Here is a 55739-nt window from a genome sequence, read left to right on the forward strand (position 1 = left end):
AGGAGACGGAGGACGCATCCCGTGCGCCACCATTCACAACAATCCGCACGGACGGAGCGCTCTGAACGCCCATCACGCACTGACCGCTCTCAACACAGCCCATATCCGTGGAGACCGTCATGACACCCTGGCCGCTGGCGGAACCAAACACACCGGCATCACCGGCTGCGGCTCCAAGAAGCACGGCCGCATCAGCACCGGCCAGACCCGACAAATCCCCAAGAGGAACCAGTCGGGCATTCAATGTCACACGGCCTGCAGACAAACCGCCGGCCATCGTACTGGCCAGAGCCTGGGCCTCAGCCTCGCTCCCGCCGTCATAGACAATGGCCACAACGCGGTCAGTACCACTGGCGCCTTCAACAAAACCCAGAGCACGACCGATAACTTCAAGATCGCGTTGCGTCGTTTCTGCTGCGGCAGGCGCAATCATTGCGGCACCGCACAGCAGGGAGAGGAAAAGCTTGCGCATCGGATAGATCCCTTCTTCGTATCCTTCGCCGTATTCTTCGGCGTTGTTTGAGGGAACTAAACTTCAGTCATTAACCAAACCCTTCTGAAGCAACCAGTTTTGCAGTTGCTCATACAATATTACTGAAATTAGGACTTTATAGATTGTTGCATATGAATACCAAGCAGATCTGTATTGCTCTTTCACATGTTCTGCTTGGTTACTCTACGGACAATTTCGAAACTAAACTTCCTATTGATTGTCTGCGCGGGCGCAGCAATCGAAGCGTGTGCGCTCCCTATTATGGCCGCATTCCTCATATTCCTTTGAAGACAGGGGAGATGAGCATGTCACAATACCGGGCGCTGGCAGATACACGCGAGGGTCAACTGACAACCGCTCTCATTCTTGTGGCCAGCCTGGCCCTGCCGCTTGGCCTGACCCTGCCATCACTGGAAACGGTTCACTTCGCCTTCTGGAGTGATGTGCACAGCATAGGCGGATTGACCTTCGCCTTGTTTGACGATGGCGAGTATCTGCTCTCTGCACTCGTGGCTTTGTTTTCCATCGCCTTTCCCGTGACCAAACTGGCCCTGCTCTGGCGCATTCAATTCAGGCGAGGGCCGCCCTTGAGCGCTCGCGCCCTTCGCAGGCTGGAGTTTCTGGGAAAATGGTCGATGGCCGATGTGCTCGTCGTCGCGCTGATTGTCTTCAGCCTGCGTGACAGCCTTGTTTTCGGTGCCACACCGCAGATCGGCGTCTTTGTGTTTGCCGCATCCACACTGATGGCCATGCTCGCATCAGGGCGTATCAGCCGCCAGTGCCATGACCGGCTTGAACGCCGTCAATCCCCCAGCCGGGACGCGGCCTGACGGACTCGCTCGAGAAGATCGGACAATATCCGCACCTCAGAGGGAGACAGCGCGTGTAACAGCTCGGCCTCCACTTTCAGGGCGATCGGGGCAATTTCCGAATAGATTGCCTGACCTTCAGACGACAGACTCAACACAGTGGCGCGTTTGTCGTGATCATGGGGGCGACGCTGTACAAGGCCACGCTCTGCCAGCGCACGAACCGCCCGACTGACCGTCACCTTGTCCATGGCGGTGGCTTCACAGACCTGCTGAGCCGTGACGTCCCCCTCTTCGCCCAGGACGGCAATAACACGCCACTCCCAGATGGAGAGCCCGAACCGGGCCTGATAGGCTTGGGCAATCAGGCGGCTGACCTCGTTCGACGTGACCGAAAGCCGGTAGGGCAGATAGGCCTGCAGGCGCAGGCCCTCTGCCAGCGATACCGATTGAGCCTCGGTCGAAGTTGGGTTGTCAGCCGCCAGGGGATTACTCCGCAGGTTCGTCCGTCTTGATCACACCGCGACGGACCTGGTCCAGTTCGATGGATTCGAACAAGGCCTTGAAATTGCCCTCGCCGAAACCTTCATTGCCCTTGCGCTGGATGATTTCAAAGAAAATCGGTCCAATGCAAGTCGCGGTGAAGATCTGCAGCAGCAGGCCATCACCATTGGCCGGGTCGCCATCGAGGAGAATGCGGCGCTTGCGCAGCTCTTCCACAGGCTCGCCATGACCAGGCAGACGTGTATCGATCAGCTCATAATAGGTTTCCGGCGTATCCTGCAGGATCAGGCCGTTCTCGCGCAGCTTGTCGACCGTGGCATAGATGTCCGGCGTGGTCATGGCGATGTGCTGAATGCCCTCACCATTATAGTCACGCAGATATTCCGAGATCTGGGACTGGTCGTCGGAGCTTTCGTTCAGCGGGATTTTCAGCTTGCCGCAGGCACCGGTCATCGCACGAGACAGAAGACCCGTGTGTTTGCCCTTGATGTCGAAATAGCGGATTTCGCGGAAGTTGAAGACGTCTTCATAGAAGCCCGCCCATTTGTCCATTGCGCCATTGAAGACATTGTGGGTCAGGTGATCGAGGACATCCAGACCAACACCACCGGTATCGACAGCCCCTTCAATCGGATCGAAGAATGTGTCGTAGAGCGTGTCTTCGCCATAGGTGTCAACCAGATAGAGGACCGAGTCACCAATGCCATAAATGGCCGGGATCGCGTCCGCATCCGCCCACACACCCTGTGTATAGGCTTTCGCACCACGCTCGATCGCCATGTCGAAGGCTTTCTTGGCGTCCTTGACACGGAAGGCCATGGCATTGGCCGACGGGCCGTGCTGTTTGCGGAACTCTGCCGCCTGGCCTTCGTTTTCGCGGTTCAGCAGGAAAGTCGTATCGCCCTGTTTATAGCGCACGATATCCTTGGTCTTGTGTTTGGCGACAGCCGTGAAGCCCATGCGGGTAAACAGGTCCGCGAGGGCTTCGGGATTGTCGCTGGAGAATTCAACAAACTCGAATCCGTCGGTGCCGAGCGGGTTTTCGTGGATATCGGTCATGTCCGGGCTCCCTGGTCTAATAACGCCGGAATTGGCGCACATTTGACCCCCTCCTGCCGGAAACTAGTATCATTTGCAACTATTTTCTCTGATCGATTTTCGGGACGCCACACGTTAAGCATAGCCTCATGAACACCTCGCCGCGCACCGTCTTTGCCCCGCCTGCACCGGTCTGCCTGCCCGTAACGGGTATGGATGCCCGCTTCCCCGTTCACCGCATATTCTGTGTCGGGCGCAATTACGCCGAACATGCCCGCGAAATGAACTCGCCCGCCGAGCCGATCTTTTTCATGAAACCGGCCATCGCGGCCACCACTGCAGCCCACCTCCCTTTCCCCGCCGCGACGAACGACCTTCACCATGAAGTCGAACTGGTTATTGCAATCGGTCCGGACGGCGTGTTCGGCGCGGCCACCGGGATTGATCTGACGCGGCGCGATCAGCAAAAACGAATGAAAGACAAGGGCGCGCCCTGGGAAATCGCCAAATCATTTGAGGCCTCTGCCCCCATCGGTCCGATCAGGCCTGGCCCCGTACCGGTCACAGGCAGTATCACGCTGGATGTTGATGGCACTCGGCGCCAGACGGGCGATCTCAGCGAGATGATCCTGGGCGGCCGCGAATTGCTGGAGACGCTGAACACCTATTTCACACTCCAGGCCGGCGATCTGATCTTCACGGGCACACCCGCCGGTGTCGGCCCGATCCAGCCCGGACAGACATTGAACGCGCGGATCGAGGGGCTGGCGCCCCTCGATGTCACGCTCGATGACACAGGACCACAATGAAGACCGCTCCGCTAACCCTCTATGGCTATTGGCGATCGAGTGCCGCCTATCGCCTGCGTATCGCACTCAACCTGAAGGGCCTGGACTATGAGCAGGTTGCGGTGAACCTGAAAGCGGGCGAACAAACGACAGAGGCGTGGCTCGCCCAGCAGCCCCAGGGACTGGTCCCCGTTCTCAAACACGGCTCGCAGGCACTCGTCCAGTCCCCCGCCATTGTGGAGTGGATCGAGGAGACCTGGCCCGAACCCGCACTTCTGCCGTCTGCACCGGCAGACCGGGCCATAGTGCGCGGCTGGGCGGCCGTGATCGGATGCGATATTCACCCCTTGCAGAATTTGCGTGTGCTCAAGGCCGCTGCTGCGCTGGACGGCCAGGGCATGGACTCCATGAAAGCCTGGGCCCAGCGCTGGATGGTGCCCGGGCTGCGCGCCTTGAACGATATGGTCCGCACCGCCAAACGGCCGGGAGATTTTCTGTGGGGGGAGCATCCCGGACTGGCCGAGGTCTATCTGGTCCCTCAACTCTATAATGCCCGCCGGTGGGGCGTGGATGTCGAAGAATTCCCGACCCTGCTGGCCGCCGATATCGCCGCCCGGGCCCTGCCCGCCTTTATCGACGCGGCTCCGGAAAACCAGCCGGACGCCGAGGCGGGCTAGGACTCGTCAGCTCTTCGCTTCGGAAGTCGCCGACTTGCGCATCGGCTGGAAGCGTCCATAGGTCAGTGACCGCCACAGCCATTCCAGCGGACCAAACCGATACCGCGCCAGCCAGAGCGGTGACCAGACCAGTTGCAGCGCCCAGACGGCGATGACGATCAGGAACTGTCCGCTTCGTTCGACCGTGCCAAACAGTCCCAGCCCCGGGAAGCCGACAAAGATGAAAGTCATGATCAGCGTCTGGGTGAGATAATTAGTGAAGGCCATACGCCCCGCATCTCGGAACGGCACCAACAGACCCTGCAGCCCCTTCAGGCCTGCTAACAGCATCACACCGGCTGCATAGGCATAGGCCAGCAGCAGCGAGCCGACATACATCACGCTTTCGCCCTTCCAGAACTCACGCAGGTCGAACCCGCTATTGAGATGGCTGAGCGAGGCCCACAGGCACAGTCCCACACCCAGAACACCCGTTGCGGCACCGGACAGCATGTAGTGGCGTCGCTCCCAGCCCAGGGTCAAGAAGCCGGACTTGAATAGGGCCATGCCCACAAACATCACGCCGATCAGCCGACCGGAGAACCCAATCATCTGGAAAAATTGCAAGATGATCGCATTGGTCAGGTTGGATGGCAGCCGGTCCAGGAAACCGGATTGATACAGTGCCACACGTTCGGCCAGAGCGTCATCAGTCAGGGCCATGCCCATTTCCGTGGCGTCCATATCGCCGGGCACGAGCTGGAAGGCCGCATAGAGCCCCATGCTCAACAGTCCGGTAATGGTGATCAAAACACCGCCCCAGATAAACAGGCGGTGGGCCGGCATGCGCCGTGCCAGCACGATAATGAAACCGCACAGCGCATAGGGCACCAAAATATCACCGAACCAGAACACATAGGCGTGGATCATGCCGATCAGCAGCAGCCAGCCCATGCGACGATAATGGATACCCAGCTTGGCATCCTGCCCCTCGCCGAGCATCAAAACCACGCCCGCACCGAATAGCGCCGAGAAAATCGTCACGAATTTATAGGCGAAGAATGTGTGCTGGATGGTCCAGATCGTGGCATTGATACCCGTCATGTCCATATGGGCCAGAGGATAGGAATAAGCCTCGAACACCATGGCGAACGCGCCGATATTCATCATCAAGATACCCAGAACGGCAAAGCCGCGCAGGATGTCGATACTGTGATGCCGGTCCTGACGTGGTGTCTGCGCCATGATATCCCCCTGAAACGTCCTGGTAGAGTGCTTAACAGGGCCGCCCCCTAAGGGTCCAGCCCGAAGCCCCGCCCCGGACCTTACCGAAAATTCACCCCCCTCACGCAGACTGTGAATTGATCTCAATATCAAGTCACGCCAAAAAGAGCACGCGCACACGGAGGCTGGGAGATGATCCAGTCATTGATCGAAATTCTGGAATGGGTGATTGGAGCCGCATTCTTTTTTGTCGGGGTGGATTACCAGCCCGTCGATCCGTGTGCCGCTGTCCCGCCTGAAGTCCAGCATATCGAACATCTGATCTATACGGATGAAGATGGGGGCTTCCGCGCGCTGACCGCAGACACGGGCTGCAGCGTGCCCTCGCTGGGCCTGCCGGTGCTTCTTCCCGTGGAAATCGTCGAGGAAAAGCCGGTCTACAGCAGCTAGACCGTGGCGCAATACACGTTTCTTTAATAGAATATCTGTGTCGCACCCGCGCGTGTGCATGTATCGTAGCGTCTTGGATCCCGTGAGGATGCCGTGCGACAGGCCGCAGAATGCAGCCATCTTGTCCCCGCCCCCGAATGATCAGGCCCTGGCCTGGCGACGGGTCGGTCCGGACACGGCCCGCACCTGAAACAGCGTTTGAGCGATCAATGACCGAGACCACGCGAGAGACTTCGATCTCACTAGCCGAAATGGAAATGGCCGAATCCCAGGCCGCGCGCGCCCTGACAGAAACCGGGCAGCGCGATGTCACACCTGGCCATTCGCACACCGGTGCGAGCGATGAGGCAGACCGCGCACCCACCACGCCGCCCGGCGGGGGATGGCTGGTCTGGCTGGGCACGACATTTGCCCTGTTGTGGATCGGCGGCAGTGCGGCCTATCTCGTCGGGTATCAGAACATCGCCTCGCTCAACATGCTGGGCGAGCTCACCTATACCCAACTGGCTGGTCTTGGAATCTTCGCGGTCGCGCCCGCTCTGCTGTTCATCATGTGCGGATTACTGGCGCGCGAAATTGTGCGCAATGGTCACTATGCCCGCCAGGTCGGTGCGGCCGTCACGCGCCTGTCCGCTCCGGCCGGTCATGCCCAGGCGGAAATCCAGACCCTTTCCGGCGCCGTGACCTCCGAGGTCGAGCGCATCAATGCTGCGCTGGAAAGCGCCCTCGCCCGCCTCGCGGCGATGGAAGAAGTCATCAGCCATCACGCGGAAACGCTGGAAACGTCGGCGGATGACGCACGCGAGCGCACCGAAACCCTGCTGACCGGCCTGCGTCGCGAACGTCAACGCCTGGGCGAAGTCTCTGAATCCCTGGATGACAAGGCCGCCCTGATCGCCAATGCGATCTCCGACCAGTCCAAAATGGTGGTTGCCGCCGCCGAACTCGCAGCCAGCCAGGCTCATGACAGCGAAAAACGTCTGCGGGCCAGCGTGGACAACCTGGTAGATGCCGGCGCCGCCATTTCCGAACAGAGCGACCGCGCCTCCTCCACCCTAACGGATCGGGCCAGCGAATTGCGCGACATGTCCGAAACGCTCAAGGAGCGCTCGGAGAATCTGGATGCGGCCTATCTGAAACACCGCAAACGTCTGCAGGATGCCGGTGAAGCCTTGCGCCAAGAACAGGAGAAGATCGCCGCGGCCCTGGACTTCCACCGCGCCGAGCTCGACGTTATGGCCACCACAGCGCGCGACGGGGCAGACGCTCTCAATTCCGCGGCGTCCCAGGGTGCCCAGGCCTTCAGCGACGCCGTCGATGCGGCCTTTAACCGAGCCAGCGGCCTGGCTGATGATATCCAGCGCGAGTCCGACCGCGCCGCCCAGTCTCACGAGAGTGCCCTCGCCCGGCTGGTCGCAGCTGCCCAGGAAGCCAAGTCAATCTCCGATGCCGCCATGAATGCCATCGAGGCGCAGGCCGACCGGGTAGATGACAGCGTTCAACGGACGAATGAGGCTGCGTTTGAGGCGGCTCGTCGCTCCGACGAAGCCTTCCAGGCTCGCCTCGCAGAAGCCGAGAAACTCACCACGCGCGCTTCCAAGGCCGCGGATGACGCCGCCGAAAGTGTCAAACGCCGTCTTGAAGCCGTACTCGCGAGCGCCCGAGCCGAGAGCCAGACCGTGGAACGGCATCTGGAGAAGATGACCGAGCGGCTTGCTGCCCTGCCCGAAACCGCTCGCGAACGCGCGCAGGAGACCGTGGACGTGCTGCGTCGCGGACTGGATGGCCTCAACTCCGCCGCACTGGCCGCGGCCGAGGAAAGCCAGGAAATCGATGCCGCCTTCCAGTCGCGCATCCGCCAGAATTATGAACTCCTCAGCGATTTCATGTTGCGCATGGGATCTGTTGCCGGCGGGCGTCGTGCGCCAGAACTGGGCATCAATGAATTGCCCGACCCGCTGGCCCGGCGCAGCAATGAGATCTCTGCCTCTGAAGCCCCTACGGACACGGAAGAGGTCCCGTCCAAAACCCCCAAGCCCGCTGGCAAGTCTGGCGGCAAGTCAGGTGGCAAGTCCGGCAAGACCGAGCTGCGCGCAGAAAACACGATCGGCTTTCCGGAGCGGGGCCGCGTCATGCCCTCCGAGAAGGCCGCGCAAAGGCTTGAGAAAACGGATCCGCCACTGGACAAACCAGTCGCCGAGCGCGGCACGGAACCGGGCTGGCGCTGGAAAGATCTGCTTTCATCCATGCCCGGTGATGACGAAACCGATCCCAAGGACCGGACCTGATCTGGCCCAATCTGAACTGAACGCGCGTGAACTGAACGCTCGCGTCACAACGCCCCCGGCGAGCCGGGGGCGTTGTGATGTCGGGACCAAGTTTCAGACTCTAGCTTCCAGACGGCGTATCCATCGCGTGTTGGGCCATCCAGCCTGCCAGCTCATTCGCGGCCTCGTGCGAGGACTGGTCGAACGCCCGGACTATCGCCCCGGCCGAGTTCCCGTCCGCCCGTGAGGTGGAGGTGAATACACGTCCGCCGACAAAGCTGCGATCATCCGACCGCATCAAGCGGGCCGCGATACGCACGGTCACCAGCGGCGCGCGATTGGCCCCCTGATCGTAGACGGCCTCAAACTCTCGTAGGTCCATACGCAGGATGAAATCAGTCTGGACTGCATCTTCCGGACGAGCCGGCACCAAGGGTGTGGCATCGGAATCCAGCGTTTCGACAATCAGGGTCTGGATCATACGCGGCGTGGTATTGATCCAGCGGGCGCCGGCCAAATAGGCGATCGAGCGTGTTTCACCGATGACCGCGATGTGATCATTGGCCAGTGCGCGCGGCGCCTGGGGCAGATCCACCCTGACCACCGTCCAATCGTCACCCGACCACTCGACAGGTTGCGGCGGGCTCAACCGATAGATGTCGACGGGCTCAGCCTCGGGCAGGACCGACACACAGGCGGAAACAGACAAGGCTGCCAGGCCCATCAAAAGGCCTCGAAGCAAGGGCAGTTTACGGCTCATCGCGGAACCTCCACTTCTTGAACAGTGTCACCGGCGATAAAGCTGCCCGGGCTCTGTTCGATTTCCAGGGCAATACGCTCGAGTGTTTCAACAAGACGACGCAGGTCGCCGGCGGCCAGCGTGATATCGCCAAGACCATTGTGGGCGAAGTCCTGCAAAGGCGGCGTGACAGACTGCATCAGAATATCCGTGTCGACGGCCGCGCGGTTCACTTCCAGGGCCGCAAGCTGCATTTCCGCCACCGCCGGGGTGAGATTATCTTCCACAAAACCCGTCGCGGTATTGGCAAACCGGTCCATGCTTTCGGCGGCGCGGGAGATGTCCTGTGCAGTCTGGTCGAGCTGGTTCACAGCCCGGCGCATATCCGACAAAAGCTCACGCTCCTCGGCCAGCTGCGCCGTGATCTCCTCGATGTTTTCAATGGTCTGCGAGACCTCATCGATATTCTCGTCGCTCATCAGGCGCGATAGTCTCAGCAAGGTCTGCTGGGCCGCATCCAGAACGTTTTCCGAGCCCTCGAACAAGCCTTCCAGCTGGGCCTGTCGCGCGATAATGCGCGGCGGTGTGCGATTGGGCGGACTGTACAGGCGCGGTGCGTCAGGAGAGCCACCGGACAGCTGTACATAGTTCAACCCCGTCAGGCCCTGGGGTTCGAGCTGCGCGAAACTATCCACCCGGATCGGGGTCTGCGCTAACACGCGGATCCGCGCGATAACCCGGTTCGGATTTTGAGGATCAAGACCGATATCGGTCACCTCGCCCACCTGGATACCATTGAACCGGACCTCACTGGCCTCGTTCAACCCCCGCACAGGCCCTTCGAAAACGATGTCGTATTCGGAGAATTCCTGATCGAAGGAGACTTTCGCCAGCCAGAGGAAGAAGAAACCACCGGCGGCCACGAGGATGATGGCAAACAAGCCGACCAAAACGTGATGCGCTTTCGTTTCCATAACGCTCTCCTTATCCGATCCCTAAAGACCGGCCTGAGCCGCACGCCCGCGCGGCCCGTTGAAATATTCCTGAATCCAGGGATGGGGATGTCTCATCAATTCCGGAATGGGGGCCACGGCCTCCACTTTCTTGTCCGCCAGAACCGCCACGCGGTCACAGATGGCATGCAGACTGTCCAGATCGTGAGTGATCATGAACACGGTCAGCCCCAGCGCCCGCGACAACTCCAGGATCAGGCTGTCGAAGGCCGCCGCACCGATCGGATCCAGGCCCGCAGTCGGCTCGTCCAGAAACAGAACGCTCGGATCAAGCGCCAGCGACCGGGCCAGCGCCGCACGCTTGCGCATACCGCCCGAAAGCTCGGACGGGAACCGATTACCCGCCTCTGGAGGCAGGCCCGCCAGGCCGATTTTCATGTCGGCGATCTCTTCCATCAGGCGTGCAGACAGCTCGACATGCTCACGCATCGGCGCCATGACATTTTCCTTCACCGTCAGGGCGGAAAACAGCGCACCATTCTGAAAGAGCACACCCCAGCGACTTTCAATCAGACGACGTTCCTCGTTGGACATGGCCGCCATCGACCGTCCCTCGAACAGGATATCGCCCCCGTCGGCGGATTTGAGACCGAGTACGGTGTTCAAAAGCACGGACTTGCCCGTGCCCGACCCGCCGACCAGGCCGAGGATCTCACCGCGCCGGATCTGGAGATCGAGATGCTGGTGAACGACATGCTCACCAAAGGCCGTGCGCAGATTGCGCGCCTCGATGATGATGTCCTCACTCATATGCCGAGCTCCAGATACATCATGGCAAAGATCGCATCGATCACGATGACCGCAAAAATCGACTGCACAACAGAGGCCGTGGTGCGGCGCCCCAGGCTTTCCACATCCCCGCCGACTTCCATGCCCTGGCGACAGCCGATAATGGCGATGACCAGTCCGAAGACCGGTGCCTTGGACATGCCAACCATGAAATGGGACCAATCGGTGTTTTCGTGCATGCGCGTGATGAACATGGTGGGAGAGATCTGCAGGTCCGTGGACCAGGCCACAACCATGCCGCCAGCAATACCGGCAACCATGCCACCAAAGGTCAGGAGCGGTGCCATCAAGGTACAAGCGATGACACGCGGCAGGACAATCGCTTCAAACGGATCAATGCCCAGCACTTTCATGGCATCGATTTCCTGCTGCATCTTCATGGAGCCGATCGATGCGGTAAACGCCGAATCCGAGCGCCCAGCCAGCATGATCGCGGTGATGAGCACACCGAATTCGCGCAGGACCGTCACCGCGACCAGGTCGACCGTAAACACCGTCATGCCCAAGGTCTGCAACAGGTTGGCGCCCATGAACGCAATCACGGCACCAATGAAAAACGACAGGACGGCGATGATGGGCATGGCGTTCACACCCGCCTCTTCCATCACCCAGACCGTCGGGGTCAGCCGGAAGCGCCAGGGCCGCAGAGCGGTGGAGGCCGCTGTTGTGAGCGTGTGTCCCAAAAACCCCAGCGTGCCCAATCCTTCCAGATAGGCGGCCTCGATACCCGCACCCAGACGCGCCACAGCGGCCCGGAACCCGTAGGTCTGAGCCTTGACGGGCGCACAGGAGAGGGTCCGGCGGCGCACTTCCGCAATCAGTCCGGGGGCGACCGGGTGATGGTCGAGGTAATGAAAATCACCATCCGGGTCGGCACAATCCTGGGTCAGACGCCCCAGAAGATAGGCGCCTGCCGTGTCGATCCGGCCCAATTGGGTGAAGCTGTAAACAATGGCGGAGGGGTCCGCACGACTGGCCAGAGCGCGCAATTCATCTTCGACGGCGCCGACGGTGTCGATCACCCAGTCACCCTGGGGCTCGACACACACGCGACCGTGCGTCTCTGTCACGACCAGCCGGGCTGGTGTGAGCAATTCGAGTTCTTGTCCCCTCATGACACCGACTCTAGCCGATTCCTTCAGCTCTTTCTCACAAACCGCCTTTGATCCCTTTTGAGGATCAAGGTTTGCTTCGCAGTAAACGAAGCCGCAATCCGGCCAGCAAACCGACAAAACACGGCACGATCATGACCATATAGCCTGCTGTTCCCATGCCGTCATAGAGCAGACCGGACACAGCTGACACTAAACCGGTAATGCCACCTCCCGCGAGAGCCGAATTCATCGCCTGAGCGGTTGCGGCCTGATCGTCGGGGACCTCTTGCGCCGCATATCGCATGAAGCCCAGGAAGGTGGCAGCAAATGTCATGGCGTGTAGCGCCTGCAGGAGAAACAGGACGCCCAGCGGCGGAGACAAAGCCGTCAGCCCCCATCGCACAATGCCGCCCGCTCCGCCCATCATCAACAGAACGCCCGGGCTTAACCGGCGCAGAAACGGGAGCCCGGAACAAAAGAGAAAGAGGATCTCGGCTGCCACGCCCGTTGCCCACAATGCGCCGATCGTCACCGAGGGCAAGCCATCCGCTGTCCAGGCCAGAACCGACATGGCATAGTAAAATCCGTGGGAGGACTGGATGAGGCCCGAGGCCAGCAAGGCCCACAGAAAAGGCCCCCGCAAAAGCCGTCCGACCTTGGTCAGCTGGGCATCCTCGACCCGGCCGCGCCGGCGGCGGCGGCCGCGGGGCAAGGTCCAGCTGGTCAGGACGAGCAGGATCGACCCGGCAATGATCAGGGTCAGGATCCATTCTGCCCCGAGCGCGCCCAGCGCGGCCCCCGCACCGAAATTGGCCAGGATGAAAAAGAGCGACCCAAAGGCGCGGACCGGACCGAAGGGAAAACCCAGACGCGTCGCGGTTCGCAGCGCAAATGTGTCCGCGAGCGGGATTTGCCCGAAATAGGCACCACCCAGCAGGAAGGCGAGCACGGCCAGGATCCAGGGCGAAAACACGGGCAGATGAATAATAAACAGCAGCAGGGAGAGCGTGGCGAGAATCAGGATGGGATCGCGCCGTCGATTCGCCGTATCCGCCCATCTTGCCCCGAGGGGCGCCACAAGCGTACGTCCCAATAGGCCACTGGCCACCAGGATACCAATCCATTCCGGTGTCAGCCCACGTCCTTCCAGCCAGGCCGGGAAATAGGGCAGATACATCCCGAGGACGAGATAAAAGGCCGCATAGTAGACGGCAAATCGAAGGGCCGGACTGAACATCTCTTGTGTCTCCTTGCCCTGCGCATAGCGCGCCCAACCGCAGACGCAAAGCGCCAGATGCTTGGCGAACACCGTTCACTTCGCTAGGTTCGCACGGTTCCTCCCTGCCACCTGACCTCTCCATGACGCATAACGCACTCAACTCTAACAGTTTTCCGGATTCCTCCGCGCTGGACCAACCCGTTCGGCCCTTGCGGGTTCTTGTCACGGGATACCGGTCGCATCCGCATGTTGGAGGCCAGGGCGTCTATATCCGCAATCTGACCCGGGCGCTTGCGGATCTGGGACATGAGGTCACGGTTGTTTCCGGCCCGCCCTATCCCGAACTGGATCCCGATATCGGGCTGGACACCCTGCCGTCGCTGGACCTGTTTGCCGAGACCAATGCCTTCCTGGCCCTGCGTCCCCGTCATCTGGGGTCCTGGGCCGATATGGCGGAATGGCTGAGCCATAATACCGGTGCCTTCGGCGAGCTCTACGCCTTCGGTGTCAGGCTGGAAGCCTATATCGCCCGTCATCATGGCCGGTTTGATGTCATCCACGACAATCAAACCCTGGCCAGTCCCTTTGTCCGCATTGACCGGACACTGCCAGTCATCACCACGCTGCACCACCCGATCGAGATCGATCGCCGCTTCGCACTTGAGGCTGGTCAATCGCTCAAGGACCGCCTGTTCACGCGCCGCTGGTATCGTTTCGTGAAAATGCAGGCCCGCACAAGTCGGGCGCTGTCGCGTCACCTGGCCGTGTCAGCCGCCGCTCGCGATACCCATGCCGCATTGTATGGCACACGCCCCGAAACCATGCGGGTGGCGTTTAATGGCCTCGACCATCAGGTGTTTTACGCCGATCATCGCGTCGCCCGACGCCCTGGCCTGATCGCCACCACCGCCAGTGCCGATGCGCCCATCAAGGGTCTGGATGTTTTGATCAAGGCCTTTGCCGAGACCGCCCGAACCCATGACACCGCCCGCTTGCTGATCATTGGTCAATTGCGCGATGGACCCGCAAAGCGGGCCCTGCAATCCCTGGGCCTGGAAAACCGGGTGGAGACACGATCCAACCTGACCCGCGAAGACATCGCGACTCTCTATCGCGAAGCCTCCATCGTGGCCTGTCCGGCCCGGTTTGAAGGCTTTGGCTTTCCCGCTGCCGAGGCCATGGCCTGTGGTGCCGCTGTGGCGGCCAGCGATGGCGGTGCCCTGCCTGAAGTGGTGGGCGAGACCGGCCTCGTCTCTCCCGCTGGTGATGCCCCTGCCCTGGCAGCCAATCTCAACCGGCTTTTGCAGGATGATGAGTTACGCCGGCAATTGGGAGAGGCCGCGATTGCACGCGCCCGATCTGCATTTCACTGGTCATCCCACGCCCGAACAGCCAGTCGGCTGTATGTTGAGGCCCTGGCCGAACGAGGAATTCACTGATGCTCACCATCGAGATGGACAAGCTGGACCTGCAAGCGGGCATGCGCGTGCTGGATCTGGGCTGTGGCCGCGGCCGTCATCTGCACGCCCTGTACTGGCAGGAGACGCCTCTGGAAGTCGTCGGCGTGGATTTGTCCTGGGGCGAGGTCAAGGCATCGCTGGACGGGTTTTTCGAACTGCCGCCCCCCGAGCCACAGTCCGACACACGCTTTGCTGTTGTCTCGGCTGCAGACGCCGCCCGCCTGCCCTTCACGGACAACAGCTTTGACCGCGTGATCTGTTCGGAAGTCCTTGAACATGTGGATGACCCGGATGCTGTACTGGCCGAAATTGCCCGTATCCTGAAGCCGGATGGCCGGTTCGCCGCCTCTGTCCCGCGTTACTGGACCGAGAAAATCTGCTGGGACCTCTCGGTGGGCTATCAGAACACACCGGGCGGCCATGTGCGCATTTTCCGGAACCAGGACCTGCGTCACGCCGTCGAGAAACAGGGGTTCAGACGTACAGATCGCCATTGGGCGCATGGGCTGCATTCGCCCTATTGGTGGCTGCAATGTGCGGTCTGGGAACACCGGGACAGCCACCCCCTGGTCGCCGCCTATCGCCGGTTTCTGGAATGGGATCTGCTGCAAGCGCCCTGGATCACCCGGACACTGGAAAAGCTAATCAATCCGGCTCTGGGCAAAAGCGTCGTGATGTATTTCAACAAGGTGGCCTGATTGATGATCGCCCGCATCCAAAGCTGCGCCCGGCGCATCCAGGACCTGCAGGATACCGATGGCGCCATTTCCTGGGTGGATGGGGGCATCTGGGATGCGTGGAATCACGGCGAAAGCACGATGGGGCTAGCGATCGCGGGGTCAGACAATGCAGCGTTTCGCGCGCTCGACTGCCTGATCGACCGGCAGGATGAGGATGGCGGGTTCACCGGGGATCTGGGTGCATCCGTGCCCATGGACGAGACCAATCGACACCTGGTGGCCAGCGCTCCGGACCAGGCCCGCGACACAAATTTCACCGGCTATGTGGCCGTCACCACGCTGCGCAGTCTTCTGGCCCTCAAGGCCTTCGACCGATTGCCGCGATACTGGCCGATGATCGAACGGGCCATGACCTTTGTACTCGCCCATCAAACCCGCCATGGCGATATTGTCTGGCGGGCACGGGAGACGGGCGAAGCGCTCGACGATATCGACAGCCTGCGGGCCGGCAATGCCTCGCTCTACAAGGCCCTGGAATGCGCGATCATCATGGGCGAGCAGATGGGACGGCCCACGGCACACTGGCAGATCGCCCGCCGCCGGATCGGCGCGACACTACGAGAAAATGATGCCCGCTTTGACCGGTTCGGCACAGACCGGCGCCGATATGCAATGGACTGGTATTATCCCGTTCTCACCGGTGTCCTGACACCCGATGCGGGCAAGGCCCGCCTATTTGCGCGTTGGAACAGTTTTGTGGAGGCCGGGCTGGGCTGTCGTTGCGTGTCGGACGAACCCTGGGTCACCGCAGCGGAAACGGCAGAGCTGGCGCTGGCCTGTCTGGCCGCCGGCAAGCCGGCCCAGGCCCGCACGCTGATAGAGGATATCAGCTCGCTCGCGGCGGATGATGGTGGCTTCTGGATGGGCTGGCAGTTTGCCGAAGGTGTGATCTGGCCACAGGAACGCCCCTCCTGGACGGCGGGTGCCCTGATCATGGCCATGGATGCCCTCGACCAGCTGTCACCGGGGTCCACGCTCCTGGTTGAAAACTCCCTGCCGGAATGCGCTAGCGCGCACACCGCTGCAGAACTTCCAGCGTCCCGATACGATTGACCGGTTCAAACAGACCGCTGTCGCGCGCCATGCACCAGATCTCGTAGGGCGGACGGCCACCATCGGCCGGATCGGGAAAGACATCGTGAATACACAGATACCCGCCCATCGCCACGCGTGACGCCCAGCCACGATAATCGGCCAGCGCCGCCGCCATGGAATGGCCTCCATCGATAAACACCAGGCCCAGCTCCGTCGACCAGTGCGGAGCAATCTGGGCCGATGTTCCGATCAGTGGGATGACACAATCCTCCAGACCGGCCCGAAACAGATTGCGTCGCAGGGTCGGCAGACTGTCCATGCGATCAATCTCGGCGTCGTAGAGCTCGGGATCGTGATAGGCTTCCCCGCGCTGATGCTCTTCCGACCCCCGGTGATGATCGAGCGTATAGAGGATCGTGCCGACCTGGCGTGCCGCCGGTCCAAGATACAGGGCCGACTTTCCGCAATACGTGCCGATTTCCAGAATGGGGCCCAGTGCGCCAGCCTGAGCAGTCAACGCGGCCAGGGCCTCGCCTTCTTCAGGGGCAAGAAAGCCTTTGACTTCATCGGGAGAGAGCATGCCTCTAGCCGACCCCGCCAAAGCGCAGATGGTGGCGTTGCCGCGAGATCAGATCTGCCCGATCGCTCAGACGCTCCGCCTGCATCGACAAGGCCTGACGTTCATCTGCGAGACGGGTCAGCAAAGTCATGTCTGTATCCGCGTCGAAATCATCCGACAAACGGTCAATCGTGCTGTCAAACAGCCCGAGCGCCCGGCGTGTATGCACAATGGTCTGTTCAACATCATCGAGCGCCCGGGTCAGGGCCGTGCGGTCAAGAGCCTGTTCGCTGCGCAGGAACGCATCCGCGGGAATTTCGACGGTCGCCGCCAGCGCGGTCGCATCTCGCAGATCCACGATCAGACGCGCGGCAGCCTCTTCGGGATGGTTGAGATCAAGACCGGCTGTGCGCACATAGGCGTCGACCGGGTCTTCGATGGGTTCGACCGCCGAATTGCCGCGGGTCAGACGTCCCATCCAGCTGCCTGCCATATCCATGGCCTGGTCTACCCGGCTCCAGCCGCGTCGTGCATAGGTCATGGCGAGATTGTCAGCCGCGCGCTCAAGCGCACCGGATTCGCTCACGCGGGTCGCGGCCGCACTGTCCACTGCTGATGAAACAACAGAGATCGGTGCACTCGCACATCCCGCAAGACACGTCAGGAGACAAGCTCCGGCAAACAGCGAACGGATGACGCCCATCAGCACCCGATTCCCAAACAGAATTCCCAACATAAGATTTCGATCCGCCAGTTCACACCCGTAGCTTGGTTCAATTGAACCAATAACTGGTCAAACGCAGCAAAATTCAAAATCCAGCCCCTAATGATCACGTTATAGAAGCAATTTACATTAGGCTATGGTTTATTCTCTGAATGAAGCACTAAAAGAACGTGTTGCATTATGGATATCGGTCACGCCCGTCGTTTGCTCTATCCGCCGACAAGGCCTTATGAAACCTATCGTCTATCGGTGGGTGACGGGCATGAATTGTATGTCGAGGAATGCGGTCAACCCGATGGTTTGCCCGTGCTGGCGATCCATGGTGGGCCGGGCGGCGGATCATCCCCCGCGCTGAGGCGTTTCTTCGACCCGTCCCGCTATCGCATCATCCTGTTCGACCAGCGCGGTTGCGGACGATCGACACCCCATGGCAGCCTCACCGCCAACACCACGCAACACCTGATCGATGATATCGAACGCATCCGGTCGCGCGCCGGGATTGATAAATGGCTTCTGTTTGGCGGCTCCTGGGGGGCCACACTGGCACTGGCCTATGCCCAAGCTCATGTCGATGCCTGCCTTGGGCTCATACTGCGCGGCATTTTTCTGTGCACACAGAGTGAGCTGGACTGGTTCTACAAGAGCGGGGCCAACATCCTCTTCCCCGACGCCTGGTCCCGGTTTACCGATCCGCTCGCCCCGCAAGAGCGCGATGACATCATCAAGGCCTACTATGAGCGTCTTGCCGAGCCCGACATCATCCGGCGACGTCCGGATGCCATTGCCTGGGCGCGCTGGGAGAGTACTCTGATCTCACTGGCAGGCGATCCCGATGGCCCCATGCACGATCCCGTGCGGGCGGATGGACTGGCCCGCCTGGAAACACACTACTTCGTCCACAAGGGGTTCCTGCCCCATGATGGCTGTCTGCTGGACGGTGTGGACCACATTCGTCATCTACCGGCGACAATTGTCCAGGGGCGCTATGACGTTGTCACCCCCCCCAAAACGGCCTGGAGCCTCGCGCGGGCATGGCCCAAGGCGAAGCTCCAGATGATCGGTGATGCCGGCCATGCAGCCGGTGAACCGGGCGTGGTGGACGCGCTCGTGCGCGCCACCGACGCCTATGCGGATGTGCTGGCCTAGCCGCCGATACCCAGAAGGGCATTCAGTCGGCCGCCGAAGAAATTGCTGTCCAGACCCAGGATGAGGATCAGGCCCACGGCGATCGGCACGATGTAGCGGATCATGATGTGGAAGAAGCCGAACATGGCGCCGGAGGCGTGGCTCAGCTCTTCGCGCATCAGGGATTTGGGAACCACCCAGCCGGCAAACACAGCGACCAGGAACCCGCCCAGCGGCAGCAGGATGGAGTTGGAGATCAGGTCGATGAAATTGGCCGCGAACTCCTGCGAGTACACCGCACCGGCACCGATCAGGAAGGCAAATCCACCAAACAGCAGCGCAGCCTGCATGCGGCCGAAATCACTGTGCTCCTCCACAAAGGCGACCGTGGCTTCCAGCAGCGAGATCGAGGAGGTCAGCGCCGCGATGAAGGCCAGGAAGAAGAAGGCGCCACCGATGATATTGCCGAACGGCATATCGACGAACACGTTCGGGATGGCTTCAAAGATCAGGTTGAAACCCACCGCCGGGTCCAGGCCGAAGGAAAACACGATCGGGAAGATCATCAGACCAGCGACCAGAGCCACCAGCGTATCCGCCGTACAGATGATCACGGATGAGGATGCGATATTGGCATCCTTGTTCAGATAGGAACCGTAAGTGACCATGATGGCGGAGGCCACGCCTACCGAGAAGAAGGCCTGGCCCAGAGCAGAGACGAACACACCGCCATCGATCTGGGAGAAGTCCGGCTGGAAGAGGTAGGCAAAGGCCTGACCCGCCTCACCTGTGATCAGGGCGTAAACGGTCAGCGCGGCCAGCAGGATGAAGAATAGCGGCATCAGGATCGTGACGACCCGTTCAATACCCCCCTTCAGACCGCGTGAGACGACCAGCACCGTGATGAACATGAAGGCAAAGTGCCAGAACATGCTCCAGCTGTTGGAGCCCATGAACGGCATCTCGTCCTGTCCGAAACCACCGGCGAAACCGGCGGCAGAGAAGGCCATCACCTGACCGGCGATAACAGAATAGGTGGTCAGGATCAGGAAGCCGGCGATCATGCCGATCCAGCCGACAATCGACCAGTTTCCGGACTTGCCCGCCTCGCGCGCCATATTGCGTGTGGACGACACGGCGGATTTCTGCGCGTGGCGACCAATCGAAAGCTCGGCCATCAGAACCGGAAAGGCGATAAAGACCACACAGGCGATATAAACCAGCACAAAGGCCGACCCGCCATTGGCACCGGTACGGAAGGGGAAACCCCAGAGATTACCCAGACCCACAGCCGAACCAACTGCGGCCATGATGAATGCAAAACGCGAAGACCAGTGCGCGTGCGCACTGGGGGCTGAACCTGCCATGATACTACCTCCCTTGGCCGGGAACCCCTCTCACCGGCCTAAAAATACTTGTGGCGCACCCTTCCCCAAGCTTGGCTTCGGGTCAAGCGCATGCCTACACGCGAGCGCTATCCCAAAAGCCCTGCACCCCGAGGTGGTTGCGCATTGCGGTGAATGTGAGCACCGATGATCAGGCCGAAGCCGGCCTGCACGGCGAGCATCACGGTGCCGCCATAGGAAATGAGGGGCAAAGGCACGCCCACCACAGGAAGCATGCCCATCACCATGCCGACATTGATCAGCACATAGAGCGCAAAGGTCGTGGCGACACCCATTGTGGTGAGACGCAGGAAGGTGGATTTGCAGCTGGTGGCAATCGCCACACTATTGGCCAGGATCAGGGCATAGATCGCAAGCACAGCAATACCGCCGACAAAGCCAAACTCTTCGCCTAGCATGGTGAAGATGAAGTCGGTCTGTTTTTCCGGCAGGAAATCGAGCTGCGATTGGCTGCCTTCCATATATCCCTTGCCGGTCATGCCGCCCGAACCCAGGGCAATCTGTGACTGGATGGTGTGATATCCCGAGCCCAGGGGGTCGCTTTGAGGATTGAACATCGTGATGATGCGCTCGCGCTGATAATCCTTCAGGCCGAACTGATAGACGATCCAGGCCGCAGGCATGGCCAGTATCCCGGCCGGAGCAATAATCCACCAGCGCAGTCCGGCGAGAAAAACAATCACACCGCCTGTGGCACACAGAAGAATAGTAGTTCCCAAATCCGGTTGATTAAGGATCAGAGCGGCCGGTGCAGCGATCAGGGCTGCGGGCATCAACAAGCCGCCCAGAGACGAGACCTTATTGGTCGGCAGGTCGTGATAATAGCGGGCGAGCGCCAGCACTAGCGCCAGCTTCATGACCTCCGACGGCTGGATGCGAATGGGGCCAATGTCCAGCCAGCGCTGGGAATTGTTCACCGTTTCGCCCATCACCTCGACCCCCACCAGCAAGAGGAGCGAACCCATATAGGCCAGATAGGCCACCCCCATCCAGAAGCGTGGTGGGAAGAGGGCTACGACCATCATGCCGGCAAAACCGAGGCTGAGTCGCAGCGCATGGCGGATGGCCCAGGGGTCCCAGTCACCGCCGACCGAATAGAGCATGCCCACACCGACCAGTCCGAGCAGAACCAGAAGCAGAACCAGGGCCCAGTTGATCTCAAGCAGTTTTCCCGGCAGGTCGCGCGGCACGCTTTCACGAAAAACAGCCATGTTACACGTCCCGGCGTTGGGTTTGACGCTGGGCGAAGATACCGGGACGGCCTGAGGGGTCACGCATCACCGTGCGACGCAGGATGTCACGAGCCGGGCGCGTAGCTGCGCTGGATCCGCCACCATGCTCAACCACCACCACAACGGCGTATTTGGGATCGTGCGCGGGAGCATAACACATGAACAGTCCATGATCGCGCAGGCGCCAGGGCAGATCATCCTGATCGCGCACACCCGCCTCGCGTTCTTCACGCGTGATGGAATAAACCTGCGCCGTTCCGGTCTTGCCGGCCATGTCCACACCGTCCACGCCCAGCCCCTGCAGCGAATAACTCGTGCCGCCCGGCTCGTGCACCACCCCGCGCAGGCCATCACGCACACGGGCCAGAGCCTCTTCGTTCAGGCCGATATGCGGCGCAGGCGGCGCCATGGCATTCCGATAGAGCGTGGGCACGACCGCCCGGCCCGACGCCAGTCGTGAGGTCATCACCGCCAGCTGCAGGGGGGAGGTCAAAAGGAAGCCCTGTCCGATGCCCGTATTATAGGTGTCCCCGGTGGACCAGCCCTCATTGCGCCGCGAATACTTCCAGTCCGGATTGGGCACCAGGCCGGATGCCACACCGGAAATGCCGATATCGTAGTTCTCGCCCAGCCCGAAACGCCGCGCCATCTCCTCGATGCGCTCAATACCCAGGCGCTGCGCGACCTCGTAGAAATAGACGTCGCAAGAGGTCTTCACCGCCTCGTGAAGATTGACCGGGCCATGGCCTTCGCGCTTCCAGCAGTGGAAATCACGTCGTCCCAGCGTGGTCGACCCCCGGCAGGTGATCATTTCGTCCGGATCGATAACGCCATGCTCCAGGGCTGCTGCCGCGACCACACCCTTGAACGTCGAACCGGGCGGATAAGTGCCTTGGATGGCCTTGTTGAATAGGGGCCGATGATCGTTATCGCGCAAGGCGGCATAATTGGCCGTGGAGATTCCACCGACAAACAGGTTGGGGTCAAAACCCGGTGTGGAGACCAGAGCGATCAATTCGCCGGTTTCAACGTCCATCACAACGGCGGCCGCGCTCTCCTCGCCCAGACGCTCGGTTGCGAAGCGCTGGATATCGGTATCCAGGGTCAGGACCACATCCTGTCCGCGCGTCGGCTCTGTGGACTGTTCGGGTAATTCCCGGATCGTTCGCCCGGACGCGTCTTTCTCGACCTTCAGTGCCCCGGCCCGCCCACGCAGCGTCGCTTCACTGGCAATTTCAACGCCGGACTTGCCGATCCGGAAACCGGGATGGATAAGCAGGCTCTCCGGACTGAGTGTGTCGTCTTCGATCTCACGGGCATTGGGCGGCTGGACATAGCCGATCACATGGGCAAAGGCGCGATCAAAGGGATATTCCCGCACCTCACCCAGACCCGGTTCGATACCAGGCAGATCGGGGGCCTTCAGATTAATGGCGGCGAAGCTCTCCCAGTCGAGATCATCAGCCACGGTAATCGCGCGATAAGCCGGATTATTCCGCGCTTCCCGCAGGACCCGCTCGCGGCGATAGTCCGACAGCGGCACGAAGTCCGCCAGCGCATCCAGCGCCTCTTCCACATTGAGGGTCTGTTCGGGCACCAGGAGGACCTGGTAGCTGTCGCGATTATCTGCAATAGCACGGCCGAACCGATCGAGGATCCGACCACGCGAAGGCGGCAAGACATCAAGCCGGAAGCGATTGCCGTCTGAAGCCAGCTGGTAGCGTTCCGTTTCCAGAACCTGAAGCGAGTAAAGCCGCGCTCCGATCAGGGTGAAGCCCACCCCACCCGCGCCGGCCAGCATAAATGCCCGGCGGTTGAATTTCAGATCCTGTTCCTGGCGGTCAGCGCGCATCTATCCTCGCTCTCACCCCCCGATGAAGCCCGAACGTGAACCCCGACGACGTCGCAGCACCAGATGCCCGATCAACGGGAAGGTCAGCGCCGAGGCTATGAATTCCAGGACCAGCTTGTACCAGTCTGCCAGCTGGTCATTGGCCCAGCTGCCCGCCACAAATGCCAGCGCATGTGCGATCGCGAGCGCCATGAGAAAACGGATCCAGATCGGTCCCAGATCCCGTGGCATGCCGTCCTCGCCGCGAAAACGTGACGCGCTGATCGCGGCAAGATAGGCCAGGGCCCACACGCCCATGGGGGCGCCCGTCAGCAGATCCTGGGCCAGACCGACAAAAAACACAATGAAGGGCGGGACAAAACGCGGCCGCATATTGGCCCACAGAAACAGGACCATCAGAGGCCAGGTCGGCATCAGGTGCGGCCCATCAAGCAGCTTGGTCGGGGTCGCATAGGCGATCAGGGCGAAGAAGATCGAGAGCACACACCAGGCAATCGGCCAGCCCGTGGAGGCTTGTTCATTGACCTTGCGCATCGCTCACTCCTTCCTCGTCTGAGGACGCCGGTCCTGTGGCCCCCGAAACATCAACACCGGACGCCTCAGCGTCCGAGGCATCAGGAACTGAGGCATCAGGGACAGGAAGACCGGGGACTGAGGCGTCGGGATTGGCGGCCATGGCCTCATCCAAAACCGGTTCCGCCTCAGGAGCCACAACCCGCTCATAGGGCCACACCCAGACAAAATCGATCGGCGCCTGGTCTGAATACAGACGGATCCGCCACTGGCCATCCCGCGTCGCAATCGCTTCACCCACGGGCAGACCGCGCGGCAGGATACCATCATCGCCCGAGGTCACGATCCGGTCACCGGGCTGGATATCCGGATTACGACCGACATAGTCCAGCCGCGGAAAATCGGAGTTATCGCCGATAAGAATGGCCCGGGCATTGGACCGGTCCGCCATCACCGGCACCCGGCTGTTCAGATCGGTCAGCAAGAGCACGCGCGCTGAACGTTGTCCGGTCTCGGTAACCCGCCCCACCAGACCATAGACATTGATCACCGGAAATCCGTCGCGCACACCCGCCGCCTGACCGCGCCCGATCAGCCGCGCATGAACAAAGGGACCATCCGGGTCAGCCACGGTCCAGGCACCGATCCGTTCGCCGGTCGCCTCGCCCTCGACATTGAGGGCCTGCTCGTAGACCTCGATCCGGTCCTGCAGTCGTCCCGCCAGCTCGACCCAGCCCCGTGCCTCCATCAGATCCTGCTGCATGCGCGCATTTTCCTCCGCCAGCTGACCCTGCCGACGGAAATAGGGCGCGATCCCCTTCACGAAACGAATAGGTTGGGCCGCGATCTCCAGGACCGGGGCAGCCAAATCGGTGAAACCTGCACGAATAGAGGAAAACAGAGGGGAGCGGTTGGCGGGGCGGTCAAAGGCCACCAGGATCACGGAGAGGAAGACAAGAACGACAAAGATCGTGGGCGAAAACTTGATTTCGCCACGCCCGTCATGTCGTCCGGACCGTTGGTTTGCCAAGGACCACTCCCTAAATCCTCAGCCCCTACTGGAACGAAACCTAGACTGCTTCGGACAGGATGGGGCGCCAGATGCTCAATTCTTCCACAGCTTTGCCACAGCCCAGAACGACGCATGACAAAGCTTCGTCAGCCAGGCTCACGGGCAGCCCCGTCCGTTCGCGCAGCTCGGTATCCAGATTACGCAGCAGAGCCCCGCCGCCCGTCAAGACAATACCCTTGTCAACAATATCCGCGGCCAGTTCCGGCGGCGTGGCTTCAAGAGCCTGTTTCACGGCCTCGACGATCTGTTCGACCGGCTCGGACAGGGCATCGGCAATCATGGCTTCAGTGACAGCGATTTCGCGCGGCACACCATTCATCAGATCGCGGCCCTTGATGTCGAGCGACAACCCCTCGCCCTTCATTGGCGGCATGGCCGATCCGATTTCCTTCTTGATGCGCTCGGCGGAGGTTTCACCGATCAGGAGGTTCGCCGACCGGCGAATGTAATGGATGATCGCTTCATCCATCTTGTCGCCGCCAACACGAACAGAGCGCGAATAGACAATACCCGACAACGACATGACCGCCACTTCGGTGGTCCCGCCGCCGATATCCACGATCATGGAACCGGTCGGTTCGTCGATCGGCAGGCCGGCACCCACAGCGGCCGCCATCGGCTCGTCGATGAGGTAGACCTTGCGCGCACCCGCGCCCAGAGCCGATTCGTGAATGGCCCGGCGCTCAACCGCCGTGGCACCGGACGGCACGCAGATCACGACCTGCGGGCTCACCATGGCGCGGCGATTATGCACTTTCTGGATGAAGTGTTTGATCATTTCCTCGGCGACATCAAAGTCGGCGATCACACCATCGCGCATCGGACGGATGGCTTCGACATTGCCCGGCGTCTTGCCGAGCATGAGCTTGGCTTCTGCCCCGACGGCCTGGACGTGCTTGCGTCCCTTGTCGACCTTGTAGGCGACGACGGAGGGTTCATTGAGAACCACGCCGCGACCTTTGACGTAAACGAGCGTGTTCGCCGTACCGAGGTCGATGGCGATATCTGCGGAGAGAAGACCGAAGAGACTGTTGAGCATGGGCGCGTGATAATCTCGAAGTGTGGCAACAATGCTGCGGCGCAATTATTTTCTTGTGCGATGCTCCGGCACTAAATGCAAGGGCTACACCCTCCAAGACGCACAGGCTTTTCAGGAGACGCGCGCGTGGAGCGGTGTCTGCCCGCCTAAAGCTCGCTGCGATTGCGGCGCAACCAGCGTCGCGCCAAGAGCATGACACCGATCCACAATCCGGCCCCTATCGCAAGCCCAAGAACGATCAACAGGTTTTGTCCGTTGAGCAGATCCAGAATACTTTGCCCTGCCAGCGAGACCAGAATGATTTTGGGTGCGGCACCAATGGCGAGCCCCAGGATAAAGGCCCAGTAAGGCGTGCGCGCAACGCCAAACCCCATATTGACGACAATGAAGGGTCCGGAGGGCACCCAACGCACAATCATCGAGGCCAGCAAGCCATTGCGACCGATGAAATCGGAAATGCGATTGGCCCAGTCCCCGCCATAGCGCTTGAGAATGTCGGCCCCGAAATAGCGTCCCAGCGTGTAATTGACGCTTCCCGCCACCAGGGTTCCGGTCCAGGCATAGAAAAACCCGGTCACCGGGCCAAAGGCCAGAACAGCGGCCGCCATCAGCGCAAACTGCGGCGCGCCAAGAAACGACATCAGGGTAAAAACCAGAATGGTCAGCGGCAGAGCGTACCACTGGGTCGAGGCCTCTTCGAACCAGATGCCGAAAATTCCGGTCTCGCTGTCCATGAAGAATTTGCCGAAGACAAATACCATGGCCACCATGCCAAACAGCATGAGGGACACCATGACGGCCCGCGCCGCCTTGGCGTCCATGCGCAGGACAAAATCGACAATGGTCTGAAACAGGTTGCGCATGCAGTGGCCCGACTTGGTACAGGCCGGCCTCCAGACGAGACCGGCTTTACCTAACTAAGCAGGGTTCGGGCCGCCTGCAATCGGCAAGAGCGGTCAGTCCTCGATTTCGCCAGCTGCAATCACCGCCAGTTTGGCGCGTTGCATGGCGAGGGTCCGCAATTGTTCGTCGAGGATTTTCAGAATGTCGCGCGCCTCGCCCTCATCGATTTCACCCGGTGAGCGGTTGGTTTCGCTGAGACTTTCCATCAATGCCGCGATATTGCGGGCATTCTTGCGGCTGACCTCGCCGGCAATGGCCAGCCAGTCCGCATCCTCATCCTTGTCGACCGGCAGGAAGATCCCTCCCGCCAGGGCCGCGAGGTGACGCGCTGCCGCCGTCGCCCCGGTCTCGGTCAGCTTGGCCACACGCGTATACGAAATCTCATTGGTGCTGTCGGGATCGGCAAGCGCATAGACGCGTGTCCGGCTGAGATCGAGAATCTCCATGACGGCAGGGACACCACCGGCTTCCTCGAACAGCTCGGCCACGACGGCCTTGGGTTCACCATATCGACGTTCTTTGACAGGATTAAATGTCATCTATTACCCCCAAATTGATAGCCAAGACCTTGAATAGTAAAACTAATCGTCCGTACAAAGGCTATTTTTTGGCACCTTTAAGGCGGGCTCGGAGATCGCGCCCCGCAGCTTCCACCGGCAAAACCTCATCCTGCTCGCGATCCGTGACCATGGCGTTACCGGCCTCATAGGTCTCAACCCATTTGCGAGCAAAGGATCCATCTTCAATACGCGCCATGGCCTGGTCAAAGGCCTGCATCAGCCCCGGTCCGGCAATATCCGCTTCCACCTCACGCGCACCAAACTCGGCGGTATCGGAAATGGCCTTGAACATGCCGGCGATACCGCGATCCTGCACGAGATCCGCGAGGTATTTAATCTCGTGCACACAATCGATATAGGCCATACGCGGTGACACGCCCGCCGCCACCAGGCGATCAAACGAGGCACGCGCCAGGGCGACCATTCCGCCGACCAGGATCACCTGTTCGCCGAACAGGTCGGACACGGTTTCTTCGCGGAATGTCGTTTCAAAAATTCCGACATTTCCCGATCCGATGGCGGCCAGATAGGCCTGTGCGATCGCGGCGGCCTGACCGGACACGTCCTGGTGAACCGCCCAGAAACCGATCAAACCGCTGCCCTTCTCGAACTCCTGGCGGACGGCACCGCCCGGGCCTTTGGCGGCTGCGAGGATGACATCGCCATCCTCAGGCGCTTCGACAAAGCCGTAATGCACTGAAAACCCGTGACAGAACAAAAGGGCCTGGCCCGGTTTGCGGTAGGGGCGAATGGCCTCGGTCCAGATCTGGCGATGGGCTTCATCCGCGGCCAGGATGGCCACCAGATCCGCCCACCCGGCGGCCTCTTCCAGGCCCACCACCTCAAAACCGTCGTCTTGCGCCGTCTTGCGGCTGGGCGAACCATCCCGCAGGGCAATCCGGATCGGGCCCATCCCACTATCGCGCAGGCACAAAGCATGCGAGCGACCATGATTGCCATAGCCAACCAGAGCCAGTTTCTGCCCCGCGAGGACACTCATATCGATGTCATCAGTGTAGAGCGCGTCGCTCATATCAGGTCAGCCTCCGCAAGGATTGCATCGAGTTCGCGGCAGGCAGCCGCCGGTTCAAGAGCCCTCAGTCGGGGCCAGTCGGCATGCTGATTGCGAAACCACGTCATTTGCCGCTTGGCATACCGGCGACTATCGCGCTTTGCGAGTTCGGTCGCCTGTTCCAGCTGCATCTCACCGTCCAGGTGTGACATTAAGGGCGGCAGCCCCAGCGCCTTGCTCGCAGGCAGAGCCGGGTCCAGACCGCGCTCCGCATAGGCTTGCGCCTCGGCCAGTGCACCCCGCTCGACCATCTGATCAAAACGCTGCTCGATCCGTGCATAGAGTGCTTCCCGCTCGGGATCGAGAACAATGCCAAACCAGTCGCCCTCCGGGAGTAATGGCGCGGTTTCGACGTGGAAATCACTCAGAGCCCGACCGGTGGCATAGCCAACCTCGACAATCCGCTGCAAACGCTGCTGGTCGGCAGCAGCGACCCGGGCCGTCGACGCCGGATCGAACCGCTCAGCCTCGGCCCGCAGGGCCTGCGTACCGCCTGTTGCCAGGAGGGTCTCGGCTTTTCCGCGACTGACCTCATCAATCTCGGGCACCGGAGCCAGACCCTGTGTCAGGGCCTTGAAATACATACCCGTCCCGCCCACAAGGATGGGCGTGCGCCCGCGCGCGCGAACCGCGCCGATCTCTTCGAGCGCCGCGCGTGTCCAGTCTCCGACCGACCCGCGAAACCCGGCATCCCAGACGCCGAACAGGTGATGCGGCACACGCGCCCGTTCCTCCGGGTCAGGCTGAGCCGTGATAAGAGGCAGACCGGCATAGATCTGCATGCTGTCGGCATTGATGATCTCACCGTCCAGCTGGTGAGCGGCATGAATCGAGAGCGCCGTCTTGCCCGCCGCAGTCGGCCCGGCAATCAGCAGGCAAGGCGTCACGAGCGCACGGCCTCCATGACGAACTGGCCCGCACGATTAATCTGCAGGCGCACCGCCCGGTCTCCGGCCCCGTCGACGATGCGACGCAGATCCGCAACGGTCTCGATCGGGTTGAACTCGGCCTGTTCAATCACATCGCCCACGCGGATACGCCCGAAAGCCCGGCTGTCGCTGGACACGTCGACAACCACGACACCGCTGGCATCGGGATGGATCTGGTGCCGGCGGCGCAGAGTGGGCGTAATACTTGTGACTGCCATGCCGAGAATGCGATTGCGATCATTGCCGGTTGCCTCCGGCAGACCGTCTCCCGAGGAGACGGTGGCAGCGACATCTTCCTGCAGCTGCCCGACCTCGACATCGAGTGTCTGACGTTCATCCGCACGGATTATATCCAGCGTCAGCGTGGAGCCGATATCCGCATCCGCGACCAGGCGCGGCAAGGATCGACTGTTTTCCAGTGGCTCGCCATTGAAGGTCAAAATGACATCACCCTGCCGCAGTCCGGCCTCGGCGGCCGGCCCGTCGCGCGTGACCCGGCTGACCAGAGCCCCATAGGACCCGTCAAGCCCGTAGCTTTCCGCGAGGGATTGCGAAAGATCCCGTACGCTGAGACCAATCCAGCCGCGCCGGGTTTCGCCAAACTCCACCAACTGCTGCACGACGCCTTCGGCCAGGTTGGACGGAATGGACAGCGAGATACCAATACTCACTCCGGTCGGGGACAGAATCTGCGTGTTCACACCGATCACCTCCCCGTCCATGTTGAACAGCGGACCACCTGAATTTCCCCGGTTAATCGCGACATCGGTCTGGATATAGTCATCATAACGCCCGCCGGTCTCGCGTCCGCGCGCCGAAATAACACCCTGCGACAGGGATCCCCCAAGGCCGAAAGGATTGCCAATGGCGATAACCAGCTCGCCGACCCGGGCCGCTTCGCTGTCCCCGAATTCCACATGGGGGAAGCGTTCTTCGGACTGGATTTGAAGCACGGCCAGGTCAGTGACTGAATCTGTACCGATGATTTCCGCTTCAAACGTACGACCATCGGAGAAGGCGACCTGCACGAAGTCCGCCTCATCGATGACATGGTGATTGGTGACCACCAGGCCGCTTTCATCGATGACAAAACCTGATCCTAGAGAATTGGCAATCCGCGGCGCATCCGAACGATACTGGTTGAACCGCTCAATGGCCGACCCTTCGGGAAAAAAGGGCAGACCATCCTCTCGGTTCAGCTCCTGCTGGGTATAGATATTAACCACAGCCGGGGACAGGCGCTCGGCCAGATCCGCAAACCCGATCACGACCTGGGCGGCAGCACCTCCGGGCAGGAGCGTAGAGGTCACAAGGGCGAGGACAGCAATCAGACGCATGAGATCGATCCGGCAAACAGAAAAACGGTAAACATGTGTATCGTGTGATAACGCTAGCCGGGGGGGGGCGGCAAGCGGGCTGACAGGAACGTCAATCCCCTGTCGAGCCTGTCATCTTCGATGAAGTGCAAGAAAAAACCCCGGCACAGGCAGGCTGCACCGGGGTTCATGTCTTGAAACGGGGTGATTATCGGTCGCCGCCCCGCTCCTGGAAGTAGGAGAAGAATTCCGAATCCGGCGGGATGACGATCGGTGTTCCATCCACGATTGCCGTCTCATAGGCCTGCATCGACCGATAGAAGGCAAAGAACTCCGGATCCCGGCCATAGGCCTCGGCATAGATCGCGTTCCGGCGCGCATCACCCTCACCGCGGATGCGCTCGGCATCGGCCTGGGCCTGCGCTTCGATCACGACGGATTCCCGATCAGCCTCAGCGCGGATCTGACGGGATTGCTCCTCGCCTTCAGCGCGGATACCGCGGGCCTGCTGGCTCCGTTCGGAAATCATCCGGCGGAAGACCTGGCCTTGGATCTGCGGCGGCAGATCGGCGCGCAGGATACGCACATCGATCACCTCGACGCCCAGGTCCTGACTGGCGACCTGAAGCTCAACGGCGCTCTGGATGCGCACCATGAGTTCGGCACGCTGACCGGACACCACTTCGGATGACGGCAAAGAGGCGATCACACCGCGCAGACTGTCCTGCATGATCGGAGAGAGAAGACCTTCACCGCCCCGGATCGTGCGGGCCGTCTGGAAGAAACGCAGCGGATCTACGATACGATAGCGCAAGAACGCATCCACGATCAGGCGTTCCTGGTCCGATGCCAGGATTTCCGCCGGACGCATGTTGAATTCCATGTTCCGCTTGTCGAAACGGATCACCTGATCGACGAACGGGTATTTGAAATGCAGGCCCGGATTGTCGGCACCAGCCTCATTGACTTGGGAGATCGCTTCACCGAAACGCACGATCAGCACCTGTTCGCGCTCATCCACCGTGTAGACGGAGTTGAGACCAATAAAACCGGCGCCCACGATCAGGACGAGGAGAGGAAGAAGACGGTTCATCAATTGCCTCCCTGGGTGTTGCGGGCATTGCCCAGACGGTCCAGCGGCAGATACGGCACAGCGCCGCCCTGCTCGTCCAGAATGATCAGTTCGGAATCACGCAGCACGTTTTCCATCGTTTCCAGATACATACGGCGCCGGGTAACCTCGGGAGCCTGAACATATTCGTCATAGATCTGGGTAAAGCGGGCCGCATCACCTTCAGCCCGTGCGATCTGACTGTCACGATAGCCCTGGGCTTCCTCCAGCATGCGCGCCGCATTACCACGGGCTTCTGGAACGACCTGGTTCGCATAGGCCCGGGCGTCCAGAACGAAGCGTTCACGGTCCTGACGTGCGGAGTCGACATCGCGGAAGGCGACGACCACATCGCCCGCGGGCGGGTCAGCATAGGTCAGCTGGACATCCAGAATCTCAACACCGGCCTGGTATTCATCCAGGGTACGCTGAATGATCTCCTTGGCACTGGCGGCCACTTCGGTCCGGCCCGTCGTGATGATCGGCTGCAGATCCGTCGTACCGACGATTTCACGCATGGCACTTTCGGCCACGGCCTTCACGGCCACGGCAGGATCAAGCACGTTAAATTCGAAATTGCGCACACCGTTTTCCGGGTCACGCGAGTCCACACGCCACTGCACGGTGAAATCAATGTCCACGATGTTTTCATCGCGGGTCAGCATGAGGCTTTCCTCATCTGTACGACCGATTTCAACATTTCGCACTTCGGTGAACTGGTTCCGGATCACCGTTTCGATCGGAGCGGGGAATTTGAAATTCATCCCGGAATCGGTCGTGCGATCATACGCACCGAAGCGCATCACCACACCTTTTTCACCCGGCTGGATGAAATAGACAGCCTGACCGATAAACAACCAGACGATCAGGGCCGCAAGCGCCACCAGAAGCAGGCCAAACAGGCCCGGACCACCGGCATTGTCATTATCGCTGCCCTTGCCGCCGAACAGCCCACCGAACATGCGCTGAAGATCGCGCACGACATCGTCGAGATCCGGTCCCTCCGGCCCGCGACCTCCGCCGCCGCCATTGTTATTGGGGCGCTGCCCCCAGGGATTGTTCGGATTATTGTTTCCACCGCCGGAGCCCCAGGGACCTCCGCCGCCGCCAGAATTGTCATTCCATGGCATGAGTGTGCTCAAACCTCTCGCTAATCTTGACACATACATGAACGCATGCGGCCCGGCTTTCAAGCAGAACAGGGAGGGATGCACACACATCCAGTCCCGCATCATGGGTATGTTGTGTGGCCCGAACGCTATTTCAGCCGGTCGAGGGCGCGAAAAATGAAGTCATGATCATCGCGCTCTCCGGCCGGATAGGTTTCCTGCCCGATTTCCGACCACGCCGCTTCATCAAACTCGGGGAACCAGGCATCCCCGTCCGGTGCCGCATCCACCTCGGTCAGATAAAGCCGGTCGGCAAAAGGCATGGCCGCGGCATAGATCTGTGCGCCACCGATCACAAAGACCTCGTCCACGCGATCAAGATTGGCCTGTTCGAACGCTCGTGCCAGGGCCGATCCGAGATCGCCAACCACAACGGCGCCGTCGGCGGCCAGGCCGGTCTGGCGCGTGACCACAATATTCAGCCGGCCGGGAAGGGGCTTGCGGGGCAGGCCGTCCCAGGTCTTGCGCCCCATGATCACCGGCTTGCCCGACGTCACGGCCTTGAAGAGTTTGAGATCAGACGACAAATGCCAGGGCAGGCCACCGGCACTGCCAATCACGTTATTTCGGCCCCGGGCCACCATCAAAGACACACGCGGAACAATCGTCCGGGGCATCTCGCCCCCACCGATATCAGACCTAGGCATCATACCGTTTGCGTCTCCAGATAGCGCAGCCATTTCTCGCGCACGGCCTGGTCCAGATCGACCCCTTCATCGCGCGCCAGCAGCAAGAGCATGCCCAACACATCCGCCATCTCCCGTGCCAGCGCCTCGCGCGCAACCGTATCGGCGGGACGACGCGTCCGTCCACTGACCGTGAGATAGGCCTGTGTCAGTTCACCCACTTCTTCCTGCAATTTGAGCACATGCCAGTCGCCGGACCGGTCGATATCAAACCGCTCGGCATAGATATCGGAAACGGCGCCGATCCTGTCGGCCAGCTCCATCAGGTCAGACATGGGATTCTCCTAGACCGCGACAGGCGCAGTGATGCGCGGATGCGGGTCATAACCTTCGAGAACAATGTCTTCGTATTCAAAGGCGAACAGGTCCTGGGCCTCCGGATTGAGCTGCAGGCGCGGCAGGGCTCGCGGTGTCCGCGATAACTGCTCGCGCACCTGGTCCACATGATTGGAATAGATGTGGGCATCGCCAAAGGTGTGAATGTACTCACCCGGCTCCAGACCGCAGACCTGGGCCACCATACAGGTCAAAAGGGCGTAGGACGCGATGTTGAATGGTACGCCCAGGAACATGTCGGCCGAGCGCTGATACAGCTGGCAGGACAGCTTCCCGTTGGCGATATTGAATTGATAGAGCGTGTGGCAGGGCGGCAGGGCCATGTTGGGCACGTCCACCGGATTCCAGCCGGACACGATCAAGCGGCGTGACGCCGGATTGCTCCTGATCTGCTGAAGAATGTTGGACAGTTGATCGATTTCCGTCCCGTCGGGACCTTCCCAGCGGCGCCATTGCTTACCGTAAACCGGTCCGAGATCGCCATTCTCATCGGCCCACTCATCCCAGATACTCACCCCGCGCTCCTGCAGCCAGCGCACATTCGTTTCGCCGCGCAGGAACCACAACAGTTCAATGGCAATGGACTTGAAGTGCACTTTCTTGGTGGTCAGAAGCGGAAAGCCTTCCGACAGATCGCAACGCAATTGCCGGCCAAAGACCGCACGGGTGCCAACGCCCGTACGATCATCCTGATCCGCACCGGTTTCCAGAATGTCTTCGAGGAGTTCGAGATAGGCCCGCTCAACCTTTGATCCCGCAGACAGGTCGCGGCGCGACCGCGTCTCGTTGGACGCCTCGGTCATCTTGGAGCCTTCGGCCGCATTGGACGTCGATGTCAGGGGGGCGATATCCGCCATGAAAACTCTCCTCTCCTGCCGGCTCGGGTATTCAGGCAAGTATTGGGGCAGGTCGTGGGACTCTGAACGTTCAACACAAAATCTTAGCGCCGATTCGCTCGAGGCACGTCGGTGAAATCAGTTCCATCCACACAAATCTCCGCGCGCAATCGAGACTTCAAAAAGGTGAGCGAGACATTTTGGACTTGCGTTTGCATAGTCTGAGGCTAAGGTGCTCGCAAGAACATAACAAGAACATGTTTTGTGGGGGCCGATCTTGTGTGGCCCCAATTCAATGACGTTTTGATGACGCTTTTGCTGTCCGGATTTGCACGCGCGGACCGGGCCAAACCTTCAGGAGATATGAGAATGCTGGGATATGTCACTTTGGGGACCAATGATCTGGACCGGGCGGCCGCTTTTTATGACAAGCTGTGTGCCGAATTCGGCGTGAGCCGCATGATGGGCGACGAGAACTTCATCGCCTGGGGCAAGCCGGACGGCGGCGCCGGTATCGGCCTGACCAAACCCTTTGACGGCAACCCGGCAACGGTTGGCAATGGTGTCATGGCCGCATTCCAGGCCGACAGCCGCGAACAAGTAGACAAGGTCTACAAGCTGGCTGTGGAAGAGCTCGGTGGCCAGTGCGAGGGTCCGGCCGGCCCGCGCGGTGATGGCAGTTTCTACGCCGGCTATTTCCGCGACCCCGATGGCAACAAGCTCAATGTGTTCTTTATGGACTATTCGAGCGCGGGATAAGCCCCAGCACAGCGAGCGAACTGGGCGGGGATCTTTCACCCGCCCCTCGTATCGCTTATATTGAAGAGGCTGGTTCGCCAGCTATGGCGATAAACGCGCTCGTAATAACCGGATCGGACCCGGGGGCAGTACCCGGCGGCTCCACCAATACCTCTGTGTCGTGGCACAGCGTGCGGGGCCGAAACAGGATTGACGAACGGGTAAAGGGGTATGCTTTCGCTCGGGTGAGGCCCGTTACAGGCTCGTTTTTGAAAGTTGCCAACGACAACTTTGCTGAAGAGGTCGCTCTCGCTGCGTAAGCAGCGCGGGATATCTCGCCTAAAACTCCTGGGCTCTTAGCATGCTCAGGCGGGGCTCGGAGGCGCCTGGCAACAGAAGCCTCCACTTCTCTCCCCAACCCTTGCCGACACTCTCTTGGCCACATTTTTGTCCGCCTGATGCGTCTACAGGGTGCGATCCGCACCCTGCGCGCGACACTCTCTTTACGTCGATTGCAAACCGTCTGTCTGGGGTAGATGCCGAGTGTTTGGCGTGGATACGGTCTTTGACAGTGAACCGATGGCCGAACGACCATCGAACTGACCCAACTCCCGCGCGCGTCTGGTCGCAGGTCGATCCTGTTTCCAACGCCCGGTCAGTACACACGCCTGATCCGCCCGGAGCGCTGACCGTCCATGCATGACGACATCAAGAGCACGCCGTCATTGACGTCGTTCTATTCTTACCTTTCCCGTCGTTTGATCCGTTCGTTGCATGAGACCGGTCGACCTGAGACGAGAGCACGAATCGGAGCGCTCGAAACGCTTCGGAACTGGCGTACCCTCCCGCCCTCACATGTGCGTGAACATTCACTTCTGACTTACTTTACAACCGTTTATTGGCTGCACCCCGCACTTTCTGCCACTCAACACCACAAATCAACGCGCCTCACGTGTTTCACTTTGACATGCCCGAATTGAGCGTATAGAGCGGACAAGCAAGCTTATTTGGGGGACATCATGAAAAAGCTTTTCTTCATTGCTCTGGCATCTGCATTTGCCGTGACCGGTTGTACATCCACGACCAAAGTTGCCGCGCGCCAGCCGGGCGATCGTGACCTGACCTGTGCTGAACTCGTCACCGAATTCGACAACCTGGACGCCGTTCAGGAAGAAGCCGAGAACAATCAGGGCGTCAACACCGCCAATGTTGCGGCTGTCGTTTTCTTCTGGCCTGCCGCTGTCGGTAACTACATGGAAGCCGACCGCGCCATGGATCTGGTTGAAGAACGCCGCAACCACCTGACCGAGCTCTATGACAACAAAGGCTGCACCGGCCGCTAAGTCATCCGCTCATTCGGATTGGAAAGGCGCCTGAGGGCGCCTTTCTTTTTTCTCTCGCCCGCAACGGGCAATTCAATGTCTTACCTCGGCTATTTCTAAAAGCGTCGCATTGTTGCAACTGCATTAACGGCTCTTGCAGTTCGACTGAGCGAAGTCGTTTGACCTCCCTTGAGACGCGTTTACCTTGCCTCACGAAGGCATAGGGGGAATGGCCGATGGCAAAAGATCTGATGCGCTACGACATCATGGCGCAAGAAGCCTTGCGCGGCGTTGTTCGCGAGGCCCTGCTGGTCGCAGCGGGCGGCGAAGGCCTTCCTGGCAATCATCATTTTTACATTACCTTCCGCACCCGTGCGCCGGGGGTGGATATCGATGCCAGCCTGCTGGAAAAATATCCGGACGAAATGACGATCGTGCTGGAACACCAGTTCTGGGATCTCAATATCACGGATCGCGGCTTCGAAGTGACACTTCGCTTCTCCGGCGTGCCAAAATATCTCAGCCTGCCCTTTTCGGCGATCTCACGCTTCCACGACCCCAGCGTCGGTTTCCACCTGCAATTCGACCCGGATCCGGAAGCGGACAATGATGATATCGAGGCAGAGCTGGGCTCCGAGATCGATGATGACAACCCGGACGCCCCGGACACGCCTCCCAGCCGGCCCGCGCCCGGTGATGGCGGTGGCCAGGTTGTGAGTCTGGACAGTTTCCGCAAGAAATAGCCATCATCGTGTCGGACAAGCCGCCCTTGCCCGCCGATTTGCGCCCGGGTCGCCCCGAACGACTGTCCGCGAACGAGATTCGCGATGTCATGGACCAGTTGCGGACCCAGCCGCATGCGGCCAGCCTCTTGGGTTTCAAGGCCGTGGATTTCTCTATAGAGGACGCGTGGATCGAGGCCGAGTTTGACCCGGATCCACGCACGGCCAATATGCGCGGCGGTGTGCAGGGCGGAATGATCTGCGCAATGCTGGACGAGGTCATGTCCTTCGCCGTGGTCATTGGCGAGGGATTTACGGTCGGTGTGCCGACGCTGGAAATGAAAACCAGCTTCCTCGCCCCCCTGCCCCTGGGTGTCTGCCGGGGTCACGGTCAGGCCGTGCGTATCGGACGCAATATCGCCTTCATGGAAGGGACGATCTGGACGCCGGACGGGCAGATCGCCGCCAAGGCCACCTCGACCTGCCAGGTTCGCCGTCCTACATAGAGCCCGCCCCGACAGCGCGCGAGCCCCATGACCGAGATCTCCGATTTTTCCGGCAAGGCCAAAGCCCTTGCCCTGATTGCCCTGGCCCAGATCCTGGCCTTGTCGGTCTGGTTTGCAGGTGCAGCCGCACTGCCGGCCCTTCTCAATGCGGCCGAACTGGCCTCCTGGCACCAGGCCGCGCTGACCAGCGCCGTCCAGATCGGTTTTGTGATCGGCGCGATAACCAGTGCCCTCTATGGCCTGCCTGATCGTTTTGACCCGCGCCGTGTCTTTACACTCGGCAGTGTCATGGCCGCTCTTGCCAACCTGATCGCTCTGGTTTTGCCGCCCGACAGCCTGGCCCTGATCGCAACGCGAGCCCTGGCCGGGGCCAGCCTGGCCCTGGTCTATCCCGTCGGTATGAAACTGGCCGCGAGCTGGGCGCGAGGCGATGCCGGACTTCTTGTCGGACTTCTGGTTGGCGCCCTGACCCTGGGGTCTGCCCTGCCCTTCGCCTTTAATGCAGCCGGGCTGGGTCTGGGCTGGCAAACCCCTTTCCTGATTTCGGCCCTGGCCGCCCTGTCCGCCGGGATGCTCATCCTGTTGGCCAAGCCGGGACCCGGCCTCAAACCCGCTCCGCCCCTCGACCCCTCAGCCGCACTGATGGCGGTGCGCGATCCGGCGCTGCGCCTCGCCAATCTGGGTTATCTGGGCCATATGTGGGAGTTGTACGCCATGTGGGCGTGGATCGGTCCCTTCCTGCATGCCCACGGGGCGTTGCGCGGCTGGACCGGTACGCTGGCCGATCAGATCGCTTTCTCTGTAGTTGCCGTGGGCGCTCTCGCCTGTCTGGCGGTGGGGTGGCTGGCCGATCGATGGGGACGCACAGCCACCACCATCGCCGCGATGAGCATATCCGGACTGTGTGCCGTGTTGAGCGGTTTCGCGTTTGGTGCACCGGCCTGGATCCTGCTCCCCCTGTTATGGATCTGGGGCATGAGCGTGATTGCTGACAGTGCCCAATTCTCCGCCGCTATTGCCGAACTGGCCCCTCCCGAACGCACCGGTACGCTCCTCACACTTCAAACGGCCATGGGTTTCGCACTCACCGCCGTTTTGGTGCAGATCCTGCCGCTCTGGATTGGTTTTGCCGGATGGGTGTGGGGATTTGCGCCCCTGGCCATTGGCCCGGCGCTGGGTGTCTGGGCGATGGCCGCCCTGCGCGCCCGCCCCGAAGCCGGAAAACTGGCCTCGGGACGTCGCTGAGGGCTGAGTGTTGCGTGTTAGTCGTCCAGCCCGAACACATCGCGGAAGAACAGGGTTTCGGCCTCGCGCTGGAAATCACGATTGGATTTCTTGCGGAAACCATGTCCCTCATCATTGGCGAGCAGATACCAGGGATCGCCACCGGCCTCGCGCACGGCCGCCAGGATTTGTTCAGCCTCGCTGGCCGGAACACGCGGATCATTCAGACCCTGAATGATAAACAAGGGGGCCGTGATCTGTGCAGCCTGACGGGCCGGCGAGATCTCCTCGAAGAAGGCCGCAACATCCGGATCGCGTTCATCACCATACTCCGCCCGGCGCAGATCCCGGCGATAGCCCGCCGTGTTTTCCAGGAAGGTTCTGAAGTCCGAAATCCCGACAATGTTCACACCGCCCGCCAGACGGTCGGAATAATGCACCATCGAGGCCAGGACCATGTATCCGCCATAGGAGCCGCCAAACACAACGACACGCTCGCTGTCGAGGTCGGGCTGGGTTTCGATCCAGTCGAGCAGCGCGCCGATATCACGCACCGAATCCTCGCGTTGGAAGACATTGTCCATCATCACATATTCGCGGCCATACCCGCTCGATCCGCGGACATTGGGGGCGATCACAGCCGCGCCCAGCTCATTGAGCCAGTATTGATAGGTCGAAGAGAAGCCCGGGCGATATTGACCCTCAGGTCCCCCGTGAATGGAGATGATGACCGGGTGCGGCCCTTCAGCGTCCGGGCGATAGACAAAGGCCGGGACGTCGAGACCGTCAAAGCTCTCATAGCTGATCAGCTCGGGTTCCACGAAAGTCTCGGCATTGAGCCCGCCAACCTCGCTCATCGTCCAGCGGGTCAGAGCACCGCTCTCGCGTGTATAAATCCAGGCATCGCTGGGTGAGGTCGCCGCATTGAGGGTGAAGCCGATCCGCTCCCCCGCCGCATCCCAGCGCATACCGCCCACCAGGCCCACCGGCAGGTCGGGCGCCTCAAGGGCCTCTCCCGTCTCGACGTCCATGAGGTGCAGTTCGGAGACGCCGCCCGCATTGAGCACATAGGCCAGGGTCCGCCCGTCCGGGGACAGATCCATGCCCTGGACATCCCAGCCATGATCGGGGCTGACCGGTGTCATCTCGCCGGTCTCGACATCCATACGCACCACCCGCCGGAAATCGGCATTGGCGTCGGTCACCACAAGCAGGGTCTCACCGCTCGGCTCAAACTCATGGGCGGCATAGGCGATATCGAGATCCGGATTGAGTTCGTTCACCGCCCCGCTCGCCGCATCCACGATGAAGAGATCACTATGGGTGATCGAGTGATACCGGATCATGGCGAGTTTGGAGCCATCCTGCGCCCAATCCCCCGGGAAGACGGCCCCCTCACCCTCGACCAGAACACGCCGATTGGCAGGATTATCCGTATCCGCCACCAGAATATCCCAGTTCGGATCACCTTCGGTGGAGCGATACCAGGCCAATTGCTCGCCATCCTCTGACCAGCTGGCAGATCCGTTGCGCGATCCGGCCTCGGTCAACTGGCGCACCCGGCCTGTCTCGGTGTCAAATAGGAAGAGCTGGAAGTATTCATCACCGCCGACATCGCGGGAGAACAGGAATTCCCCGCTCCCGCCCGGACGCAGGCTCGCACCGCCCACGGGCTCATCATAAAAGGTCAGCTGCGAGCGTGACCCCAGCGGACTGTCGACCCGGTGGATCTGGCTGGTTTCCGCAAAACGGGTGGAAATTAAAATGCCGCCATCCGGCAAAAAGCCTTGGAACCCGGCACCGCGGACATTCTGATAGGTGCGCAAGCGCTCACGGACGTCGGCCGGGATTTCCGGGATGTTCTCCATCTCCAGATTTCCCACCACCACGCGCTCGACCTGGGCTGAGGCCAACCCGCCCAGTGTCAACGCACTGGCCGCAGCCAGAAGAAAAAATCGTGTCATGGCAATCTCCCCGTCATGATCCGGGAAGAAGGCTAAGTCGCGCAGGACGCGAAATCCAGAGGGTTACAGCGAATTCAGGTTAGCGATTAAAACCTCAATGTTGCAGTGGAATCAACTGGATGACACTGGGGATCTCCGCGTCGATCCGGAATGGGCGATGATCGTCACACGCGATATGAGGCGCCATCTCGTCGGCCATCAGGCGCGCCTGTGTATTGGCATCCTCCACCTCGCTGGCCACGACATAACCCACATGACAGGCCTCGGGATCGGCGCCGGGCCGCAGGCCGGTCACGATCAAGACAGACACGCCCTCCGGCTCGCCCGTGTCAAAGACTGTGGAGTAGTATCGGTGAATGGTCGCAAATGCGGTCCCGTCCGTGTCACGGCGCCACTCGATCACAGAATGGAAATGCCCGAAATTGCCCAGATATCCGCCATAGGGCAGGCGATCGGGCATGACGTCACCCTGGCTGAAACCGGCCCATTCGCCGTGATCATCCGCCTCGCGATAAACCGTCCATCCATCCAGCCCCTCACAGGCCAGCCCCACACGCGTTGCAATTCCTTCCTCGGACACAGAGAGCGTGCGACATGTCTCCTCATTGAGCGATGTATACGTGCTGTCCTGCGCATGTGCCGATACAGACAGGCCCAGGGTCGCGCCTGCGAGTATCACCGCCCGCATGATGTGATGTGTCGCGGTGTGGTGTGTCATGATGTCCCCCCATGTCCGTTGCGCAAAGCCTAGCGCAATCTCCGGCAACAGGAAGAGCGAATCGACGGATCAAGGCGCCAGGCCTACGCCTCTTCGAGCAGGTCCTGCTCCGGACGAACCAGCGGACGGGCGGTGACACTGACACGGGCGCGCTCGCCGATCTGTTTGGTCACGAGCAGTTTTTCCACCTGGCTGTCATCATGGAAGACCACCCCGGTGAGCGCATCCAGCACGGCCTTGGCAACATTATCGACATCATGGACGGGGCTGCGCTCGGTCCGCTCGATCACGATCACGACTTCATAGGGACCATATTTGGGCCGGGCACGCTTGAATTCGAGGCGAAAGAATTCGCCAATAAGCGTTTTGAAACGCCGCGACTGCGTCGTCAGCGCATCCACGCGCAAGCTCAGCTCGTCACCCGACATGGCGGCTTGAACCTTCCCTTTTCCGATCCAGGTGTGCGCCTGCCCCCGTCGGCGATGCGCATCTCTTGCTTGATCCGTCATGGGTGTTTGATACACGTCCGAATCATATACGGCCATATATGAGCCGACCGACCTCCAGCTGCAAGGAGCCTCCCCTCATGAGCGAGATGCGCACAGAAACCGATAGTTTTGGTCCCCTCGAAGTCCCGGCGGACAAGCTGTTCGGTGCCCAGACGGCCCGGTCCCTGATCAATTTCCCGATCGGTACCGAGACCATGCCCCTGCCGCTGGTGCGTGCCCTGGGCATCGTCAAACGCTCGGCAGCCCTGGCCAACAAGCGCCTGGACAATCTGGAACCGGAGCTGGCCGACGCCATCGCCCAGGCCGCCCTGGAAGTCGCCGAAGGCAAGCTGGACGAGCATTTCCCGCTATCCGTCTGGCAGACCGGATCCGGCACCCAATCCAACATGAACACCAATGAAGTGGTGTCCAACCGCGCCATCCAGATCCTGGGCGGCACGGTCGGCTCCAAGGATCCGGTCCACCCCAATGATCATGTGAACCGGTCCCAGAGCTCGAACGATACCTTCCCGACCGCCATGCATATCGCAGCGGCTGAAGAGATCTCCCATCGTCTCCTGCCGGCGCTGCAGACCCTGCATAATGCGCTCAATGACAAACAGCAGGAATTCAAGGACATCATCAAGATCGGCCGCACCCACCTGCAAGATGCCACACCGTTGACACTGGGCCAGGAATTCTCCGGCTATGTGGCCATGGTGAAAAACGGAATTCGCCGCGTTGAGGCGACCCTTCCGGCCCTGCTGGAACTGGCCATGGGCGGAACGGCTGTGGGCACCGGCCTCAACACCAAGCCGGGCTATGCCGAAGCCTTCGCCGAGGAGGTCGCCAGCCTGACCCAGCTTGGCTTCATCACCGCGCCAAACAAGTTCGAAGCCCTGGCCACCAAGGACGCGCTGGTTGAAGCCCATGGCGCGCTCAACTCGGTCGCCGTGTCGCTCTTCAAGATCGCCAATGATATCCGGCTTCTGGGCTCTGGTCCGCGCTCGGGCCTGGGCGAGATTGCCCTGCCGGAGAACGAGCCGGGCTCATCCATCATGCCGGGCAAGGTCAATCCGACCCAGTGCGAAGCCATGACCATGGTCTGCACCCAAGTGATGGGCAATAACACGACCGTCTCCATGGCTGGCAGCCAGGGCCATTTCGAACTCAACGTGTTCAAGCCCGTGATCATCTTCAACGTGCTGCAATCCGTGCGCATTCTCGCAGACGCAGCGAACACCTTCACCGAGAAATGCGTGATTGGCATCAAGGCACGCGAGGACAATATCCAGGCGTTGATGGAACGCTCGCTGATGCTGGTCACGGCGCTCAACTCTACCATTGGCTATGACAATGCGACCATTGTCGCCAAGACGGCGCACAAGAACGGCACCACCCTGCGTGAGGAAGCCGTCAAGCTGGGCTTTGTCACCGAGGAACAGTTCGACGCCATTGTGCGTCCGGAACAGATGATCGGCCCGAAAGCGTAGGCTGGCGTCCTACACCCGCCCGGTACACACCCCCCTCGAGAGCGACCGCTTTTATAAAATCGCTCTCGGGGGCGGGCATCATCGTCACCGGCGGAATTCTCACGTCGTGACGATTTGACCCAACATTGTCGTCACCGGGACAGGGATAGTCTTGCCCTGAACAAACGAACAGAGCCGGGTGCCTCGCATCCAGCCCTGCCGTTGGATCGGGTTGAACGACCCACTAGTATCTGTAGGTCAGGAACACCCAGCTCTTTTGACGATCCGCTGCGGCGCCATTGGCCTCCACGCCGTCAAAGTCAGCAAACTGGAATGACAAGCCGGTCCTGTCCGTCAGTCCGAGGTTCAGGAAAAGATCGAGCTCTTCCCCAAATTCCAGCCCTGTTCTCTCAAAGTCAAAGGTCCAGGCGGTGAACCCCACCGCGACAGACTGCAAGAAGCTTTGTGACGTCCTGTGGCGATACCCGCCACCGACATACCGGACCGACAATCCATCTGCGGGGCCCATGGCGCCGCCGCCGTGTGTCGCATCGGCCCAGCCCGCGACGCCATGATTGGCCGCGAGCGGATTGGCAACAGAGCGCTGCCCATCTCCCTCGATCTCTTCCAATCCGACGCGGGCGGACCAGCCATGGCGAGCGATGCCGAGCTCTGCCCCCCAATAACCCAGATCAAACGCATCCGACGCAGACCCATAATCCGTTTGGTGCGCGAACATGGCTTGGTAAGACCAGGTCCACTCCCCTTGTTCAAACCGACCATTGGCTCTCACGCCCCATGTGGCATTGGACCGGTGTCGGGGAGCAAGCGGGTCGGTCAAGTCGATGAGATAAGCAAAGCCGGCCACGGTATGATCCGGATTCCATTGATAGGCGAGATGAGCCAGATGGGTATCCGTGTCCCAGTCAAACTCTTCACCCGGACCTCGATTGACCTGCCAGTGATACACATACCGTCCTGTCAGCGCTCCGGACTGCCATCGCATCTCCAACGCATCATGCGTCGTCTTGTCCTGGCGCCATCCGGGCGATCCGACGAACCGATTATTGTCGAATGACAGATTTTGTCGGCCCGCCGTCACCCGCCAAGAGGGTTGCGGGGTCCAGGTGAGCTGGAAGCGCTGAAGTTCGGTATTGTCATCATCTTTGATGGTCGCGAATTGTGACTGACCATTTAGTCCAGAGTTTCGCTCACCAACGCCAAAGTCACGCACATCCTCGATTTCTCCGAGAAACTGCACACCGGACCAAAGCGGCAACGTAACACGCGCACGCGTTCTCAAGGTGAGCGCCTCGGCATCCTGTTTGCCGGTCTGTTCAACCGCTTCAAAACGTAGACGGACATCCAGACCAAAATCCCAGTCGTCATCCGCATATCCCGGAGCGTTCAAGGCTGAACCCGCGAAAACAGCCAAAACCAATACATTCATTTTCATAACACGCACCTTTCAAGCCGCCCGAATGGATTCGCGAAATGCGTCGAATTCAGCCTTCCAGGCATTCTGTCTTTTGGTCATTTCTTCAGCGGCCTCCAGGACCGAGCGAGACGTGCCTGCCGTTTCGCCCGTGAAATTGGCCACTTGCTCGACCCCCTCGGCGGCCTTGCCAGTCCCTTCCTGGGCCCGCTGAGCAGAGTTTGCGATTTCTGCTGTTGCCGCACGCTGCTCCTCAATCGCGGAGGCCGAAGCAACGGCAAGTTCTCCGAGCTCGGTCACAGCCCGCATTGCTCGGGCTATGGATTCGTTCGACGAATTCGACGCCGCCTGAATGCCGCTGATCCGGTCAGTAATTTGCTGAGTGGCACCCGTGGTCTGTTCTGCTAGCGCTTTGACTTCCGATGCGACCACCGCAAAACCCTTGCCGGCCTCTCCCGCTCGAGCGGCCTCGATGGTTGCGTTGAGGGCGAGAAGATTGGTCTGCTCGGCAATGGTCTCGATCAGATCGAGGATCGCTCCAATATCACGAGCCGAAGTCGCCAATTCCTGGATCACAGACGAACTCGCTCGCGTTTCATCACTGGCCACAGTCGACAACTGACTGGTTCTGGAAATCTGGCCTGCAACCTCACTGATCGAGGCAGACAATTCCTCCGATGCCGCGGCCACTGCCTGGACGCTTTCCGCTGCATTTTGTGTCGCTGTGTTGACGGATTGGGACTGTTGCGCCGCTTGCTCGGACGAGGAGGACATCTGCGACGCAGAAGCAGACAATTGTTCGGTCGCGGTCATGACACTGGTGAGGAGCTCGGTCGAGGCCGATTCAAACCGATCGAGGGCTGCCTCACGACGTTCGGCACGCTCCAGCTTGTTCCGTTCTTCAGCCGCTTCACGCTCCAGCATAACATCCGCTTCACGCAATGCGATTTGCAGAGTATCGAGAGCCCGGGCGAGATCGCCAAACTCGTCGGAACGATCCGTGTTTTTGACCTCGATATCGCGACGCCCCGCGGCCAGCCCGCCCAGGTCATCCTGAACGGAACGAACCGAATCGAGCAGAACCCGGCCAACAATGCTTGTAATGATCAGGAGAAGTGCCGCGGCAACAAGAATAGCGGAGATGGCCACCCAAAACACGAGTGTTTCCAGAGCATCCTGGCGGGCTTGAGCTGCCGCGAGGTCCGCAGTCGCACCATCACGCACCACTTCGATTGCCGTGTCCATGGCGTCATCGTACACAGCAAGTTCGTCAAAAAACTGGTTCCGCCCGTTTGCATCAAAACGAACACCCTGACTGATCGTTTCGCGCAACAATTCATCAAGAGCGACATAATCAGCGCGCACCCTTACCAGCGCGGACACATAGTCGGGATGCTCAACCACTGCTTCCGTGTCCGACAACGCGGTACCGAAATCGACGATATTGCCTTCGACCGCCTCGATGCGTTCCGCATTCACCGCACCGACCATCAAGTAGGTATCCCGAAGAAGTGAGGTCAGATCCTTTTCAAGAGCGCTCGCCGAGACGAGGACATTGGTTGCTGTTCGTCCCTCTTGATTGGCCTGCGCCATTCTTTGCCCGGCAACCCAGTCCACGGCCATATTGACCACAAGCACGGTCAGGCAGGCTGCAGTCAGGCTTTGCAACAACCTGCGTAAAGACAGGCGATGGAGAGAGGACAACGACATGGCGGAACCTTTGTTCGATTATGCAACAGCCACCACATCTAGACTTGCAAAGTTACCGGAATCTGGACCGCGATTCATATAATATTTGCCATACAGACACTGACCTATACTTGGCTGAGCTCCCCGCCATCGCCCATGGCTCGACCTCCAGCCGTTCCCCGCTTGTCGACGGGTCGATGGTCATGCAAACTTGAGAGATGACCTCCAAACCGATCAATCTGCGCCAGTTCCGCAAACGCAAACAGCGTGAAGACAAGGACAAACAGGCCGAAGCCAATCGGGTGGAGCATGGCACCCCCAAAGCGGTTCGCGAACTCAGCGCAGCGCGTAGGGCACATGAATTGACAAAGGTCGAGGCTCATAAACGCACACCACCATCGCAGAACAGGTCCGGTCTTAAACCTGACGCCCCGGATTCCGACGACGCGTGACCCAGATCATACTCGACGTGAAGCTGCTTATGCGCACAATACACCCCGGTAAGCACACGTCCGGGGAGGGACTTCATGGGTTTGGGCATTGCACTGGAGGTCGCGATCGGCCTCGTCTTCTTGTATCTGGTCTTGAGCCTGTTCGTGACGGCCCTCGTGGAGGGGATTGCAGGGGGGCTTTACCAATTGCGACAGCGCACGCTGCGCGACGGACTGCGCACTCTGCTGACACCGAGAGCGTCAGGCGGTGAGTCACACTGGCGGGCCTTTCGTGAGACCACACCCTTCCGCTTCTTGACGGCGGCTTCGACCGGGCAGGAGATCATCCCTGAACCGGACGAAACGGATCCCGACCAAACAGAACCCAGCGTCCCGCGACGGTTGGGATTTGTGTCACGTATCGGTCCATCCTCAATCGCGCCCCGGGCCTTCGCGCTGTCGGTTCTTGAATGGGCAAATCGCCATCACGAATCCCCGGCTTCCGCCACAGCCACGGACTCCGCCAGTTCAGCAGATCAGGCTGCCAGCCAAACCCTCAACAATCTTCGGAACATCAAGACAGACACGGTTCTGGGCGCCATGATCCGTCAGGAAATGGCCACGCTGAGTACCCGGACGGCGGATGGATTGAACGAGGCCATCGACAAAATCGAAGACATTTATGACCGCGCCATCGTCCGCATCCAGGGTGAATACCAGCGACTCATCCGGGTCTGGACTCTGGGCATGGGTTTCGCTCTCGCAGTTATTCTCAATGCAAACACAATCGACATTGCCCAAAGCCTGTGGGCCGACAAGACCTTGCGCGAAGGCTTGCTGGTCCAGGCCCAGGCTTTCGCCGAGGCCGATTCGGAGTATTTGTCCGACCGTCCGATTGATGCACAATCCGTGGATCGTGCCATGGAGCGTATGGAGAGGTTTTCAGACGAGCTCGGCACATTTCCTCTTACCGGTTTGGGCGGTATCGCGTCGCAATGGTGTGGCGGCAGAGTCCCGGATCCAAGCGGACATGATTACGTGCGCCCGGGTGTTTTCATGACACTCTTCTGCGATGAAACCGCGGAAGAGCCGCACGACAGCCGCTCCATCTGGTGGATCATCCTGCGGCAGATTATCGGACTGAGCCTCACTGGAATTGCGCTCTCCCTGGGTGCGCCCTTCTGGTTCGACCTGCTCCGCAAGATCATGAATCTGAGAAGCGGCGGCCCCTCTGACCCTCTTGCGTCCGAGGAGGTCGAGGTCTCCTCCCGCACGGGATCAAGCCCGGCTCCAGCTCAACCGCGTCCGGAGACAACGGTCAGAGTAGTCGTGGATACACCCAACGCCACATAATCACCCGACCGAGAAGGCCAGTAATCTTGATATTGCCGTTTGGCTCAGGCCGCTTTCATCGCGCCAGCGGGTGAAGGCGGCCTGCACGGCCGTGCGGGCCTTTTTGGATGTCGGCGCCTTGTCGATCACGCCTTCGCGGATCAGCGCGGCCGTGACATCGCGTGACAGGATAAAAGCATCCCAGCCAGCAAAACGCAGGAAATACTGCCCGGTCATGGCCCCCAGGCGCGAGCCCCGACGATTAAGCTCATCCATCAAACCGATCTGGTCTTCCACCGGCCAATTCGCCAGATAGGCCCCAAAACCGCCATGCTCCTGCGCGGCATCGGCGACAAAACCTGCATTGGCGACGGTCGCCATGATTTTCTGGCCGTTGCGGACAATACGGGTATCGCTGGCCAGTCTCGAGACATCGTCATCGGAATAGAAGCTGATCGGCACCGGGTCGAACCCGTCGAAGGCCGCTTCAAACCCCTCCCACTTGGCCTCAATGACTTTCCAGTTGAAGCCGGACTGAAACAGACATTTCGTCATGAGCGCCAGATAGCGATCATCACTCACCGCCCGCAAGTCTTCCGCAGAACGAGCATGAGCATGCTCGGCCAGACGGGCGTCCAGATCCCCATGGTGCTGGCGCGCCATGGCCTCGATTTGCGCGATCGATGTCATGCTCAATCCTCCAGACACCTTACGAACATATCGGGAACACAGCTCAACTCAAGCCCATTCCGTCATTCCCCGGATGCCGGGGTACATAGACCAGGCTCGCCGCAAACTCGCAGGCGATGAGGCCGAGCCTGACAGGCCCGGCCCGCACCCTGCCACTACACGGCAAACATGATGGCAAAGGGCAGTCAGGCCGCGACCGCGATCTTTGCCTCAACCCGCAGCCGGCTCAGGTGACCGTCCCAGCCCACATCGTGGTCGCACAATGATTTGAATGGATCGGCAGCAGCCTTCGCGAAACCATCGTGGACCAGGCGAAGGTGCGTGCCTTGTGCAAACTCGGTGAGTGTCCACTCGACACGTGTCATTCGACCTTCCAGCCAGGTGTGGGTAAAGGAATAGACCAGCCTGTGAGGTCGATCGGCTTCAAGAACCTCCCCCCAGCATTGGGCTTCCGGATCACGATCTGAGTTCAACAGCCCGTAAGACTGCCCGGCCTCCAGATCGGATTGAGCCGGTTGGAACCAAAGCGCCAACAAATCAGCCTGGGTGAGAAAGTCCCAGACCCGTTCAGGACTCGCCTCGAGAAAAATTGTCTTTTCAATCTGATCCACCACGCGTCTCCTTTTCTACAACGTGTTTGAGTTCAGCCAGCTGCACGTCCCAGAAGACGTCGAACAGGCGAAGCCAGTCGGCAACCAGCCGCAAAGGTTGGGGATTCAGCGAATTGATGCGCTCACGTCCCTTCACCGTGACGGAAACAAGTCCCCCATCGCTCAAGACTTTCAGGTGTTTCGCAACTGCTGGACGGGTCATGTCGAACTCGCTGGCCAATGCGCCAACAGTTTGTGGACCGGCTGCCAGCCGGGTCAGAATCGTCCGTCGAGTCCGGTCGGCCAACGCCTTGAACACAACATCCTGCATGATCACCTCACATGAAACCTTTCGGTTTCATTTATATGAAACCCATTGGTTTTATGTCAAGCGAAACATTGTGCACTGCCAAGCAGAGGCATAAAAAGGAAGGGTCATCCAGCCAGAGACCGCCATGCCGCTTGTCAAACGCTCCCTTTCCCTGTCGGGCCATCGCACCAGTGTGTCACTGGAAGCGGAATTCTGGACAGAGATCGACCGGATCGCGGCCCTGCGGGACCAGTCCCTGGCTGGGCTGGTCGGCGAGATCGATGCGGCCCGGGGCGAAAACGGCCTGGCCTCTGCGCTGCGCGTGTTTGTGGTCCGCGAACTAGTAAGCCAACGCACACCCCTGTGAGAGCGATCCGGACACCACAAGCTTGACGCCCACCGTCGTATCACGCGACACAAGATCGGGGCGTACGGTGGGTCTATGAGGGGCTAAATTGGTTATTCGACTGATCCGACATGCTTTTGCCGACGGGCGCGGGCCGGCGCTCTGGCTGTTGGGATTGCTGGCCGGCATACTCGCGGGCTATGCGACGTTGGGGCTTCGCATCATCATCAGCCAGGTCGAAACGCTGGCCTTCGGCGTCACCGAAGAGGAACTCGCCACGGCAGCTGGACAATTGCCAGCCTGGCTCCTCGTCCTGATCCCACTAACAACCGGCGCTCTGGTCGCCCTTTTGCTGTGGCTGGGCCAGCGGCTGAACCTGACCCCGGAATCCCGCGTCCTGGGAGTGGGCGACCTGCTTGAAGCCCGGGCGGTCAAGAACGGTCTCATGCCCATCGCACCCGGCCTCTATTCGGCCCTGGTGTCGGCTATCTCACTCGGCGGCGGCGCCAGTGCGGGCCGGGAAGGCCCGGCTGTCCATCTGGGCGGCACGATCGCAGCCCTCCTGTCCCGACTCACTCGATTGCCACCTCGCGGTTCGCGCATTCTGCTCGCCTGCGGTGCTGCGGCAGCTGTTTCAGCCAGTTTCAACGCCCCTGTGGCCGGAGCGCTCTTCGCGTTTGAAGTGGTGCTGGGACACTACGCCTTGCGGTCCATCGCACCGGTCGCTGTGGCCAGCGTGGTTGGCGCCGTGATCGTGCGGCACTATTTCGGACAGGATCCGGTATTTGGTGTGCCCGACATGCTGGGCGCTCATTTATGGGATTTCCCTGCCGCCGCGGCGCTGGGACTGGCTGCAGCCGGCCTGGCCATTGCGCTCGACCGGGGTCTCCTGACGGTCCCGGGACTGGTTCAGTCTCATGCCGAACGTTGGCGTATACCGCTCTGGATTTTACCTTTACCCGGTGGCTTATTGATCGGCCTTCTCGCCCTGATTGCTCCTGAAATCCTGGGCGTGGGGTATGAGGCCACATCCAATGCGCTCAATGCAGAATATGGATTTGGCTTTCTCATCGGGCTCATCGCGCTGAAACTCCTCGCCACCATCCTTACCATCGGCTTCCGTTTCTCCGGCGGTGTCTTCTCTCCCTCGCTCTATCTGGGGGCCATGCTGGGATCGGCCTTCGGTCTGGTCTGGGCCATGATGGTCGGAGACCAGACGGCCGGACCGGCCTTTTTCGCCCTGATTGGAATGGGTGCCGTCGCTGGCGCTGTGCTGGGTGCCCCGCTATCCACCACTCTGATCGTATTTGAACTGACCCAGAGCTACGAGGCCGCCGTGGCTGTATTGGTTGCCGTCTCCCTCGCCACCGTCGCGACACAATCGGTCATTGGCGGATCCCTGTTTCAAAAACAGGTCCAGCGCAAAGGATATGACCTGGCCGGCGGATCCTCTCGGCTCATCCTCCAGATGGTGCGTGTACGCTCCTTCATGATGCCACTTGATGACTGGAGCCAGGACGAAATGCCCGAAACAGCCTGTGTCTTCGAAGATGACACGCTGGGCCGGGCGCTCGGCGTTCTGGATGCCGAAGAGCTGGAAGGCGCTCCGGTGCGCAGGCGGCACGGAGACCAGGCGGTGATTGGCTGGGTGACCAAGGCTGATGCTCATGCAGCTTACGCAAAAGCACTCAAGGACGCTCACGAAGAAGAACATCACTAGAGTGACAGTCCAGATTGAGTTTGGTTATTCCTCTGGAAAGGTTGTTGCTTTTATTGTGATTCACATGGCTATGGGTGAGGCATATCCGAACGCGACCAATCAGACCCCGTCACCGGTATTCGGCGAGGGCGTTCTGTCTGCGTCTGCTTTGGACGCGGCCAATATCAATCCAACCACAGGCCTGGCGACGGACTATCTCAATCACTTCAACGAAGTGATCATGCTGATGGAAATGCTACCGGACATGCCGGACTGTGTGGAAGATGTTCTTGATTGGGCCCCGCTGGATTATGCAGGGCATTTCCAGAATTCCGGTTTCAAGGACCGCGACCTCGCCATCCTGGCCTATGAACACGCCCCTCGGGAGGTCAAAGCACATTTTGACACCGTCGTCCTGCAGCTCGACACCGAAGTCCAGGACGTACAGGAGGCGCTGAGACGTTCATCCGACGCAGACCAGTTGCATCAGGCTGCCCATGCCGCGACCCATCAGATCAAACCTTTGATTTCGGCGGCGTCCGGCGCCATTCACGGCACGACGGATCACGAGCCGGAATACGAGGACGAGGGCGTCCAGGCCGATATTGACGCGCTCTTCGACTGATCCCGTATCAATCTGTGCGAGCGTGATGCCGCACACGGCGTGTGACGTGCAAATCCGCTTAGGTAAGGCGCAGGCTCATTCCGAGCCCCGTACCGGACCTCGCGGAGTGTGTCGTGATCGACGCAAGAGATTTTTGCCAGAAACCAACAGCCCTGTCCCGGACGCCTCAACCCGGCCCGGCACTGGAAATCCTGCGCAATATTCGGAGCCAGGTGCAGTTTCTACGCGTCGAGGCCTGCCGGGGCGGACCGCATACACTGATGTCGATCAATGAGCTGGCGCTTGAGTTTGAAGCCTATTTCCAAACGATCGCCGACACGGTGACGACACCAGATGATCTGTCCGACTATATCATGGATCTCCAGGCTGACTTTATGGACGAGTTTGTGCGCCATGCCGAAGACTGCCGGGCCGCAAATGGCGAGCTGAGCGAACATTTCCTGCGCTTCCTGGAAGCCGCGCCTCTGCGTCCCCTGCCCCGCCGATAAGGCGCGATCGCGCTCACACCTCCGCTTCATAAGATATGACAGGCTGGCCCCGTGGCGGCTCATGGGTGCTGACATGTCATTAAGATTCACCTGCCAGATATATCCCTTAATTTATGGAGGGATTTATGCCGATCATGGAATGGGATGACACGCTGGATGTCGGTGTTCAGGCAATGAACGATGAGCACAAACGCATTCTGGATTTGATGAATCAGATCAATGATGCCCATGAAGATGGCCTTACAGGTGGTCTGGTTATTGCGCTCGTCAATCAGCTTGGCCAGGTCACCCTCGATCATTTCCGTGACGAGGAAGCCTATATGGCGCGGACCGGATATGCCGGGCTGGCCTCCCATGCGCTGATCCACAAAGACCTGCTCGCCAAATACACCGCCTATGCCGACGATACCCGGCGCAATGACGGTCGACTGCCGGAAAAATTCCTGATGTTTCTCAAACTCTGGCTGACGGCCCATATCCGCGGAATCGATATGAAGTACGGCCCAAAGGGCGAGGCCTTGCGACAGGCTGGCTAGAAAGCGGATTGAAGCGCAAGGTTCGGCATGACGCTCACGGTACACAATCCAACCGCAACACAGCCAATGAATATCGCGGATGTCCGGGCCTTCGCAATCATGCCCGTCACGATCATCACGAACAAACCGCCCGCATTGGACACGAGCCCCGTCGCGACGATACCCCAGGGCATTTCGCCCCGCTCGGCCATCACGATCCCCCAGGCATAGGCCACCAAAAGGGCAAGGACGGCAGTACCATACAGGCGATACATCGCTGGCGATGAGGACGTCTGCCCCAACAGCCTGTCCAGACGCGCCCGTGGCAGGACCAGCATGGGCAGCACGAACAGCACAAACGATCCTGCGATTTTTCCGAGAAGTAGAAGAGAGAAATAGGTCATGGTGCCCTCACGCCCCAAGCTGAAACCGTTTTTTGAACTCAGCCAGAAATAAGATAGCTGATACCGAATGTCAAACTCAGATCCGCTTTCCCACGCTCGAACACGCGCCCCGATAGCCCTTGATGATTGCGGCATGGCCCTCGCCACCGATCTCATTGGCGATCGCTGGACGCTTCTTATCTTGCGAGAGGCGCTCTACGGCGTCGTGAGATATGACGACATGCGCGCCGACCTCGGAGCACCCCGCTCGATGCTCACGGACCGCCTGTCCAAGCTTGTCGACACAGGGCTGATGACACGACAGCCTTATCAGGAACCCGGCTCCCGAACACGCCAGGCTTACGTGCTGACCCCGTCAGGCAAGGCCCTTGCACTCCCGCTTCTCGCCTTGATGGAGTGGAGCGACGAGCACGTCCGCACGTCACCGAGAACGGTGGAGATGATCGATACCGAGACAGGCCAACCCGTCTCCATCAGACCCGTTACATCACAGGGCGAGGTTATCCCGCTGACCCGTGTCACGCTCAAACCCGTCCGTTCCACCTGAGTTTGGCCAGGTCACCCTCGATCATTTCCGTGACGAGGATGCCTATAGGGCTCGGACAGGTTATGCCGCCCTGGTACCCCACGTGCTGAGCCAGAAAGACCGGCTCGCCGCATTCTGTGCCTATTCCAACGACACCTGGCGCAAAGACGGTGGGCTGCCGGAAAAATTCTTGATGAGTATCAAACCCTGGCTGACGGCCAATACTCGCGAAATCGACATGACGTACGGGCCGAAGAGCGCTCGAAAGCCGGATGCCCTTCTGAGGCCGGGGTAACTCAACTTACCCAATAAAGACGATCCACAATGCACCCAAGATACCAACGGCGAAAGTCAGCCATGACCAGAACTCCACCGGGAAAATGTAGAACATCTCTTCATCGACACGATCATCAATCTGGATCGCTATTTTAAGGGCAATCCAATTTGACAAAGATGCTGAAAACAACTGGATCGCGAAGTAAATCGCCTCTTGCACCCTTGAAAAATAGTAGGTGGATCGATCGAGTACGTTTTCATAAATGAATGATGGCAAAAAATATCCACCAACCAGCGCCGCAAAGCACACGTAAGCGAGTAGCCGTGGTACTCCATCCGGGTTGAATCTAAGCATGTCTCACCTGTCCCCGCGTCATCCCCCGAACTCACACAGAAACGCAACAAAACGCTTAGCGTCGAGAGCTGGCCCACCTCATAGCAATCTTTAGTGACATCTTTTTGATATACACC

The 55739-nt window shown here is 60.2% G+C and carries 61 protein-coding genes and 1 other RNA gene (1 of these 62 cut by a window edge); 25 read left to right on the plus strand and 37 right to left on the minus strand.

The genetic code is table 11. The features are described from left to right. Positions 1 to 472, minus strand: the 5' portion of a protein-coding gene (locus tag RMQ97_RS10200; RefSeq protein ID WP_413660774.1) for a hypothetical protein. It extends 38 nt beyond the left edge of the window; only the first 472 of its 510 coding nucleotides appear in the window; its start codon is at positions 470 to 472; its stop codon lies beyond the left edge, outside the window. A gap of 326 nt (positions 473 to 798) precedes the next feature. Here RMQ97_RS10200 and RMQ97_RS10205 point away from each other — a divergent pair, with 326 nt between their 5' ends. Beyond that, on the plus strand, positions 799 to 1323 hold the full coding sequence (locus tag RMQ97_RS10205) for a paraquat-inducible protein A (protein ID WP_413660775.1): 525 nt from the start codon (positions 799 to 801) through the stop codon (positions 1321 to 1323). Here RMQ97_RS10205 and RMQ97_RS10210 read toward each other — a convergent pair. Next, positions 1296 to 1802 (minus strand): MarR family winged helix-turn-helix transcriptional regulator, encoded by a 507-nt coding sequence (locus tag RMQ97_RS10210; protein ID WP_413660920.1) that lies wholly within the window; start codon positions 1800 to 1802, stop codon positions 1296 to 1298. The two genes, RMQ97_RS10205 and RMQ97_RS10210, sit on opposite strands and share 28 nt — an antisense overlap. Further along, complete coding sequence (gene hppD / locus RMQ97_RS10215) at positions 1792 to 2865, minus strand: 4-hydroxyphenylpyruvate dioxygenase (protein ID WP_413660776.1); 1074 nt, start codon at positions 2863 to 2865, stop codon at positions 1792 to 1794. The genes RMQ97_RS10210 and hppD overlap by 11 nt, the downstream gene beginning before the upstream one ends. 128 nt (positions 2866 to 2993) lie before the next feature. Here hppD and RMQ97_RS10220 point away from each other — a divergent pair, with 128 nt between their 5' ends. Next, positions 2994 to 3653: a fumarylacetoacetate hydrolase family protein gene (locus RMQ97_RS10220; RefSeq protein ID WP_413660777.1), complete on the plus strand. Its 660-nt coding sequence runs from the start codon at positions 2994 to 2996 to the stop codon at positions 3651 to 3653. Continuing rightward, positions 3650 to 4309 (plus strand): maleylacetoacetate isomerase, encoded by a 660-nt coding sequence (gene maiA / locus RMQ97_RS10225; RefSeq protein WP_413660778.1) that lies wholly within the window; start codon positions 3650 to 3652, stop codon positions 4307 to 4309. Before RMQ97_RS10220 ends, maiA begins: the two co-directional genes overlap by 4 nt. 6 nt (positions 4310 to 4315) lie before the next feature. Here the strand turns inward: maiA and RMQ97_RS10230 are convergent, their stop codons facing one another. Next, positions 4316 to 5533: a DUF418 domain-containing protein gene (locus RMQ97_RS10230; RefSeq protein WP_413660779.1), complete on the minus strand. Its 1218-nt coding sequence runs from the start codon at positions 5531 to 5533 to the stop codon at positions 4316 to 4318. A gap of 171 nt (positions 5534 to 5704) precedes the next feature. Here RMQ97_RS10230 and RMQ97_RS10235 point away from each other — a divergent pair, with 171 nt between their 5' ends. Together RMQ97_RS10235 and RMQ97_RS10240 are read left to right on the plus strand one after the other, a co-directional pair. After that, positions 5705 to 5962: a hypothetical protein gene (locus RMQ97_RS10235; RefSeq protein ID WP_413660780.1), complete on the plus strand. Its 258-nt coding sequence runs from the start codon at positions 5705 to 5707 to the stop codon at positions 5960 to 5962. 209 nt (positions 5963 to 6171) lie between these two features. Further along, a complete protein-coding gene (locus RMQ97_RS10240; RefSeq protein ID WP_413660781.1) occupies positions 6172 to 8250 on the plus strand; it encodes a hypothetical protein in 2079 nt (692 codons plus the stop codon). 100 nt (positions 8251 to 8350) lie between these two features. Here the strand turns inward: RMQ97_RS10240 and RMQ97_RS10245 are convergent, their stop codons facing one another. The 5 genes from RMQ97_RS10245 to RMQ97_RS10265 form a co-directional block, all read right to left on the minus strand. Then, positions 8351 to 8989 (minus strand): ABC-type transport auxiliary lipoprotein family protein, encoded by a 639-nt coding sequence (locus RMQ97_RS10245; protein WP_413660782.1) that lies wholly within the window; start codon positions 8987 to 8989, stop codon positions 8351 to 8353. After that, on the minus strand, positions 8986 to 9942 hold the full coding sequence (locus tag RMQ97_RS10250) for an MlaD family protein (RefSeq protein WP_413660783.1): 957 nt from the start codon (positions 9940 to 9942) through the stop codon (positions 8986 to 8988). Before RMQ97_RS10250 ends, RMQ97_RS10245 begins: the two co-directional genes overlap by 4 nt. 21 nt (positions 9943 to 9963) lie before the next feature. Continuing rightward, positions 9964 to 10731 (minus strand): ABC transporter ATP-binding protein, encoded by a 768-nt coding sequence (locus tag RMQ97_RS10255; protein ID WP_413660784.1) that lies wholly within the window; start codon positions 10729 to 10731, stop codon positions 9964 to 9966. Next, complete coding sequence (locus tag RMQ97_RS10260) at positions 10728 to 11885, minus strand: MlaE family ABC transporter permease (protein WP_413660785.1); 1158 nt, start codon at positions 11883 to 11885, stop codon at positions 10728 to 10730. Before RMQ97_RS10260 ends, RMQ97_RS10255 begins: the two co-directional genes overlap by 4 nt. Before the next feature lie 64 nt (positions 11886 to 11949). Then, entirely contained in the window at positions 11950 to 13101 is a 1152-nt protein-coding gene (locus RMQ97_RS10265) for an MFS transporter (RefSeq protein WP_413660786.1), read from the minus strand. A gap of 122 nt (positions 13102 to 13223) precedes the next feature. On the opposite strand from RMQ97_RS10265, the gene RMQ97_RS10270 reads away from it, so the two are divergent. From RMQ97_RS10270 to RMQ97_RS10280, 3 genes are read left to right on the plus strand one after another with little or no spacing between them, the layout of a single operon-like run. Further along, positions 13224 to 14522, plus strand: coding sequence for a glycosyltransferase family 4 protein (locus tag RMQ97_RS10270; RefSeq protein ID WP_413660787.1), 1299 nt, complete (start codon positions 13224 to 13226; stop codon positions 14520 to 14522). Next, entirely contained in the window at positions 14522 to 15241 is a 720-nt protein-coding gene (locus RMQ97_RS10275) for a class I SAM-dependent methyltransferase (RefSeq protein WP_413660788.1), read from the plus strand. The genes RMQ97_RS10270 and RMQ97_RS10275 overlap by 1 nt, the downstream gene beginning before the upstream one ends. Positions 15242 to 15244: 3 nt before the next feature. Beyond that, positions 15245 to 16336 (plus strand): hypothetical protein, encoded by a 1092-nt coding sequence (locus RMQ97_RS10280; protein WP_413660789.1) that lies wholly within the window; start codon positions 15245 to 15247, stop codon positions 16334 to 16336. Here the strand turns inward: RMQ97_RS10280 and RMQ97_RS10285 are convergent. Next, a complete protein-coding gene (locus tag RMQ97_RS10285; protein ID WP_413660790.1) occupies positions 16290 to 16898 on the minus strand; it encodes a class I SAM-dependent methyltransferase in 609 nt (202 codons plus the stop codon). The genes RMQ97_RS10280 and RMQ97_RS10285 overlap by 47 nt on opposite strands. A gap of 4 nt (positions 16899 to 16902) precedes the next feature. Beyond that, complete coding sequence (locus RMQ97_RS10290) at positions 16903 to 17463, minus strand: hypothetical protein (RefSeq protein ID WP_413660791.1); 561 nt, start codon at positions 17461 to 17463, stop codon at positions 16903 to 16905. A gap of 318 nt (positions 17464 to 17781) precedes the next feature. On the opposite strand from RMQ97_RS10290, the gene pip reads away from it, so the two are divergent. Continuing rightward, positions 17782 to 18747 (plus strand): prolyl aminopeptidase, encoded by a 966-nt coding sequence (gene pip, locus RMQ97_RS10295; protein WP_413660792.1) that lies wholly within the window; start codon positions 17782 to 17784, stop codon positions 18745 to 18747. On the opposite strand, the gene RMQ97_RS10300 is transcribed toward pip, so the two are convergent. The 16 genes from RMQ97_RS10300 to RMQ97_RS10375 form a co-directional block, all read right to left on the minus strand. Further along, complete coding sequence (locus RMQ97_RS10300) at positions 18744 to 20093, minus strand: sodium-dependent transporter (protein WP_413660793.1); 1350 nt, start codon at positions 20091 to 20093, stop codon at positions 18744 to 18746. The genes pip and RMQ97_RS10300 overlap by 4 nt on opposite strands. Positions 20094 to 20200: 107 nt before the next feature. Further along, positions 20201 to 21343: a rod shape-determining protein RodA gene (gene rodA / locus RMQ97_RS10305; RefSeq protein WP_413660794.1), complete on the minus strand. Its 1143-nt coding sequence runs from the start codon at positions 21341 to 21343 to the stop codon at positions 20201 to 20203. A gap of 1 nt (position 21344) precedes the next feature. Further along, positions 21345 to 23216 (minus strand): penicillin-binding protein 2, encoded by a 1872-nt coding sequence (mrdA, locus tag RMQ97_RS10310; RefSeq protein ID WP_413660795.1) that lies wholly within the window; start codon positions 23214 to 23216, stop codon positions 21345 to 21347. Between the two features lie 12 nt (positions 23217 to 23228). After that, a complete protein-coding gene (mreD, locus tag RMQ97_RS10315; RefSeq protein ID WP_413660796.1) occupies positions 23229 to 23750 on the minus strand; it encodes a rod shape-determining protein MreD in 522 nt (173 codons plus the stop codon). Beyond that, positions 23734 to 24759 carry a rod shape-determining protein MreC gene (mreC, locus tag RMQ97_RS10320; RefSeq protein ID WP_413660797.1) on the minus strand — a complete coding sequence of 342 codons (1026 nt, stop codon included), beginning with the start codon at positions 24757 to 24759 and terminating at the stop codon, positions 23734 to 23736. Before mreC ends, mreD begins: the two co-directional genes overlap by 17 nt. 40 nt (positions 24760 to 24799) lie before the next feature. Next, positions 24800 to 25840, minus strand: coding sequence for a rod shape-determining protein (locus RMQ97_RS10325; RefSeq protein ID WP_413660798.1), 1041 nt, complete (start codon positions 25838 to 25840; stop codon positions 24800 to 24802). 146 nt (positions 25841 to 25986) lie between these two features. Next, entirely contained in the window at positions 25987 to 26703 is a 717-nt protein-coding gene (locus RMQ97_RS10330; RefSeq protein WP_413660799.1) for a TVP38/TMEM64 family protein, read from the minus strand. A gap of 93 nt (positions 26704 to 26796) precedes the next feature. Continuing rightward, complete coding sequence (locus tag RMQ97_RS10335; protein WP_413660800.1) at positions 26797 to 27282, minus strand: hypothetical protein; 486 nt, start codon at positions 27280 to 27282, stop codon at positions 26797 to 26799. A 61-nt stretch (positions 27283 to 27343) separates the two neighbouring features. After that, complete coding sequence (ilvC, locus tag RMQ97_RS10340) at positions 27344 to 28336, minus strand: ketol-acid reductoisomerase (protein WP_413660801.1); 993 nt, start codon at positions 28334 to 28336, stop codon at positions 27344 to 27346. Then, positions 28333 to 29262 carry a tRNA (adenosine(37)-N6)-dimethylallyltransferase MiaA gene (gene miaA / locus RMQ97_RS10345; protein WP_413660802.1) on the minus strand — a complete coding sequence of 310 codons (930 nt, stop codon included), beginning with the start codon at positions 29260 to 29262 and terminating at the stop codon, positions 28333 to 28335. The genes ilvC and miaA overlap by 4 nt, the downstream gene beginning before the upstream one ends. Further along, the gene (locus tag RMQ97_RS10350; protein WP_413660803.1) at positions 29259 to 30641 is read right to left on the minus strand and encodes a Do family serine endopeptidase; all 1383 of its coding nucleotides are present in this window, start codon (positions 30639 to 30641) and stop codon (positions 29259 to 29261) included. The genes miaA and RMQ97_RS10350 overlap by 4 nt, the downstream gene beginning before the upstream one ends. A gap of 187 nt (positions 30642 to 30828) precedes the next feature. Then, complete coding sequence (gene hflC, locus RMQ97_RS10355) at positions 30829 to 31713, minus strand: protease modulator HflC (RefSeq protein ID WP_413660804.1); 885 nt, start codon at positions 31711 to 31713, stop codon at positions 30829 to 30831. Further along, complete coding sequence (hflK, locus tag RMQ97_RS10360) at positions 31713 to 32861, minus strand: FtsH protease activity modulator HflK (protein WP_413660805.1); 1149 nt, start codon at positions 32859 to 32861, stop codon at positions 31713 to 31715. Before hflK ends, hflC begins: the two co-directional genes overlap by 1 nt. Positions 32862 to 32989: 128 nt before the next feature. Further along, positions 32990 to 33547 (minus strand): dihydrofolate reductase, encoded by a 558-nt coding sequence (locus tag RMQ97_RS10365; protein ID WP_413660921.1) that lies wholly within the window; start codon positions 33545 to 33547, stop codon positions 32990 to 32992. Beyond that, positions 33547 to 33861 (minus strand): phosphoribosyl-ATP pyrophosphohydrolase, encoded by a 315-nt coding sequence (locus RMQ97_RS10370; protein WP_413660806.1) that lies wholly within the window; start codon positions 33859 to 33861, stop codon positions 33547 to 33549. Before RMQ97_RS10370 ends, RMQ97_RS10365 begins: the two co-directional genes overlap by 1 nt. Positions 33862 to 33870: 9 nt before the next feature. Continuing rightward, a complete protein-coding gene (locus RMQ97_RS10375) occupies positions 33871 to 34725 on the minus strand; it encodes a thymidylate synthase (RefSeq protein WP_413660922.1) in 855 nt (284 codons plus the stop codon). Between the two features lie 402 nt (positions 34726 to 35127). Here RMQ97_RS10375 and RMQ97_RS10380 point away from each other — a divergent pair, with 402 nt between their 5' ends. The 6 genes from RMQ97_RS10380 (at position 35128) to RMQ97_RS10405 (ending at position 39291) form a co-directional block, all read left to right on the plus strand. After that, positions 35128 to 35517 (plus strand): VOC family protein, encoded by a 390-nt coding sequence (locus tag RMQ97_RS10380; protein WP_413660923.1) that lies wholly within the window; start codon positions 35128 to 35130, stop codon positions 35515 to 35517. A 29-nt stretch (positions 35518 to 35546) separates the two neighbouring features. Then, positions 35547 to 35903, plus strand: a transfer-messenger RNA (tmRNA) gene (gene ssrA / locus RMQ97_RS10385). A gap of 612 nt (positions 35904 to 36515) precedes the next feature. Beyond that, positions 36516 to 36839: a hypothetical protein gene (locus RMQ97_RS10390; protein ID WP_413660807.1), complete on the plus strand. Its 324-nt coding sequence runs from the start codon at positions 36516 to 36518 to the stop codon at positions 36837 to 36839. A gap of 215 nt (positions 36840 to 37054) precedes the next feature. Then, complete coding sequence (locus tag RMQ97_RS10395; protein ID WP_413660808.1) at positions 37055 to 37561, plus strand: SspB family protein; 507 nt, start codon at positions 37055 to 37057, stop codon at positions 37559 to 37561. Positions 37562 to 37569: 8 nt separating this feature from the next. Next, complete coding sequence (locus tag RMQ97_RS10400) at positions 37570 to 38046, plus strand: PaaI family thioesterase (protein ID WP_413660809.1); 477 nt, start codon at positions 37570 to 37572, stop codon at positions 38044 to 38046. A 27-nt stretch (positions 38047 to 38073) separates the two neighbouring features. After that, positions 38074 to 39291, plus strand: coding sequence for an MFS transporter (locus RMQ97_RS10405; protein WP_413660810.1), 1218 nt, complete (start codon positions 38074 to 38076; stop codon positions 39289 to 39291). Between the two features lie 17 nt (positions 39292 to 39308). On the opposite strand, the gene RMQ97_RS10410 is transcribed toward RMQ97_RS10405, so the two are convergent. From RMQ97_RS10410 to RMQ97_RS10420, 3 genes are all read right to left on the minus strand, one after another. Further along, positions 39309 to 41234, minus strand: a complete 1926-nt coding sequence (locus RMQ97_RS10410; RefSeq protein WP_413660811.1) for an alpha/beta fold hydrolase — start codon at positions 41232 to 41234, stop codon at positions 39309 to 39311. Positions 41235 to 41328: 94 nt separating this feature from the next. Continuing rightward, entirely contained in the window at positions 41329 to 41952 is a 624-nt protein-coding gene (locus RMQ97_RS10415) for a hypothetical protein (RefSeq protein ID WP_413660812.1), read from the minus strand. A gap of 83 nt (positions 41953 to 42035) precedes the next feature. Continuing rightward, entirely contained in the window at positions 42036 to 42461 is a 426-nt protein-coding gene (locus RMQ97_RS10420) for a RusA family crossover junction endodeoxyribonuclease (RefSeq protein WP_413660813.1), read from the minus strand. Positions 42462 to 42538: 77 nt separating this feature from the next. Between RMQ97_RS10420 and fumC the strand changes: the two genes are divergently transcribed. Beyond that, positions 42539 to 43933 (plus strand): class II fumarate hydratase, encoded by a 1395-nt coding sequence (gene fumC, locus RMQ97_RS10425; protein WP_413660814.1) that lies wholly within the window; start codon positions 42539 to 42541, stop codon positions 43931 to 43933. Between the two features lie 223 nt (positions 43934 to 44156). Here the strand turns inward: fumC and RMQ97_RS10430 are convergent, their stop codons facing one another. Both RMQ97_RS10430 and RMQ97_RS10435 read right to left on the minus strand, forming a co-directional pair. Further along, on the minus strand, positions 44157 to 45368 hold the full coding sequence (locus RMQ97_RS10430) for an alginate export family protein (protein ID WP_413660815.1): 1212 nt from the start codon (positions 45366 to 45368) through the stop codon (positions 44157 to 44159). Between the two features lie 12 nt (positions 45369 to 45380). Then, a complete protein-coding gene (locus RMQ97_RS10435; protein ID WP_413660816.1) occupies positions 45381 to 47057 on the minus strand; it encodes a methyl-accepting chemotaxis protein in 1677 nt (558 codons plus the stop codon). Between the two features lie 197 nt (positions 47058 to 47254). On the opposite strand from RMQ97_RS10435, the gene RMQ97_RS10440 reads away from it, so the two are divergent. Beyond that, the gene (locus RMQ97_RS10440) at positions 47255 to 47488 is read left to right on the plus strand and encodes a DUF4169 family protein (protein WP_413660817.1); all 234 of its coding nucleotides are present in this window, start codon (positions 47255 to 47257) and stop codon (positions 47486 to 47488) included. A gap of 75 nt (positions 47489 to 47563) precedes the next feature. Continuing rightward, a complete protein-coding gene (locus RMQ97_RS10445; RefSeq protein ID WP_413660818.1) occupies positions 47564 to 48820 on the plus strand; it encodes a hypothetical protein in 1257 nt (418 codons plus the stop codon). On the opposite strand, the gene RMQ97_RS10450 is transcribed toward RMQ97_RS10445, so the two are convergent. From RMQ97_RS10450 to RMQ97_RS10460, 3 genes are all read right to left on the minus strand, one after another. Next, positions 48821 to 49489: a DNA-3-methyladenine glycosylase I gene (locus tag RMQ97_RS10450; protein ID WP_413660819.1), complete on the minus strand. Its 669-nt coding sequence runs from the start codon at positions 49487 to 49489 to the stop codon at positions 48821 to 48823. A 185-nt stretch (positions 49490 to 49674) separates the two neighbouring features. Further along, positions 49675 to 50100 (minus strand): SRPBCC family protein, encoded by a 426-nt coding sequence (locus RMQ97_RS10455; RefSeq protein WP_413660820.1) that lies wholly within the window; start codon positions 50098 to 50100, stop codon positions 49675 to 49677. Continuing rightward, on the minus strand, positions 50087 to 50410 hold the full coding sequence (locus RMQ97_RS10460) for an ArsR/SmtB family transcription factor (RefSeq protein ID WP_413660821.1): 324 nt from the start codon (positions 50408 to 50410) through the stop codon (positions 50087 to 50089). Before RMQ97_RS10460 ends, RMQ97_RS10455 begins: the two co-directional genes overlap by 14 nt. Before the next feature lie 124 nt (positions 50411 to 50534). Here RMQ97_RS10460 and RMQ97_RS10465 point away from each other — a divergent pair, with 124 nt between their 5' ends. From RMQ97_RS10465 to RMQ97_RS10485, 5 genes are all read left to right on the plus strand, one after another. Continuing rightward, positions 50535 to 50756 (plus strand): ribbon-helix-helix domain-containing protein, encoded by a 222-nt coding sequence (locus tag RMQ97_RS10465; protein ID WP_413660822.1) that lies wholly within the window; start codon positions 50535 to 50537, stop codon positions 50754 to 50756. 88 nt (positions 50757 to 50844) lie between these two features. Further along, a complete protein-coding gene (locus tag RMQ97_RS10470) occupies positions 50845 to 52455 on the plus strand; it encodes a chloride channel protein (RefSeq protein ID WP_413660823.1) in 1611 nt (536 codons plus the stop codon). Positions 52456 to 52519: 64 nt separating this feature from the next. Continuing rightward, on the plus strand, positions 52520 to 53059 hold the full coding sequence (locus RMQ97_RS10475; RefSeq protein WP_413660824.1) for a hypothetical protein: 540 nt from the start codon (positions 52520 to 52522) through the stop codon (positions 53057 to 53059). Between the two features lie 113 nt (positions 53060 to 53172). Further along, on the plus strand, positions 53173 to 53547 hold the full coding sequence (locus RMQ97_RS10480; RefSeq protein ID WP_413660825.1) for a hypothetical protein: 375 nt from the start codon (positions 53173 to 53175) through the stop codon (positions 53545 to 53547). Positions 53548 to 53672: 125 nt separating this feature from the next. Then, the gene (locus tag RMQ97_RS10485) at positions 53673 to 54083 is read left to right on the plus strand and encodes a bacteriohemerythrin (RefSeq protein ID WP_413660826.1); all 411 of its coding nucleotides are present in this window, start codon (positions 53673 to 53675) and stop codon (positions 54081 to 54083) included. On the opposite strand, the gene RMQ97_RS10490 is transcribed toward RMQ97_RS10485, so the two are convergent. Next, positions 54080 to 54466 carry a hypothetical protein gene (locus RMQ97_RS10490; protein ID WP_413660827.1) on the minus strand — a complete coding sequence of 129 codons (387 nt, stop codon included), beginning with the start codon at positions 54464 to 54466 and terminating at the stop codon, positions 54080 to 54082. The two genes, RMQ97_RS10485 and RMQ97_RS10490, sit on opposite strands and share 4 nt — an antisense overlap. Positions 54467 to 54533: 67 nt before the next feature. Here RMQ97_RS10490 and RMQ97_RS10495 point away from each other — a divergent pair, with 67 nt between their 5' ends. After that, positions 54534 to 55013, plus strand: a complete 480-nt coding sequence (locus tag RMQ97_RS10495) for a winged helix-turn-helix transcriptional regulator (RefSeq protein ID WP_413660828.1) — start codon at positions 54534 to 54536, stop codon at positions 55011 to 55013. Then, positions 54982 to 55287 (plus strand): hypothetical protein, encoded by a 306-nt coding sequence (locus RMQ97_RS10500; RefSeq protein WP_413660829.1) that lies wholly within the window; start codon positions 54982 to 54984, stop codon positions 55285 to 55287. The genes RMQ97_RS10495 and RMQ97_RS10500 overlap by 32 nt, the downstream gene beginning before the upstream one ends. Positions 55288 to 55293: 6 nt before the next feature. Here the strand turns inward: RMQ97_RS10500 and RMQ97_RS10505 are convergent, their stop codons facing one another. Continuing rightward, the gene (locus RMQ97_RS10505; RefSeq protein WP_413660830.1) at positions 55294 to 55623 is read right to left on the minus strand and encodes a hypothetical protein; all 330 of its coding nucleotides are present in this window, start codon (positions 55621 to 55623) and stop codon (positions 55294 to 55296) included. Positions 55624 to 55739 lie beyond the last annotated feature (116 nt).

This window comes from Maricaulis sp. D1M11 (genome assembly GCF_047308265.1).
Lineage (GTDB): Bacteria > Pseudomonadota > Alphaproteobacteria > Caulobacterales > Maricaulaceae > Maricaulis.

What these genes read in the sequence shown, in the direction of transcription:
- RMQ97_RS10205 (WP_413660775.1), top strand. Translation starts at nt 799, where the DNA reads ATGTCACAATACCGGGCGCTGGCAGATACACGCGAGGGTCAACTGACA.
- hppD (WP_413660776.1), bottom strand. Translation starts at nt 2,865, where the DNA reads ATGACCGATATCCACGAAAACCCGCTCGGCACCGACGGATTCGAGTTT.
- RMQ97_RS10220 (WP_413660777.1), top strand. Translation starts at nt 2,994, where the DNA reads ATGAACACCTCGCCGCGCACCGTCTTTGCCCCGCCTGCACCGGTCTGC.
- maiA (WP_413660778.1), top strand. Translation starts at nt 3,650, where the DNA reads ATGAAGACCGCTCCGCTAACCCTCTATGGCTATTGGCGATCGAGTGCC.
- RMQ97_RS10230 (WP_413660779.1), bottom strand. Translation starts at nt 5,533, where the DNA reads ATGGCGCAGACACCACGTCAGGACCGGCATCACAGTATCGACATCCTG.
- RMQ97_RS10235 (WP_413660780.1), top strand. Translation starts at nt 5,705, where the DNA reads ATGATCCAGTCATTGATCGAAATTCTGGAATGGGTGATTGGAGCCGCA.
- RMQ97_RS10240 (WP_413660781.1), top strand. Translation starts at nt 6,172, where the DNA reads ATGACCGAGACCACGCGAGAGACTTCGATCTCACTAGCCGAAATGGAA.
- RMQ97_RS10245 (WP_413660782.1), bottom strand. Translation starts at nt 8,989, where the DNA reads ATGAGCCGTAAACTGCCCTTGCTTCGAGGCCTTTTGATGGGCCTGGCA.
- RMQ97_RS10250 (WP_413660783.1), bottom strand. Translation starts at nt 9,942, where the DNA reads ATGGAAACGAAAGCGCATCACGTTTTGGTCGGCTTGTTTGCCATCATC.
- RMQ97_RS10255 (WP_413660784.1), bottom strand. Translation starts at nt 10,731, where the DNA reads ATGAGTGAGGACATCATCATCGAGGCGCGCAATCTGCGCACGGCCTTT.
- RMQ97_RS10260 (WP_413660785.1), bottom strand. Translation starts at nt 11,885, where the DNA reads ATGAGGGGACAAGAACTCGAATTGCTCACACCAGCCCGGCTGGTCGTG.
- RMQ97_RS10265 (WP_413660786.1), bottom strand. Translation starts at nt 13,101, where the DNA reads ATGTTCAGTCCGGCCCTTCGATTTGCCGTCTACTATGCGGCCTTTTAT.
- RMQ97_RS10270 (WP_413660787.1), top strand. Translation starts at nt 13,224, where the DNA reads ATGACGCATAACGCACTCAACTCTAACAGTTTTCCGGATTCCTCCGCG.
- RMQ97_RS10275 (WP_413660788.1), top strand. Translation starts at nt 14,522, where the DNA reads ATGCTCACCATCGAGATGGACAAGCTGGACCTGCAAGCGGGCATGCGC.
- RMQ97_RS10280 (WP_413660789.1), top strand. Translation starts at nt 15,245, where the DNA reads ATGATCGCCCGCATCCAAAGCTGCGCCCGGCGCATCCAGGACCTGCAG.
- RMQ97_RS10285 (WP_413660790.1), bottom strand. Translation starts at nt 16,898, where the DNA reads ATGCTCTCTCCCGATGAAGTCAAAGGCTTTCTTGCCCCTGAAGAAGGC.
- pip (WP_413660792.1), top strand. Translation starts at nt 17,782, where the DNA reads ATGGATATCGGTCACGCCCGTCGTTTGCTCTATCCGCCGACAAGGCCT.
- RMQ97_RS10300 (WP_413660793.1), bottom strand. Translation starts at nt 20,093, where the DNA reads ATGGCAGGTTCAGCCCCCAGTGCGCACGCGCACTGGTCTTCGCGTTTT.
- rodA (WP_413660794.1), bottom strand. Translation starts at nt 21,343, where the DNA reads ATGGCTGTTTTTCGTGAAAGCGTGCCGCGCGACCTGCCGGGAAAACTG.
- mrdA (WP_413660795.1), bottom strand. Translation starts at nt 23,216, where the DNA reads ATGCGCGCTGACCGCCAGGAACAGGATCTGAAATTCAACCGCCGGGCA.
- mreD (WP_413660796.1), bottom strand. Translation starts at nt 23,750, where the DNA reads ATGCGCAAGGTCAATGAACAAGCCTCCACGGGCTGGCCGATTGCCTGG.
- RMQ97_RS10325 (WP_413660798.1), bottom strand. Translation starts at nt 25,840, where the DNA reads ATGCTCAACAGTCTCTTCGGTCTTCTCTCCGCAGATATCGCCATCGAC.
- RMQ97_RS10330 (WP_413660799.1), bottom strand. Translation starts at nt 26,703, where the DNA reads ATGCGCAACCTGTTTCAGACCATTGTCGATTTTGTCCTGCGCATGGAC.
- RMQ97_RS10335 (WP_413660800.1), bottom strand. Translation starts at nt 27,282, where the DNA reads ATGACATTTAATCCTGTCAAAGAACGTCGATATGGTGAACCCAAGGCC.
- ilvC (WP_413660801.1), bottom strand. Translation starts at nt 28,336, where the DNA reads ATGAGCGACGCGCTCTACACTGATGACATCGATATGAGTGTCCTCGCG.
- RMQ97_RS10350 (WP_413660803.1), bottom strand. Translation starts at nt 30,641, where the DNA reads ATGCGTCTGATTGCTGTCCTCGCCCTTGTGACCTCTACGCTCCTGCCC.
- hflC (WP_413660804.1), bottom strand. Translation starts at nt 31,713, where the DNA reads ATGAACCGTCTTCTTCCTCTCCTCGTCCTGATCGTGGGCGCCGGTTTT.
- hflK (WP_413660805.1), bottom strand. Translation starts at nt 32,861, where the DNA reads ATGCCATGGAATGACAATTCTGGCGGCGGCGGAGGTCCCTGGGGCTCC.
- RMQ97_RS10365 (WP_413660921.1), bottom strand. Translation starts at nt 33,547, where the DNA reads ATGCCTAGGTCTGATATCGGTGGGGGCGAGATGCCCCGGACGATTGTT.
- RMQ97_RS10370 (WP_413660806.1), bottom strand. Translation starts at nt 33,861, where the DNA reads ATGTCTGACCTGATGGAGCTGGCCGACAGGATCGGCGCCGTTTCCGAT.
- RMQ97_RS10375 (WP_413660922.1), bottom strand. Translation starts at nt 34,725, where the DNA reads ATGACCGAGGCGTCCAACGAGACGCGGTCGCGCCGCGACCTGTCTGCG.
- RMQ97_RS10380 (WP_413660923.1), top strand. Translation starts at nt 35,128, where the DNA reads ATGCTGGGATATGTCACTTTGGGGACCAATGATCTGGACCGGGCGGCC.
- RMQ97_RS10390 (WP_413660807.1), top strand. Translation starts at nt 36,516, where the DNA reads ATGAAAAAGCTTTTCTTCATTGCTCTGGCATCTGCATTTGCCGTGACC.
- RMQ97_RS10395 (WP_413660808.1), top strand. Translation starts at nt 37,055, where the DNA reads ATGGCAAAAGATCTGATGCGCTACGACATCATGGCGCAAGAAGCCTTG.
- RMQ97_RS10405 (WP_413660810.1), top strand. Translation starts at nt 38,074, where the DNA reads ATGACCGAGATCTCCGATTTTTCCGGCAAGGCCAAAGCCCTTGCCCTG.
- RMQ97_RS10410 (WP_413660811.1), bottom strand. Translation starts at nt 41,234, where the DNA reads ATGACACGATTTTTTCTTCTGGCTGCGGCCAGTGCGTTGACACTGGGC.
- RMQ97_RS10415 (WP_413660812.1), bottom strand. Translation starts at nt 41,952, where the DNA reads ATGACACACCACACCGCGACACATCACATCATGCGGGCGGTGATACTC.
- RMQ97_RS10420 (WP_413660813.1), bottom strand. Translation starts at nt 42,461, where the DNA reads ATGACGGATCAAGCAAGAGATGCGCATCGCCGACGGGGGCAGGCGCAC.
- fumC (WP_413660814.1), top strand. Translation starts at nt 42,539, where the DNA reads ATGAGCGAGATGCGCACAGAAACCGATAGTTTTGGTCCCCTCGAAGTC.
- RMQ97_RS10430 (WP_413660815.1), bottom strand. Translation starts at nt 45,368, where the DNA reads ATGAAAATGAATGTATTGGTTTTGGCTGTTTTCGCGGGTTCAGCCTTG.
- RMQ97_RS10435 (WP_413660816.1), bottom strand. Translation starts at nt 47,057, where the DNA reads ATGTCGTTGTCCTCTCTCCATCGCCTGTCTTTACGCAGGTTGTTGCAA.
- RMQ97_RS10440 (WP_413660817.1), top strand. Translation starts at nt 47,255, where the DNA reads ATGACCTCCAAACCGATCAATCTGCGCCAGTTCCGCAAACGCAAACAG.
- RMQ97_RS10445 (WP_413660818.1), top strand. Translation starts at nt 47,564, where the DNA reads ATGGGTTTGGGCATTGCACTGGAGGTCGCGATCGGCCTCGTCTTCTTG.
- RMQ97_RS10450 (WP_413660819.1), bottom strand. Translation starts at nt 49,489, where the DNA reads ATGACATCGATCGCGCAAATCGAGGCCATGGCGCGCCAGCACCATGGG.
- RMQ97_RS10460 (WP_413660821.1), bottom strand. Translation starts at nt 50,410, where the DNA reads ATGCAGGATGTTGTGTTCAAGGCGTTGGCCGACCGGACTCGACGGACG.
- RMQ97_RS10465 (WP_413660822.1), top strand. Translation starts at nt 50,535, where the DNA reads ATGCCGCTTGTCAAACGCTCCCTTTCCCTGTCGGGCCATCGCACCAGT.
- RMQ97_RS10475 (WP_413660824.1), top strand. Translation starts at nt 52,520, where the DNA reads ATGGCTATGGGTGAGGCATATCCGAACGCGACCAATCAGACCCCGTCA.
- RMQ97_RS10485 (WP_413660826.1), top strand. Translation starts at nt 53,673, where the DNA reads ATGCCGATCATGGAATGGGATGACACGCTGGATGTCGGTGTTCAGGCA.
- RMQ97_RS10490 (WP_413660827.1), bottom strand. Translation starts at nt 54,466, where the DNA reads ATGACCTATTTCTCTCTTCTACTTCTCGGAAAAATCGCAGGATCGTTT.
- RMQ97_RS10495 (WP_413660828.1), top strand. Translation starts at nt 54,534, where the DNA reads ATGTCAAACTCAGATCCGCTTTCCCACGCTCGAACACGCGCCCCGATA.
- RMQ97_RS10505 (WP_413660830.1), bottom strand. Translation starts at nt 55,623, where the DNA reads ATGCTTAGATTCAACCCGGATGGAGTACCACGGCTACTCGCTTACGTG.